This window comes from Desulfonatronum parangueonense (assembly GCF_054656975.1).
The window spans coordinates 1,824,036-1,881,706 of the sequence record NZ_BAAHXH010000003.1 but is presented as its reverse complement, the minus strand read 5'-3'; the positions used below and the strand labels follow the sequence as shown (position 1 = coordinate 1,881,706).

Genomic DNA, 57,671 nt, shown 5'->3' with positions numbered 1-57,671 from the left:
CGACAACCGTTTTGACTTCCGGAGTATTCATAAATTATTCCTGATGGTGTTCGAGGTGCAGCCTGATCGTATACACTTGGCGGGTATTCAATCTTTATACATAATCGCTGGGTAGTTGACGATTTAAGTCCGATTCTGGTTTTTTTCGATTTCGATTTCGATTTCGATTTCGATTTCGATTTCGATTTGATGATCAATATGCTTCGGTTTGTTCAGGGCTTGCAACTATATAATAATTCAGCCAAGGACAGTCATATGGCCGCACAAATTTCCATCGCAACTCCGACTCCGACACAGATTGCCGACGCAGCCGCGTCCTTGGGCCGGGTCCTGAATGGGGAGCAAGTACTGGGATTGAACCGATACCTGGAACTGCTGCTCATCTGGAATCAGCGGATGAACCTGGTGGGGCCTCACGATTGGCATACCATCCTTGCTGACCTGATAGCGGACAGCTGGCATCTGGCAGATTTTCTGGAGGCGTTGAATCTGCCGCACGCGCCCTGCACCGTTGATCTGGGCGCTGGTGCGGGTTTGCCCGGTCTGCCGCTTCGCCTCTTCTGGCCGCAAGGCATGTATCATCTCGTGGAAATTCGACGCAAGAGGACGGCTTTTCTGTTGCAGGCTCTGGGATCGATGAAGCTGAAACAGACCTTTGTGCGGCCGCAACGCGCCGAACAGGCCTTGCCGGCATTGGCTCCGGTGGATCTCTGTCTGAGCAGGGCGTTTCTGCCCTGGCCGGAGCTGCTCGTGCTGGTCAAACCCTGGTTGGCTAATCGCGCTTTCGTGGTAATCATGTCCAACGAACCCGTGCCGGACACATTGCCGCCGGCTTGGGTTGCCACCGGATCCCACTGCTATCGTGTGGGTGAAAAAAACCGCTATTTCTGGTCCTTGGCTCCGGCCAGCATTTCCAGGTAGGAGCTTTTGAAAATGATTTCCGTGGCCGTCTTGTCTGCTGCTTCACCCAGTTCCATCAGCTTCTCAAGAAAATCCAGGATCAGATAACGGTCATTTTCACAACCATCCTCAAAGTCCTTCGCAATCTGGCCGCTGGTGAGCATATTTTCAATTTCCCGCAAAGTGTCCATGGGAAGCATATCTGTTCACCTCGTACTGGTGGTGTGCAAAAACAGATATAATGGCAGGAAAAGTTTTTTTCGTAAAGCTGCTTTTCAAGTTGGTTCAGGGCAGATTTGTTCTTCCGGCTGGTTTACCCTGTTTTGGCCGGATCGAAACTCCCTTGCCGCCCTCGCAACATCAAGTCATTGCGCTGTAATGACAAGAGACTGTCAAATCATGAGTCCACCATGTTTCAAATTGTCACCGCCCTGACGCCGATATTTCTGCTCATCTTCATGGGGTGGGGGTTCAGAAGATTGGATTTTCCGGGCGAAGCCTTCTGGCCCATGGCCGGTCGGATCACCTATTATGTTTTCTTCCCGGCATTGCTCTTCTCCAGCCTGTACTCAGCCAGCTTCGATGAGATGCATTTCGGATATGCGGCCCTGACGATCACTTTGTCCATGATTCTGGTCAGCACCTTGATGCTGGCGCTTCGCAGATATCTGAAGCTGACAGCAGCCTCCTACTCGTCGTTTTTTCAGGGGGGGCTGCGTCCGAACACCTATGTCGGCATTTCCGCGGCCTATGTCCTCTACGGCAGCCAGGGGCTTGTCCTGGCTGCTCTGGTCATTGCCGTAATGATTCCGCTTTCCAACCTGATCAGTGTGGCCGTGGTCTCGCTGGTCAACGCCAACGAGCCGGACGATCGGCTGCAAACCATCAAGACATTGCTTCACAACCCCATGATAACGGCCTGCTTCCTGGGCATTGTCGCCAATCTGTCCGGTATTTCTCTTGGGTTCGGCGCAAAGGAGTTGATTACGGTACTTAGTCAGGCTTCGATGCCGCTTGGCTTGCTGTCCGTGGGAGCAGGATTGCGAATCGGCGGCCTTGTGGGCGACAGTCGGGTCATTGCTCTGGCATCGGCGATCAAACTGCTTCTGCTTCCGCTTTCCGCCGCGGGGTTGGCCATGGCTTTTGGTCTGGAGCATGAAAATGCGGTGGTCGTTGTGATATTCACCGCCCTGCCTTGCGGACCGGCGGCATATGTACTGGCCCGCCAACTCGGCGGCGACACCTTGCTGATGGCGGAAATCATCACGATTCAAACTCTGGCCGCATTTCTGACCATGCCTCTGATGCTCGGGATCTTGTGACAATCGGTTGATACGGGTTTTGGGTATTTGCGAATAAATGTTCAAGTCAGCCATATTGGTATGGCTCGTCAATGTGACGTGAGAGATCCATTCCATGAAGCTTCGGCGCATCTCCCCGCTGTTTCGATCGCGACATTCCCAAGCAAATTATGAAACGACGGTTCGCGGGCCGGATGGACATGCACATGGACCCGATGGCCGGCGTTTTCCAGGGCGTCGGCAAAGGCCTGTTGAAAGGCAAATGGCGTGATCCTGTCCTCGGGATTGCCGAGGATTATGATCAGGCGATGCGGATCATGGGCTACGTGTTGAACATGGTCCAATGGATCGTAGGGATCGGCCAGCCCCGTTGTATCCAGGCCGGGACGCGGAGATCGACCTTCGTTACGGCGGAGCAGGGCGGCACGGGCGAGCAGGGAGAATGCTCCGGAACTGAGGACCGCGCAGCGAACATCGGTCCGGCCCATGGTAAGCAGAGCCGCGGCCGCCGTGGCTCCGCCGCTGTGTCCCAAAAGGACGAAGCTCTCGATGCCGTAGCGATCCTTGATCCGGTCCAAGGCCGCGTTCAAGGAAATGTACTCCTCGGGCTGGCGCCTCTGACGATGATCGCCTGAGGAACCATAGGTTCCGGGACGTGCGACAACCACAACCGGAACACCGGCTCTGCGCGATTGTCTTGCCGCGTATCCTTCCTGGGATTGCCGGGTATTGTTGCGGATCTGGTCCAAAGGTTGGCGCATGACTCTGTCCCGGTCGCCGTAAAATTGGGCAATAACCAAGGGGGCATTTCGGATTTCATCGCCGGGAAAGTAGCGGATGCATTCCTGGCCCTGTTCGTGTTCCACCCAGGCATAAGTCGAAACGTCGGGACAGCGGCTTTGATCCGCCGGGGTGTTCCATGACAGCCAGGTCTGAGCATCTTCGGCAAGGATCGGTTTGTGGCCCAAGAACAAAATAGAAAGGGCCAGCAGAATCGCCGGAAAGCAAGTCGACCTTTTAAGGAAAATAAATCTGTTCATTGATATTCCCATTGTGCTGATTTCAAAGAACCGAGTAGTCAATCAATATTTCTTCGCCTGTGTGGATTTTTGTGTTGGAATAGTAGCCATCCTTGCGCTTTACGGCGTTGGGTGAATCGGAATGGTTGAGAAACCAGACCAAATGCATTTGCGAAAATTTTCGAGGACAACGTAACAAACCGTGTTTTTTTTCGATACAGTACATCCGAAGTCCTTCGGGTATTTTTTCTTTTCTGGTCGTCATTCCGACAGGTGTTGCTCGCGGTTTCAATGCCAGAAAGGTATTTGGTTCGATGTCATGAAGAGCGAAAACGCCGATTCCCGCATTTGGAATCGGCGAAGGCTGCAGCCGAAAAGAAAAATCGTTTGTTTCACGAGTCGGAAAATAAAATTCCACCAAGGCACCGGCCACGTCTCTGGGGTGTCCTGATGCCGGAAAGTGGTGCAGATCCAAATCCGGATTGGTGTTGACCTCGATGATGGTCCAGGATTGACCGTAGGGAGGGGCGGAGATGTTTTGGGCGATCAGGTCGATGCCGACATGGGGCGGGTCAAAAACGGCCATGCGGGTCTGTACGGCAATGGAGGCAAAGTGGGGGTGGACGTGATCCGTCATGTCCAGGCTTGTTCCGCCGACGCCGATATTGGCCACCGTGTCCAGCCGCAGCTCGCGCCCGGCTTCCAGCACGGATCCTTCCTCCAGCCCCTGTTCGTGGAGTTGCCGGAGCACCGAAGGGCCAAGGACAATGGGACAGTGAGCCAGGCAGGGATCCTGCTCGCGCTGGAGGTTTTGGGCAATGACCAGTTCTTGGATGGTGTACACGCCGTCCCCGGTGACTCGGGCTGGAAGGATCTCCGCCGCGGCCGCCAGACTGTTGCCGATGACAAAGAGTCGGTACAAGCTGCCCGATGCGTATTCCTCCACCATAACTGATTGGGTTCCGGTCTGAATCGCCAGATCCCAGGCCTGGTTGAAGTGTTTCCTCTGCCTCACGTCAGCAGTCACGCCCCGGCCCCAGGAGCCTGAGAGGGGCTTGATCACGGCCGGAACTCCCAAAGCCTGCAAATAGTTCCAGGCCTCGCCCTGCTGATCCGCACTGAATGCTTGCCAAGTCGGAGTGGGCAGGCCTGCAGCGTGGAGCAATTGCTTTGTCCATTCCTTGCTGCTGTTGGTGGCTCTCCGAGCCACGACCCGGGTGCCTGGAGACATAGTCTTGTAAAACAGGATTTGGTCGTCGTTACGAGTGATGCGCGTAAGCCTGGTGGACAGTTGCTCGGCCTCCATGTGACGCGAGCGGGCGGCCTGGCGCAAAAGCTGTCCTGCCAGACGGGTGTCCAGAGCGAAAACAGCATCCGGAGGTGGTACAAACAAGGGGGCGGGGCGGATGTCCGGCGGCTGATTCAGCCTCGGTTGCTGCCGGGCAAGGCTCGAGGCGTAGTCCAGCAGTGCATCGGACAGGTCCACGGCCGGACCGGACGTTGGGCAGGCCAGGTCGGCAATGGCCGGTTTGGCGTCGATGTCCAGGACCATCACGGTCTGGTCGGCAACGTTTCGGACGGGATCATCGCAAATCAGGGAAACGCAGCCCAGGTGCAGCCCGGGAAAGCTCCGCACGATCTGTTCCGCCAGCTCCAGAAGCGAGACATGAATGGTGTCGGCAAGGGCAATGGTGTCGCTGCCGTTGGTAATGCCGGCCACGTTGGAAAGCAGAATCGACGCTCCCGGTTCGGGAACGACATTCAAGGCCGGTCCGGCCAACTCAAGGGCATCCAGTCGCTTTGCCGGCCACTGACCCAGCCAGGGGTTGGCGGCCCGGTTGATCCCGCGCTTCTTGATCAGGGCTGCCACGGTATCACGGCCATTGCCGGTGATGGACGCCGGCAAGCACTCCAAGGCCCCCACAGCCTGACCGCCCAGAACCATGATGCGGATATTGCGTCCTGTAACCGAAGCTTCCAGAATGACCCGCCGGCTGTATCGACGGGCCAGCTTCCAGGCGCTGGTCAAGGCTTCCAGGGATGAAACAGCCGGGGTTACGCCCCGACCTTTGGAACTGACAGCGGGTTTGACGCATACGGGTCGGGCCTGACCGGTTTTGCCCGCAGGGTCGTTTTGGAAGCTTAGAAAAAAGCGCCGGGCTGCTTTCTGACTGACAAAGACCGCGCCTTCCGGAACGGGAAATCCGTCGACGGCAAGCAGTTCCTTGGTGTCGTGCTTGTCCGCGGCGATGGCCGAGGCCAGGATGGAGTGATCCGGTGAATTGCGTCGAAAAACCACTCCCCGGTCGTTATGAAATATTTCGAAGTACCCGGCGGGGTGTTGGATAATCTTCAGGTTGCGACGAGCCGCGGCCTGGAGCAGCAGGTTTTCTGTAAAGGAGAGAGCGGGGTGCGGTGCGTCTTGCCCTTCCTGCTTCCTGCTCTTCGTTTCCGCTGGAGAGGGGAGTGGCAGTGAGGAGATTTCTGCCTTACTGTTTCTGCTCCGCCCCGCTCCGCCTTTCTCCAGCATGCCGGCGATATTGCCGAAATCCGACTCCCGGCGCGATCCTTTGATCAAGATGACGTCTCCGGCCCGGGCCAGGTCGTGGAGGTGACGAACCGCTTCTTCCGCAACGTCACAGTGCGGCCCCAGCAGCTCGGGCGGCAGCTTCGACCTAAGGAAGCGCATTTCCGGGCCATGGGTGATCACCAGTTCGACCCCGGTTTCCAGCAGGGGGTGAGCCAGGTCTTCATGCAGGGTCTGGGCCTGCTCGCCAAGGTGGACGATGCGGCCCAGCACGGCGACTTTGCGGCCCTGCTCAGGTTTCGGATGCTCCGCCAAAACCTGGAAGGCGTTGCGCATGGAAGTGACCGTGGCGTTGTAGCTGTCGTCGATGATGTTTACCGGCCCATTGCCCAATATGATCGTGTGGTACCGAAGACAGCCCTCGCTGGGCGTGAAGCCCTCCAGAGCCTCGGCCGCGGCCGAGATGTCCTTGCCCATGGCCAAAATCACGGCCAGGGCTGCCGCGGCATTGCGAACCATGCCCGGACTGGGCAGGGACAGGGTGAAGCTGATTTGGCCTTGGGGGGTGTCCAGGGTGATTCGACTTTGCGCAGGAGGGCCCGTGGTGCTGATTCCAATTTCACGGATCCGGATCTGGGCATCGCTGCTTTTGCCGTAAATAAGGATCTGCTTGGCGTGTTGAGCGGCTTTGTACCGGATCTCATCGAAGTAGGGAAAATGATCGCCGATCACGGCCACAGCCGGGCCGGTCAGACCGTCAAAAATTCGGGATTTCCAGTGGGCCGTGTCCGCAACCGAGGACACCAGCAGGTCGGCCTGGGAAATGCCGATTTCCGTAATCACCGAGATGGTCGGACGAATCAGGCGGGTGACCGGGCCGCGCTTCATCCACAGGGCGCTTTGAGCCACCTCGACGACGGCGGCGTCGTGCTCCGGATGAAGGTTGGCCAGAATGGCCAAGGCGTCAATGCGGGTGTTGTAGTTGCCCTGGGTGGCCAGAACGGGCCCTTCAGGGCCCGGGCGATCTGAAATCGTGGTCAGCATATGCCGAAGCATGGCCACGGTGGTGGATTTGCCCGCTGTTCCCGTAATCGCCACAAGAGGCCCCGAGTAGCGTTGCCGGGCTGCCAAGCCCAGTTCCATCAAGGCCTGGATGGGATCAGGGACCAGCAACAGCGGAAAATCCTTCGGCAGTCCGGGAACAGGGCGCGAAACCATGGCGCCGGCCAGTCGCCGGGCCAGTTTCGGCAGCTCAAGGTGGCGATCGTATTCCTGTTTGGGCCGGGTGGACTGGGCATGACGCAGGCGTTGCGCCAGATCTTGAGCCACAAAGAAAAAAGGCTTGGGCAAACGACGGATCAGTGAGCGCTGATAGGCCACGGAGCGGACGTGCCAGCCGTTCGGAGGCGGCACCAGCCATTTGCCGCCGGTCACCTCCTGGAGCTGGGTCGCGGTCCATGTTTGACCGGGAAGGCACTGTTGGATCGAAGCCGGATATTCGGAGCGATAGGACGGGCTTGTGGTGGAAGAGGACGAAGGTTTCAGATCGGGAATCGCCATCCGGAGGATCGGGCCAAGATGCGGCGGAACATCCGGATGGTTTTGGGAAAGAATGCCCACCTCGATGCGCAGATCCACGTTGCGCAGTTTGGGCATCCGGGGGGCGCGCAGGCCGAAAAAATCCCGGTAAATGACTCCCGGGCGCCATCTGCTGGTGGGGGCCAGCCAGTCGCAGGGATCATGGTCCATGCTCTTGCCCCAGACCGGCATCGAGGTGGGGCTGATCGGCACGCCGCGGATGTTCAGGCGGATGTCTTCATGGATCGAACTTTCGCTGGTCCAGAAGCTTTCCACCCAGATCATCCGGCGGCTGGTAATCTCGCGCGGTCGAACATGGAGTCCGAGCAGGGTCAACGGCCCCAGTCGAACCGGGCTGATGCGGGCATATTCCGGAACCAGGGCCACTTCTCCATGCGCCAAGCTCATTGGGATGGAGCGCTCCAATGGACTCAGGTCGAAACGGGTGTACGGGGCTGGAGGAGGATCGGGCAGAAAGGTGCGGCGTGGCGGGGCGAGGCTGATTGAACCGGTCTGATCCTTCTCCTGCGTGACCGGAGTACCCAGGTCCGAACACAGCTTTTGAAAATGGCTCACGGCTTGGCGTGCATCACGGCCGGCAAGCTGGACCGTGTATCCAAAGCCGATGCCGATGGGGACGAACCTGACGCGTTCCACGCCATGGGGGCTGATTTCCATGGCAAAGACCCCCCCGCTGACCAGAGTGGTCCGGACGGAATCGAAGAGCAGGTTGCCGGCGTCGTAGAGAATGGGACGCTGTCGATAGATTTCAGCGCCTTGGATAATGTGGGCGCTGGAGCCCAACACTGCGTCCGCTCCGGCGTCGATCACGGCCCGGGCCAGGGCCTTGGTTCCCGCTGCAGGTGTTTCGGCGTGGTTGCGGCCCCAGTGTGCGGCCACCAGAACCACATGGGCCTTCTCGCGAATCGCTGCGATGCGCGGGGCCAGGGTTTCCCGCCAAAGGGCTGGATCGTCGGGCGCAAGGTGGGCGATCCCCGGATTGTCCTGGGTGGCTGCGAACCGGTGTTCCGTGGCGTCCAGACTGAATACGGCCACGTTCAGATCCCCGGCTCGGCGCAGAGCAGGTTGCAGACAGGCCTCCAGGTTTGCGCCGGAACCGGTATGCCCGATACCCACGCTGTCCAGCCAGCGACCCTGTTCCAGCAGGGCTTCCGGACCGTAATCCCCGCTATGGTTGTTGGCCGTGGCCACAATGTCGATATGCGCGCTGGTCAGAATCCGAAGCATCTCCGGCCGGGCCCGGAAGTAGTAGGGTGCATTCTTGTTTCCTTTGGCGCCCTGTTCTCCCATGGCGGCCACCACGCACTCCAAATTGGCGATGCGCAGATCTGCTGTTCGCAAGGCGGTAATCCCCCCCAGGACGTTCTCAGCTCCTATCTCTGAGGTGCGATAGTGTTGTCTGCGTCCCAGATTGAGATCTCCGGCCCAGATGACAACGGGCCGAGGGAGTCGGCCGGATTCGTCGGTTCTACGCGGAGAATCATTGTCAGTGATGGCCACGATGCATCTCTCTTTCACCCTCGGAATCACATTTTTTTTTGACGGGGTATGACCTGTAAAGCCTTGACCGTTTGCCCTCGATCCTGGGCTCGGCGTCGGCGCAGCCAGGCTTCCTTGAGGTGCTTTGGCGAGTGGGCCAGCCAAGTGGCCAGATAAGCGTTGCTTGGGCCGTGGCCGTTGTCCGCGGCCTGGCGCAGAAATGACAGTCCGCGCGCTACGTCCGCGGGGGTGTCCCTGGACGAGAGCAGGGAGGACCCCAAATGATATTGGGCCGGACCGTGGCCTGCTGCCGCGGCCTGTTCCAGCAGGCCGGCGGCCCGGCCAGGATCTGTTTGGGCGAGGAGCCTGGAAAGCCGATACCGTGCGCGGGCGTAACTCTGATCCGCGGCCTGTTCCAGCCAATAGCGCGCCTCCCGGAGACGCTGCGCCTGAAGCAGGCGCAGGGCCAGGTGGTATTGGGCGTAGGGTACGCCGTGCCTTGCCCCCTGGTGCAAAAAGCTGGATTCGTGTCTAATCTGGCGATATTCCAAATATTGTAAAAAATCCGACGGGCTGGTGCGGGCCTGGGCCAGCAAGGTGGGCAGGTGGTAGCCGACCAGGCGCTGGGAGGGGTCCTTGCGCAGCCAGTTGGCCACAAGGTTTCGCAGTGGTTTTTCCAGGCACTCCGGCAGTTCAGGCCGCTCCAGGCAATGAGCGGCCATACGGTAGTCTCGGTCTTTATCTTGGGCAAACCGGTATGGCAGTTCCCCGCTGAGCGCCTGAATCACCAGCCAGCCCAAAGAATAGAAATCCGTGCTGAACTCCTGGCGGCCCCAGTAGCATTCCGGGGCCACGTAGTCCTGTTTGGCCCGGATGGTCTCCTGCCGGCCAATGTTTCGGAACTGGGCGACTCCCCAGTCCAGGACGGTAAAAACGTCTCCGTCCATGAGGATGTTCGATGCCTTGATGTCCTTGTGCAGAATATCCCGCTGGTGCGCATAGGCCAGTACCGCCAGCACCTGTTCCAGCAGTATTGTTGCCTTGGCGGTGGACAGCACGCCGTGATGCCGAATGTATCGATCAAGACGGATACCCGAAGCCATTTCCGTGATGATGCATAATCGGCCTGTCTCGTCCCGGCCGAAGGCAAGCAGGGCCGGTATGTGCGGACAGCCGTGCAAGGCCTGCAGAACGCGGACCTCCTGCTCAAAAGTGTTGGCATGCAATGGATTGTCAAAAATCTTGACAGCCACGGCTTGCTCAGGATTGTCCGGATGAGAACCACGATAAACCTGGGCATACCCGCCGCCTCCAAGCCGAGCATCCGGATCATGGCTCCAGCCGTTCAGTTCAGGAATTGCCATCTCTCTCCCTGGCGCATCTCCTCGTGACCGTTGTCCTCTATTCACGATCACCAGGCCAATACGGCAACATCTTGGCATAAAACGAGGCCACATGCTGAATGGTGTCGATGCGAAACCACTGGCGGGTGTACTTGAACCGGATGCCACCCAGAGCCAGATCGGGATTGGGGGTGAAATACACGGCGTTTTCGGTGTTCACCAGATGCATCAGAGACCAGGCCGCCAAATGCATGGCCTGCCAGATTTCTCGGGCCTTGGCTTGATCGCCCGTTTTCAGCGCGAGTTGATAGGCGCCCAGCAACCCTTCGCAGCGCGCTCCGTCGGCGTAAGGGTAATCTCCGTATTCGTAGTAAAATGCGCCTGCATAGTCCGGGTAGGGCGCATTCGTGACCGTGTACATCTGCCGGATCATTGCCGCGGCGTCCGAAAACACGAAACGGGCATAGCGCGGGTCACGCATTTCCGGGAAGTCCCAAAGCTCCATGATCCCCATCATCAGCCAGGAATCAGAGGGGACCTTGGTGTATTCACCCGCCCTGGTTCGCGGCCGAACATCCAGCAGAAAGGTCAGAGCCTTGCGCAGCTTTTCGAAAAACAGCCCCCGGTGCTCCGGCGCGATCAGGTGCAGGTACTTGGCCATGCCGCACACGGCCTCGCCCGGATAGTAGAAGGAAAAGTACTCCTGGTTTTGCTTCTCGGTGACTTCCCGGTCCAGGTAGATGTTGTAGTAGATGAACTCGCCGCTGCTGGTGATCTGGTGCAGCAGATGCCAGGCCAGTTGGTCTGCCCAGGACTGGTATTGGGAGTCTTGGGTCAAAAGCTGGTACTCCGAGGCCAGGTAAAGGGCGATGCCCGTGCCGCCGAGTTTGGCTTTTTTTTCGCTGTAGATGTAGGCTCCGGTTTGGCCGTTGTATTCCTTGGTCCGCGTCTGCTGGACCAGGTAGTCGATGGCCCGGCGGATATTGTCCAGGGTGGCGCCCTGGCTGATGTATTTCTCGTAAAATATGCAGGTCAGGCCGCCGCCGCCGTGGCGCAGGATATTGTAAAACGGATTCTTGAGCGGATCGCGTCCCGGGTGCTCGTGGTCCAGCCGGGAGTTGCGGGCTGCGTCATAGTAGTACAAGAATTTGCCGTTTTCTTCCTGGTTATTTTGGATGTGTTTGATGGCGAGTTCCACCGCGTGCTCGACCTTGGTCTTGGTCAGCTGTCCTACCAGGGGATAGCCGCGATACAGGCGCAGCCAGGAATCCGGGGCGGAAAGATAGCTGCTGGACCGGAAACGATAGCAGGCGGATTGCTTGACGTACTCCTTGCCGTAAGCCTGATACAGATAATCGCGCAACTGGCGCATGCCCATGATGGAGCGGACATAAGCATCCCCGGGGGCAAAAATCTTGAGCTTGCCGTCCGGCCCGTGCAGGATCAAGCCGTCCAGGCCGATCTCGAAATGCTGCTCCCCTCGCTGGTTCATGCTTGCAACTGTCAGGTCCACGGGCATGGGCGGCTCAACAACGAAGTCCATCTGCAGGCGGAAAGGAAGGGCAGCCAGTGTCGAACATCGTGGATGGCGCAATAAACGCTGGAATACAGCGCCAAAGCGCAGCGGCGTCTCCGTAGCCGAACGGCTGACCAGGATCCGCTTTTGGCCCGGGGCGTACAGGATCAGGATCAACCGATCGAAGGCTTGCGGAAAACCGGTTTGGACGAACTGCCGATCAATGGCGGATGTGTCTGTTGCATGAGCATCGTGGCCACGAATGGCCTGTGTTGCCAGCCTCGCTAGAGCCGCATCTGCTTGTGAACAACTATACTGGGGCATCCGCCTTTCCGGATTGAGGAACCGGAGGTCTTCATGGTGCAGGATGTCCTTCATGGTTTCCTCGTCTTGGGATGGATTAGTTGAATAAGAATGTCCGTCATATCCGAATAACCTTTCTGCATTGCGCCGTATTGCAAGAACAGAGGAATTCAAGACTGAATGTTTTCATGTTCTTTTTTTTCATGCACTTTTCCAAATCCGCGGTCAATTCTTCTCCCACGGGAATATTACGTAGGGATATGTAGTTTCCTTTTGCATCGAAATCGAGATTCGGATCACAGCTATGGTTGACGAAGTAACTGATTCCAATGGCGTTGATGTCTTTCGGCGCATAAAATCCTTTTTTGGTTTTATAGCAGTATTGAAAGATCTTGAAACGCGTTGCTTCGTCCAGATTCTCCATCTCTTCCCATGTTATCAAACGGCTTTCGTCGAAATATGTATGCGGCACAACGATTTCATCGGTCGTGAAAGGTCTCAAGGTAAAAAGCCCGACCTGACCAGATACAAATGTCGATGGTCGGAGCTCGTAACGCGCCGGCGGATAGGGTTTCGCACTTGTCCTGGATGGATAATTGCCGGCTTTTAAAGGTGCTTGCGTTGGGTCCGCATTTGCGGTTTCAGTTTCAGGCGAGGGGAGAGTTTTATCGTGTTGCATTTCCATTGACCCCGGCACGGGAGTTGAGTTTGACTTTTGGCGATGCGAAGAAGTGAATCCTGGCAACCTGGAAACCTGTTGCGCCATGAAGACCGTATGAAAGCCGCAAGGGCGAAAACGCTGCTTCATCACTTTTTGACCCGGTGTTCCGCCGTCTGTGCCGTCATTAACCACTTGGCATCCTTGCATCCCGGCAAAAAAATGCCGGCGGCTCAGATAACTGAGGTGAGCGGCCTCGGGATCGGCGATGGACAGCAGCAGGCATCCAATGCCCGGACGGATTTCGCCTCCAAAGGTAAAAGCTCGGACGGTGTCGTTGATAATAAATACATGTCCGTGCAGGTCTTGGTCGTTCATTTGCGGGGCGAAATGAAACGTGTTCAGGGCATAGCGGCGTTGATGTTCCAGAAAGCGTCTCTTGTTCTCTTTTATCGTTTCCCAGGAAGCCAGGAGCTGACGACACTGCGCGGCATGCTCCGGCCCGAAAGGCTGGATTTGAATGTCCGAGTATCGTTTTGCGTTATTGATGTACCGTCGAAGGTTGCTGAATCTTGAGCCGCTTAAATCGGAAAGTTCTTGAGGCGAAAAGAGATATTGGGGATTGCGTTTGGTCAGTTGGAAAGTTTTCAGCGCCTGAACCTGAGACATGTCCTTGTCGTCGATGAAATGTATCCAGCACGAGTGGGAATTGTTGAAGTCATTGACCCGCTCCAGGGCGTGGCGCATGGCATTTTCCTGGTAGGGAGTCGGAGGAAACATCATGTCCAAGCGTTTTTTGCCTCCATACTGGTGCTTGAAAAGACAGATAGAGCCATCAACTTCTTCCCAAACAAGGCGTGTGGTTTGGGAGCCAAGACGGATAAAGAGAAGAAAGGGAAAATACAAATGCCATCCCTGCTGCTCACCCTCCGTCATGGCCTTCTTGAATCGCCCTTGATCGGTCAGTTGCAGCGGGCGGAGGTCGTTCAGTAACGGATTGGTCAAGTCAGCTGGGTGCATTGGCATCAGGGGACTTGCCTTGGCGGGTCAAATCCAGAAACCGGCGCTGGCGCAAGGAGAGGTTGGCTTCACAGGAGGATGATAAAGGCAAGATGGAACCTCGATTGCTGCAGCCTGATCCAGCAAGGCGGCGCTGGGAAAAGAATGTTGAGTGGAGTGATCAGGAGAGTTCCTTCATGTATGGCGATCGCAAACCAAGACGAGCCGGTCTCTCTGCTGAATGGATACGTTGGGATACAAGTTGCTCGTAATGTCGCGTTCGTCGATGGCGAACGTTTCAGGTCCTCAGCGTCATAATCGTTACAAAGTATAAACGGAATGAATGCAGGGCTTGATCAACTTTTATACTGCAATGATTAACCAAACCACTATTTGATGTCCAGTGTCAGGACATGACTTGCGCAGCAGTTATTGACGGGTCTCATCTCTCGCTTGGCGGCGGACCTGCTGTGCCAGGGCGTATTGGCGTTCCAATTCAATCAACAGGTTAGAGATGTGCGCGACGTCCTGCTTTTCGGCCGCCTGTTCCAGACGTGCTCCGAGTTCGGCAATGGCCGCGAATCCGGCATTCAAGGCTGATCCTTTGATGGCGTGGGCCGCGGTCCAGATGGCCGGCATGTCGTTCTTCTCAAATATGATGTTGAGTTCGGTAATTCTTTCAGCCGCGGTCTTCAAGAACATGTCCATGATGGAGAAAACCATTTCCTCGTCTCCCATCAATCGACGCAGCAGGCCCTCTCGGTCGAAAATGGTGGATACGGCTTGTTCGTGTTGCATATTCTCCAGCAGTTTCGGAGCCGTGAGCTTGCCGTCCGGCTTGCAGCCGGAGGATCCGGCTGCAACTGCATCATCGCAATGGCCATGATGCAGCCACCTGGACACTTTGTCCTCCAGCTGTCCAGGATCGACGGGTTTGGCCAGATAATCATCCATTCCCGCGGCCAAAAATTCTTCCTTGTCTCCGTGCATGGTTCTGGCGGTCAACGCGATGATGGGAATCCTTGCCTTAACTCCAGCCTTGGCCGTTTGATGTGTGCGCTCCGAAATCGGATGTCCGGGTTCAGCCTCCATCCTCCTGATCTCTTGCGTGGTCTCCAATCCATCCATGACAGGCATCTGGATGTCCATGAGCACCAGGTCGTATGGAGCGAGTTTGAGGGCTTTCAGGGCTTCCCGGCCGTCGGAGGCGGTATCGACACGATAGTTCATTTTCTCCAATAGCTTCACGGCAACAAGCTGATTCACCTGATTGTCCTCAACCAGCAGGATACGTGACTTGCGCTGGCGTTCTTCGTTAAGCGTATGGCGGGTAATCAAGGGAGAAACATGGAAGCTATTCTCGGGCGCTTCAGGGGCCTTGCCGTAATTCGTCGGCTCCAATGAATTGAAGATCATGGCCAGGCAGTCCAGAAGTTGAGATTGTCTGAGAGGTTTTTGCAGGTATGCCGCGAAACCAATGTCTTGGAGTCGTTTGGCATCTCCACGCTGCCCCAGGGATGTGAGCATGACCATGTTCAGGTCCTGCAGTTCCGGATCCGCCTTGATCATGCGGCCCAAAGTTTCCCCATCCATCTGGGGCATCTGCATGTCGGTGAGCATGATCTGGAAAGGATCTCCCTCTGCCTTGGCGCTCCGCAGCATTTCCAGTGCCTCCATCGCGGAAGAGGCTTGTTCATGGCGAACATGCCAGCGCTCCAGTTGTTCGGACAGGATCAATCTGTTTGTGGGATTGTCGTCCACGCAAAGAATGCGGGCATTGCGGATGTTTTCGTGGAAGTCGTCGTCCACCGGGAGCGTGGCCGGCTTGTTTGGACCTTTGCCCAGGGACAGCGTGAACCAGAAGACGGAGCCCGCTCCTGGAGTGCTGGTCGCCCCGATTTCTCCGCCCATCATGGTGACCAGACGTTTGGAAATGGCCAGTCCCAGACCTGTGCCGCCGAATTGACGCGTGATGGATGAATCCAACTGGTGAAACGGAAGGAATAGTTGATCCAGTTTGTCCTCGGAAATTCCGATCCCCGTATCCCGAACTTCGAAGCGCACAATATGGCGACCATTTTTCATCCCGGCCTGGCTCACATCCAGGACAACTTCCCCCTGGGCGGTGAACTTGATTGCATTTCCGGCCAAATTGAGCAGAATCTGACGGAGTCTGCCCGGATCGCCCCGAACCATAGTCTGAATTCGCGGGTCGATGCGGCAAATCAGCTCCAGACCTTTTGAATGAGCCTGGTGGGCCAGCATCTGCGCTGTGTCCTCGACCGTGGCGCGCAGGTCGAAATCCAGGTCCTCCAGGTCGAGCTTGTCGGCTTCGATCTTGGAAAAATCAAGGATGTCGTTGATCAACGTGAGCAGGGCATCGCCACTGGAACGGATCACCTCGACAAAGTCGCGTTGTTCCGGAGTCAGTTCCGTATCCAGCAAGAGGCCGGTCATACCGATCACGCCATTCATCGGGGTACGGATCTCATGGCTCATATTGGCGAGAAAATGACTCTTGGCCAGTGTTGCCTGCTCGGCCAGCTTGCGGGCATGGTTCAACTCTCCTTCCCGCTGTTGCCGGTGCATGGCATTGAGCAGTAATTCTGCCAGAAGCAGGAAAAGGTCGGCTTCGGCGACAGTCCACTCCCTGGGAACTTCGACGGCTGCAAAACTGATGAAGCCATAGCAATTTTGGTGATCCTTGAGCGGCACGGCAATGAAGGACTGAATCCCTTGCCCGGCCAGATGGTTGCGGAACGGATCACCCGTCGGCAGGTCGACGACCCGCGTGACATGGTACGGGCGGCCTTCCTTGTGTACCGTGATCATTTGCGGGTTCACCGCAAAGGGGACGTATTGCAGCATGCTGATCTGGGGCGTGATTCCTGGAGCGCACCATTCATGGGTGTTGCGCATCACCTGATGATTGAAATCGTAAATGAACAGACTGGCCCTGTCAGCCCGGGTGAATTCCCCGGTTTGCATCAATGTTTCGCGAACGGCATGGTCAAGGTAGTCCACGGGAGCGGTCAAAAAAACCAGGGACATGTCCATGAGCAGGCGCTGCAGTTGCAGACGGTACTGCAACTCTTCCTGAGCGATCTTCCGCTCGGTGACGTCCACGAAAATTCCCTGGTTGATCTCCTGGCCGTCCAGATTGATGACCGTGGACATCAGTTCAATGTCTCTGATTTTGCCCGATTTGGTCACAATCTGGACAGGGACGTTCAATTGCTTTTGACTGGAGATGCTGCTGCGGAACAGTTGCCGGTAATATTCCCTTTTTTGCGCCGGATGCAGCTCGATCTGGTTCAGTTGCAGCAGTTCTTCGCGGGTACGCTCGAAAAGAGCCTCAGCCGCGGAATTGCACTGAATGAGATCACCATTGGTATCGGCCCATAAGATGGCATCCTTGTTTTGTTCAAAGAGCAGACGGAACTTTTTTTCGCTGCGCTCGACATATTGTGCGGCCTTTTTTTTCTCCGTGACGTCCCGCACCACGTGGACGCTGCCGATCATGTTTCCATCAGCGGAGTGCAACGGAGTGGTTGTGACCTCAAAATGTCCATTCAGCAGTGTTTCCTCGATCTCAGCATGTTTTGCCGTGCGGCTGCGCAGCATCCTGGAATGAGGGCAAAAGTCCGGCGGGGCGGAAAGACCGTGAAACACTTCATAGCAAAACTTCCCTGTCATATCGTTCTGGGAAAAGTTCAGCCGTTCGGCCATGGCTTTGTTGGCTCGCAGAATGCGATGTTCCTTGTCGATCAAAGCGATCATGTCCGGTACGGTGTCGAAGGTGCGCTGCCATTGCTCTCCGCGTTCTTCGGCCAGGCGCTTTTGCTCCAGCATGGCATCCTCGATCTGCTTCCGTTCAGAAATGTCCGTGATCGTGGCCCGGCAGAGTTGATCTTTGGACTTTTCGTCTTCGGACGGGGCGGTGTCCAGATGAGCCCAGAAAATTGACCCGTCGAGTCGTTGCAGCCGCAGCTCGAATGTTTGCGGGGTGCGAGCGGTGAACAGGCGCTTGTGGTGGGTATGGAAAAGGTGCTGGTCCGGCTCTATGACAAACCGAAAAAATGACTGCCGGAGCAGGGTCTGCCGGTCCATTCCGAGAAGGTTGGCCGCGGTAAGATTGGCGTTTTGAATCTTGCCGTTTTCAGAGATGACGACATACCCAACAGGCGCAAATTCGAAGAGCCGGAAGTACTCCGTGCGGGAGCGTTCCAGTTCCAGCTGTGTCCGGCGCAATTCCTCGTTTTGCGACTCCAGCTCGGCTTGATAGATCCGTAACTCCTGCACCAGACGTTGGTAGTCGTCAGGGGGGGGGCTCATGTTCCGATCCCTTTGGTCGTTCCCCTCATTTCCACCGTTGCTCATAATTTTCCCTATCATGACAGATCCCGACCTCATGATTATCTGGATCAGGATGCGGTATGCTTACGAAGAGGGTCCTGGTTGTTGATTTCGATTCGGTGCGTGCCCCAAGAGCAATAAATGCCGTTGGAATTCAGCATGATTTTTGTTACGTTTAATTTGGTGTGCTTTCAGTGCATAGTATTGAATTCTCTTTATCACAAGAGATTGTCGTTCTTTGGTGGATTTCGCATAATATGCCAGCTTATTTGGTGATGGAAATTTGCTGATAGATACCGAAGGAGGAAATATTGCACCCGGATTGGAAGGAAAACATGAAGGAAGTGGGCCAGGCGGTTCTGCCTATTACCGTGGTGGTTGTTCTGCTCCAGATCTTTCTGGTCGGCATGCCGTGGCTGGATTTTGCCCGGTTCCTGATCGGTGCGTTCATGGTACTGGTCGGACTGCTGCTGTTTCTGCAAGGCGTCAAGATCGGCCTGCTGCCCATGGGGGAAGCCGTGGGATCGGAGCTGCCGAAACACGGCTCGATGATCTTCCTGCTCTTTTTTGCATTTCTGCTCGGTTTCGCCGTGACCGTGGCCGAACCGGACGTACGGATCCTGGCGCATCAGGTGGATTTCGTTTCCGACGGCATGGTGGGCAGCAATATTTTGATCTTCTCCGTAGCTTTGGGGGTGGCGGTCTTTGTGGCCATGGCCATGATGCGCATCGTGCTCAAGATACCCATTCAGTGGCTGCTGGGCGGGGGATACCTGCTGATTATCGCACTCTCCTTCGTCACGCCCCCCTCCTTCGTGCCCATTGCCTTTGACGCCGGCGGCGTGACCACCGGTCCGGTGACCGTGCCCTTTATTCTGGCTTTGGGACTTGGCACCGTGGCGGTCATGGGCGGTCGCTCCTCCTTTTCAGATGGCTTCGGGCTGGTTGGTTTGGCGTCCATCGGGCCGGTGATCGGCGTGATGCTTCTGGGGATGATTTACGGATGAGAGAACTACTGGATTTTCTGCATTTCGGCCATGTCAGTTGGGAAGTCCTGCAGGCCATGACGCCTTTGGTTGGGTTTTTCATTTTTTTCCAGGTATTCTATCTCAAACTGCCCAGGAAATATGTGTTCAACATGGTCAAGGGGCTGGTCCTGACCATGTTGGGGCTGGCCTTGTTTCTGCAGGGCGTTCAGGTGGGCTTCATGCCCGTGGGCACGCAAATGGGGGAAATATTGGGCAGCATGGACCACAAATGGCTGCTCATGCCCATCGGATTCCTTCTCGGACTGGTGGCGACCGTGGCTGAGCCGGCTGTGCGCATTTTGAGTCATGAGGTGGAGAAGGCGTCTGCCGGCAGCATTCGCAAAGAAGTGATCATGATCACCCTTTCCCTGGGCGTGGCGCTGTTCGTGGCCCTGGGCATGGCCAGGATCATCTATGGCGTGCCGATTTACTACATCATTTTGCCAGGGTATCTGCTGGCCCTGCTGCTGATGCGTTTTTGCGACGGAACCTTCGTGGCCATTGCCTTTGACGCCGGAGGCGTGGCTACCGGACCGATGACCGTCACTTTTGTCTTGGCCGTGGCCCTGGGCATTGCCTCGGCCATAGACGGCCGGGATGCGATTCTGGACGGCTTCGGCTTGATCGCGCTGGTAGCCATGGCGCCGATTCTTTCGGTCATGATTCTGGGCATGGTTGTGACGTTCATCAAAAACAGGAGTTGACCATGGAAGTGGGTATCCCTTTTGACCTCATTGTCACTATCGTCAACAAGGCTCACAGCGATGTGATTATTGCGGCATCCAAGGAAGCAGGAGCCGAAGGCGGCACGATCATCCCGGGGCGGGGAACCGGGATTCGGGAAAACAAAAAGTTCTGGGGGATCCCCATTGAACCGGAGAAGGACATCATCTTCACCATCGTGCCGCAGGAGATAACCGACACGGTGCTGAAGGCCGTGATGAAGGCGGGAAAACTGGACAAACCCGGCGCCGGCATTTCCTTTGTGGTTGAGCTGAAAAAGGTCGCCGGGATTTGTCACATGTGCTTGCTGGAGCCGGATCACCAGCCCAATACGTAAGCGAAAATCAGCGGGGCGACGATGGTGGCGTCGGATTCGATGACGAATTTCGGCGTATCCACGCCCAATTTGCCCCAGGTGATTTTTTCATTGGGAATAGCCCCCGAATAGGAACCGTAACTGGTCGTGCTGTCGCTGATCTGACAAAAATATCCCCACAACGGCACTTCGGTCATCTCCATGTCCTGGTGGAGCATGGGGACCACACAGATGGGAAAGTCGCCGGCAATGCCGCCGCCGATCTGAAACATTCCCAGATGGTTTGATTTCGTGGTCTGGATGTAATGATCAGCCATCCAGGTCATGTATTCGATCCCTGTGCGCACGGTATGGACGTTCTTGACGTCTCCGCGCAAAACCGCGGCCGAGTACATGTTGCCCAGGGTGGAGTCCTCCCACCCGGGAACCACCATGGGCACGTTCTTTTCCAGAGCCGCCACCATCCAGGAATCCTTGGGATCGATCTGATAGGAAGAAGCCAGAGCGCCGCTGGCCAGGATCTGGCGGAAGAACTCATGGGGAAAATAGCGCTCGCCCTTGGCGTCCGCGGCAGTCCAGACCTCCAGCATGGCCTTTTCGATGCGCCGCATGGCCTCCATTTCCGGGATGCAGGTGTCGGTCACGCGGTTCATATGCCTTGCCAACAATTCCGCCTCGTCCTGGGGCGTCAGGTCGCGGTAATGCGGCACCCGCTCATAATAATCATGGGCCACCAGGTTGAAGATGTCCTCCTCCATATTGGCCCCGGTGCAGACGATGAGATGAACCTTGTCCCGGCGGATCATCTCGGCCAGGGACAACCCCAGTTCAGCCGTGCTCATGGCCCCGGCCAGGGTGATCATCATCTTCCCGCCTCCGGCCAGAAAGTTATTGTACGCCTTGGCTGCGTCAACCAGGGCGGCTGCGTTGAAATGACGATAATGATGGTTGATGAACGATCCTACTGGACCGAGTTGCATCGGACACATGATATAATTTCTCCTTGAATTGATCAGTCAGATTTTTATTGCCCAACCTTTTTGGATACCCTGAGCCGCTGATTCCGTCAAATTTACGAGCCCAGCTTTCCGGCAAGATCGCATCCTGCAAGCTGGACTGCGGGGGGATATTTGAGGGATGTAACTATTCGGCATGCTACTGCCCTGAGGACCATGGTATCGCAGTCGGCGTCGGTATCGGGATCACGGGTAGAGCCATGCGTAGGTCTGCTCAACTTTTCGAATCGATTCCAACCCCGACACCGACCCCGATTGTCGGAGGCAGGTCGCATTACATTTACTGAGTAGTTACATAGGGATAAAACAGATGTTTGGGCGAAGATCGTTTGATCTATTCCAAATGTAATTGCCGGTGAATCCGGTCGCGATGGCTTCCCGCAGCCTGGGCAGCTCCAGGAAATGCACCTCCAGTACGTCGGTCAGGCGGTGCTTGGTGGTGTCTTCGACGAGGAGAAAGAGGAGTGCAGGCGCTGGTTATTCAACCTGAATCTCACCTTGCAAGGCAGCAATCTGTTCCCTGCTCATTCCAGCGATTTCCGCCACCTCGTCGATGGACATGCCTCGAGTGAGCATGGACCTGACCACCTCTTGTCTGCCTTCCTGTCTGCCTTCCTTCCGGCCTTCCTTCCGGCCTTCCTCTCTGCCTTCCACTTTGCCTTCTTCCCTGCCTTTCATCTCCGCCGAAATCATCCTGGAACGCTGGTCCATGATTTCGGCTTGCCGGGCTTCGTAGGCCATGCGTTTGAGCTTGTCCTGGGAGATGACTTGCAGGAGGGTATAGGCTTGGCGAATGTCCTTGTTGTCATGAGCGAGCATTTCAATGACCTCCTGTGATTCGCAGTCAATGAACAGCATCCACTGCACCAGGGGATGCTCCGTTTCTCCGGTCGCGATGGCTTCCCGCAGCCTGGGCAGCTCCAGGAAATGCACCTCGAGTACGTCGGTCAGGCGGTGCTTGGTGGTGTCTTCGACGAGGAGAAAGAGGAGAAAGGGGAGTGCAGGCGCTGGTTATTCAACCTGAATCTCACCTTGCAAGGCAGCAATCTGTTCCCTGCTCATTCCAGCGATTTCCGCCACCTCGTCGATGGACATGCCTCGAGTGAGCATGGACCTGACCACCTCTTGTCTGCCTTCCTGTCTGCCTTCCTTCCGGCCTTCCATCCTGCCTTCCTCCTTGCCTTCCTTCCGGCCTTCCTCTCTGCCTTCCACTTTGCCTTCTTCCCTGCCTTTCATCTCCGCTGAAATCATCCTGGACCGCTGGTCCATGATTTCGGCTTGACGAGATTCGTAGGCCATGCGTTTGAGCTTGTCCTGGGAGATGACTTGCAGGAGGGTATAGGCTTGGCGGATGTCCTTGTTGTCATGAGCGAGCATTTCAATGACCTCCTGTGATTCGCAGTCAATGAACAGCATCCATTGCACCAGGGGATGCTCCGTTTCTCCGGTCGCGATGGCTTCCCGCAGCCTGGGCAGCTCCAGGAAATGCACCTCCAGTACGTCGGTCAGGCGGTGCCCGGTGGTGTCTTCGGTAAGGTGAAAGGAGGAGTGCAGGCGCTGATCCGGAGTGCAATGAAAATCCACGATATTGATAGTAATGCATTTTCGCAGCTTGTGGTAGGAGTCTCCGGCCTTGATCTGCCCGGCGTACATCTTGGCCCAATAGAAAAGGGTTCGCTCCGGCATGGGGCCGGTGGGCAGAATCTGGACCTCCACGTCGATCTGGCGGCCGTCCCGGAGCTGAATCCGGACATCCAGCACGCCCTTCTTGTCCTCCTTGAACTCCCGAAACAATTCCGAGTTGATGATTTCCAGGTCGGCTAGTTCCTCCTTGGGCAGGCCCAGGATGGCGCTGAGCAGAGCGATGGTGTTTTCCTTGTGCCGGGGATCGCCGAAGATCAGCTTGAATACAAAATCGACCTTCGGCTGCATCAGGGGCAAGTTGGGATTCAAGTCGCCAAGGTCGGAGCCTGGCATTTCATCGTGTTCGGAATTCATGCATCCTCCCTTCTCATTCAGTTCAGGCCAAGAGGGGTTTTCGCTGCATACCTGGACAGGGTTCCGGTTCTGAAGTCGTTCCAGCGGACGGCGGATACGAGGCCCTTCACAAGGCTCTTTGATAAGGCAACCGCAAAAAAATCCGAGGACTGAATCCACAACCATGTGAGCTTCCGACAACCTGTTGATTTTTCAGGCCGCTAACCACTGATCACTGACCACTGCTTGGTGAAAATCACTTTTTGCACCAAGCTCTTTGTTAAGGTTGCTGTACTGGGCGGAAAATACCACGGAGAAACTGCAATGAGTCTCACTCAAATCGATAACGCGATACGCATGATGAATCAAGGTGCTTTTTTCAATTGGCTTAGAGGGGTTGGACACTTCTGGACGATGGGCATTTCGTCGGGTACAAGAGCGCCATGGGATACAGAAATCTACAGGAATGCATTCGTGATCTTGAGGCTGCCGGGCGGTTGATCCGGCTGGATGTGGAGGTGGATCCGTATCTGGAGGCCGGGGTGATCCAGCGGCGGGTTTACCAGGCCGGGGGGCCTGCCTTGCTGTTCACCAGGGTCAAGGGGAGCCGGTTCCCCGTGCTGGGCAATCTATTCGGCACCCTGGACCGGGCCAGGTATCTGTTCCGGGATACCTTGCCGGCTCTGGAAAAGCTGGTCCGGATGAAGGTTGATCCCGGTGCGGCCATGCGTGCGCCCTGGAAGAATTTGGGCCTGATTCGGACCCTTTGGAACGCCCGCCCGAAGTTCGTGAAAAACGGGCCGATCCTGGCCGCAACCTGTGACCTGACCGATCTGCCCCGGCAGGTTTCCTGGCCCAGGGACGGCGGGGCCTTCGTGACCCTGCCCCAGGTCTATTCCGAAAGTCCGGCCAGTCCGGGCTGGATGCATTCCAATCTGGGCATGTACCGGGTCCAGTTCAGCGGGGGGCAATATGCGCCGAACCGGGAGGTCGGGCTGCATTATCAGATTCATCGGGGTATCGCCGTGCACCATGCCCAGGCTTTGGAGCGACGGCAGCCGTTGCGGGTGAATGTCTTTGTTGGAGGACCTCCAGCCATGACTCTGGCCGCGGTGATGCCGTTGCCCGAGGGCATGCCGGAAGTCAGTTTTGCCGGAATGCTCGGCGGGCACAGGGTGGAGATGGTAGCCGCGGCCAATGGTCTCGCGATGCCGGCTCATGCGGATTTCTGCATCTCCGGCGTGATCGATGATGCCAAAACCCTGCCCGAGGGGCCTTTTGGCGATCATCTTGGCTACTACAGCCTGGAGCATGACTTTCCCGTGCTCAGGGTGGACCGGGTATACCACCGTCCGGATGCTGTCTGGCCCTTCACCACGGTGGGCCGTCCGCCCCAGGAGGATACCTCTTTCGGCGCGCTGATCCACGAGCTGACCGGGGAGGCCATTCCCACAGTCCTGCCCGGGGTTCGGGCCATCCATGCCGTGGACGCCGCCGGCGTGCACCCCCTGCTTTTGGCTTTAGGCAGCGAGCGCTACGTGCCCTATGATCCCGAAAAAGCGCCCCGGGAACTGTTGACCCAGGCCAACGCCATCCTGGGGCAGGGCCAGCTTTCCCTGGCCAAGTTCCTGCTCATCGCGAACAGCGGCGACGACCCGTCCCTGGACATTCACGATATCGCCGCGTTTTTCCACCATGTTCTGCAACGGGTCGACTGGACCAGGGACCTGCACTTCCAGACCCGAACCACGGTGGATACTCTTGACTACACTGGCCTGGGGCTGAACGAGGGCTCCAAGGTCGTCATTGCCGCGGCTGGGCCGCCGCGACGAACCCTGCCCACGACACTGCCCAGGGACATGCGCCTGCCCGAGGGATTCAAGTCTCCTCAAGTCTGCCTCCCCGGCGTACTGGCCGTTCAGGGACCGCAATGCGAACGCTCCCGCCATGCCCAGGACCCTCGCATGGAGGATTTTTGTCGGGAACTGCGGGACTCCGGCCAATTCCAGGAATGGCCGCTGATCCTGGTGGTGGACGACAGCGCGTTCACCGCTGCCAGTCTGAACAACTTCCTGTGGGTCTGCTTCACCCGGTCGGATCCTGGATGCGACATCTACGGCGTGGGCGCGACCACGATCTGCAAGCACTGGGGCTGTTACGGCCCTCTGGTCATCGACGCGAGGAGCAAGCCGCATCACGCTCCGGCGCTGGAGCCGGACCCGGAAGTCGAGAAACGGGTGGATCAACTCGCAGCCAGGGGCGGTCCGCTGTACAGAGTGATTTAGGCTGCTCGCGATATCTGGGGACCACTGCCCATGGAAGCCTGGTACGCTTATTCCCTTCTGGCTCTTCTGCTTCTCGGAGGGCAGCGCTTTCTGTACAAGGTTGCGGCGGCCTGGAATTGCGGAACGTTTCTGACCACGTTCTGCTTCATGGTCACAGTGGCCGTGCTCAGTTGTGGACTGCTTGTCCTGAATCCTCCCGCCATCCCGAGTCTGGGCTTTCTGGTCTTCATCTCGCTGGCCAACAGCCTTACATTTGTCGGCGCCACACTGGCCCATATCCAGGCCTTGAAATACATGCCCGCCACCGTGGCCTATCCGCTGATCCGGATGAACATCATTCTGGTGGTTCTTTTCGCCGTCGTGCTGCTTCAGGAACGCCTCCAACCGCTTCAGGCGGTGGGAGTGGTGCTGTCCTTTGCCGTGATCTGGATACTCAGCCGTGACAGCGCCTCGGAGGGTGGAGCCAACACCCGGGCCAGGGGAATGCTGCTGGTTGTTCTGGCCATGGTGGCCGGAGCCCTCTCCGCCATCAGTTCCAAGTATGCGGCCGACGGTACGGATTTGCTGGCCTTCATCGCCTTGTCCTACATTTTCTCGACCCTGTTCACCCTGGTTCTTGCTCCGCGCATGTTCGCGCCGGCTCCGGATCTCGGGTCAAAGAAAGGGGCCGTGGGTATCGGGCTGGCCATGGGGCTGCTCAATCTGGCTGGTTTCTACTTCTTTCTCAAGGCCTTGGCTCTGGGGCCTCTGGCCATCGTGGCGGCCGTGAACGGGATGCATTTTCTGGTGGCCGTGGTGTTGTCCGTGTTGATATTTCGAGAGAAAATGACGCGGAATCGGGTCGCGGCCCTGGTTCTTGCAGTAGGGGCGATCATCCTGGTGCGCGGATGAGCGAACTGGATGGGGGCAGGGTGGGAGCTTACGGAATTCGCCGTCCAAGTACCCATTGGAGGGTTTTGGAAAGAAAAAAGACCGCCGCGGCAACCATGACGATGGAAGCGCCGGCCGTCAGATTCAAATAGTAGGCCAGGAGCAGGCCGAAGATGCAGAACACGGCGCTGAAGAGTACGGACCACGCCATCATCGTGCCCAGGGACCGGGAGAAGCCTTCAGCGATCACCGCCGGAATGGTCAGCAGGGCGATGACCAGGATCAACCCCACGGCCTGGATGACCACGACTACGGTCAAGGCGGTCAAGGCCAGCAGGGTAAAATACAGCACCCGTACAGGCGAGCCCATGACCTGGGCGTATTCCTCATCGTAGGACATGGCCAGCATGTCCGAATAGAAAAACCAGATCCACCCCAGCACAGCCAGATTCAGACCGGCCATCAGCCAGAGACTCTCCCGGGGGACCAGGAGGATGCTGCCGAACAAATAGCTCATCAAATCAACGTTGTAGCCCGGCGTGATGTCCACCAGGATAATTCCCGTGGCCATCCCCACGGCCCAGATCACGCCGATCACCGTATCGCTGCGATGCTTGGATTTAAGGCTGACCGCGCCCATGATCCCGGAGGCCAGTAGAGCGAAGATGGCCGCGCCGAAGTAAGGCGAACCTCCCAGATACATGGCCGCGCCGACTCCGCCATAGGAGGCGTGGGCAATGCCTCCGGAGAGAAAAACCAACCGGTTGACCACCACCAGCGTCCCCATGATCCCGCAACTGATGCTGATCAAGAGGCAGGCCAGCAGGGCGTTGCGCATGAATTCGAATTGCAGGAAATCGAAGATCATGAACAGTTGTGTTCCTTGAGAACGCGGTGGGGAAACGCGCCGTGGACGACAAGTTCAACCGGGCAATGGTAGGTGGCCTCGAGCATGTTCTGGGTGAATTCGGCCTGATCGTGATAGAAAAGAGCCTTGTTCACGCAGGCCACGGATTTGGCGTAGCTGGAAAGAATGGACAGGTCGTGGCTGACCACGATGATGGTCATGGCGGCATTGAGTTCATTGAGCAGGTCGTAGAAAACCGTCTGAAACTCCCGGTCCACACTGGCCGTGGGTTCATCCAGAAACAGCACTTCCGGGGCGTTTGCCAGCGCCCTGGCAATGAAAACCCGCTGCCGCTGCCCGCCGGAAAGCTGACCGATGCGTTTGTTGCGTAACGGCCAGATGCCGACCTGCTCCAGGGCCTGCCGGGCCGCCTGTTCATCCGCCTGACAAAAACTGCGTCTCGAATTTCGGCGCGGCAATCGACCGAGCAGAACCACGTCTTTCACGGTGATCGGAAACTGGTTGTGAATATTGGTGTTTTGCGGAACGTATCCCACCTGGGAAGGCGAGCTGCCGGGAGGTCTCCCCAACACGGAGATGGTTCCTTTTTGCGGCGACAAGATGCCCAGGAGAAGCTTGAGCAGCGTGGTTTTGCCTCCGCCGTTGGGACCGAGAACCGCCAGAAAGTCTCCCTGTTGAACATCCAGGTTCACGTTTTCCAAAACGCAGTGTTGCCCATTATAGGCGAAATGTACATCCTGCACATGGACAACAGACGCTGGCATGCTATGACCCCGATCTTGACAGCAAAAAGATTTCGTAAACGACTCCCGGATGAATGATTGTCATGCATCCGGGGAGGCCGACCACGAAGAATTACTCCAATCAGTGCATGGCTTTCCTGAATTTTTCCGCGACCAGGCGCATGTTCGTCATCCAGTCTTCCGCCAACGGATCAATGGCTATGACCTCGCCGTCAATGGCGGCAGCAATGGTTTCCGCGCTGCGGGTGGAAAACTGTGGTGAAACAAAAACGACTCGAATTTGTTCCGCCTTGGCTCGCTGGATCAGATGTTGCAAATCCTGGGCCCTGGGTTCCTTGCCTTCGACTTCCACGGGAATCTGTTCCAGCCCGTAATGCCGGGCAAAATAACCCCAGGCAGGGTGAAAGACCATGAAGGCGGCGCCTTCCTTTCCGGAAAGGGTGCTCCTGATGTCGGCATCCAGAGCATCAAGATCTTCCATGAAGCTGTAGAAGTTGGCTTCATAGACGCTTGCATGGGCGCTGTCGAGGGCGCTCAGGGTTTCCAGGATGACTCCTGCCTGGATGCGGACAAGGTCCGGCGAAAGCCAGATGTGGGTGTCCAACCCGTGGTGAGCATGATCGTGATTCTGTTCGCCGTGCGCATGTGTATGGCCTTGATCATGCTCGTGTCCGTGATCATGCTCGTGTCCATGGTCATGGTTATGTCCGTGATCATGCTTATGGTCATGGTCATGTTTGTGCCCGTGATCATGCTTTTTGTCGTGGGCATGAGCATGCCCATGAGCCTTTTCGTGCTCATGCCCATGTTCATGGTGGTGGTGCGGGATCATGGGGATTTTTTCGATATTTCGGTCCGTATGCACGATCCGCAGATTTGGATGCATGGATGAGATCTTCGGCAATATGGCATTCTCGAATTCCACGCCAATGGCAAAATAAATTTCAGCATCCGCCAGGGCCCGCATCTGGGCCGGTCGCGGTTCAAACGTGTGGGGAGAGGCCCCGGGAGAAACCATGACGGACACGTTCACCAGGCCACCTCCAATGCGTTCCACAAAATATTTCTGTGGTGCAATGCTCACGAAGACATTCCAAGGCTGTGCCAGGGCAGGTGATGCGGCCATAAAGAAGAGGAGGGAGATAAAGGAAATAAAAAGAAGAAATGCGATTCGTGCTCTGATACTTGCCGGGTTCAAGCCATTCATCATGTTGATCCTCCATTTGAATTTTCAGCTAGCTTAATGAGATCATGAATAGAGTCAAGAATGAAATTCAAAGTCATGGTTCCGCATCGACTCGAATTTTACCAGAAACATCTTTTGAACTTGACTATTTCCTCGTGAATTCTGATGGAGTAATCAGGTACAGATCATCACATTGCATCCCGGTTCCTGGGGTGATATGATCTAAACTTTCAGTAAACTTAATGAATTGGCGACTTCCAAACAACATGGATTGCCGCGGCATCGAAAACGGACTTGCTGCCAAAATCCGCTGGGCTTGTTTCTGAATAAACTTTGAACATCCGCAAGAACGTATTCCATTCCGCTAAATATTGAACATTTAAGGCAGACTATCTCAGAGTGGGATCGGGTGCCATGTTTTCAATTTCCATTACCCCATGCAATTGCCGTGCATGGATCAAAAAACAGGAACTACATGATCAGAAAAATTGTCAGTATTGATTTATTGCCCGCTGAAATGCGGGCCAAGGAATATGGTTTCGAATGGTTTCCCATAGATGATTTCGTACATGCCCTTGATGAGCGGAACAACGTTGATGTCCTGGAAATACTTGTTCCCCTCGTACGCAGGGTCCCGGACGATGACTCTGCCGAATCCTTCATGCAGGTGGCGCAGAATTTTGAGCGCAAAAAATATGCCCTCCAGATGAGCGGCGCGACGGTCATTGAATCTCCGGCCAAGCGAACCAGTGGTGACGTGGGAGAATGGTACTACAAGCAAAGCGATGACCAGCGCTTGATTATTGCCACCTTGTCGCTTTGTCTTCGGCTCAACCCCGACTTCCTGATCCTGGTTGCCGCGGATGGGGATTACGCCCCCATGGTCGAGGAACTCCGCCGCCAGGGTATCCGAACAGAAGTCGCGGCCCCTCCGCACATGCTGGCTTCGGATCTGCGACGTGTGGCGTGGCGGAATCATAATCTTGACGACGTTTTCAAGAAGATCAAAAAGCTCAATGCTGTGATGAAGTGAATGCATTTGGATGCCTATGTGATTAAAGCCAATGTGTAGCAAAAATTATCAACCACGAAGAACACGAAGGACACGAAGAAGGTTCATGTCCAGATAACTTGGATTTCATAAAATGCGCAGTGCGGGATCAATGTTTTTCTCTTCCATGCTCCCCTTCGTGCTCTTCGTGCCCTTCGTGGTGAAAAAAGCAATGCCACTGTAGCGTTCAGTTCCCAATGTCCGTACTGATCACCTTTCATGGCCACCTAAGGGATTTCGCGTCCACCTCACGGCAGGGCGCAAAGTTTGAATATCCCCTGCACCGCCGTGCTTCCGTCAAGGACGTCATCGAGGCCATTGGCCCGCCGCATACTGAAGTCGGTGAAATTCATCGCAATGGTCAGCCAATAAGCTTTGATGTACTTTTGGAAGAGGGAGGGGAATTGGATGTTTATCCGATTGCTGCTCCATGGGATGTGACCAAGGCCTCTCGTTTACGCCCTGTTCCTCTGGCCAAGCTTGCCTTTCTGGTCGATGAAAACGTGCACCGCCTTGCTGAACTGTTGCGCATGATCGGGTTGGATGCCGCGGATTGCCGCGGGATGACGGATGCGGCGATAGCCGCTGAATCCGCGAGCAGTGGACGCGTTCTGCTGAGCAGGGATCATCGTCTGCTCCGGCGAAGCAGCATTGTTTTCGGGCGGCTGGTTCGTGCGCATCGCCCCTGGGAGCAGCTCAAGGAAATTGTTGACCTGTTTGGTCTTACCCCTCGCATACAGGCCTTTTCGAGGTGCATCCACTGCAACATCAGGCTTGAGCCACGAGCCAAAGCCGACATAGCGGACCGCCTTGAACCGTTGACCCGGCGCTATTACGAACAGTTCCACGAATGCCCTGCCTGTCGGCGCATTTACTGGGCAGGCTCCCATCATCAGAGAATGCTCGCCGATCTGAAGGCCCATGGCATTTCGGATTGAAGCATTGCTCTGGTTTTCCGCACGACACTTCATCTCTCCTTTTTTTGGTCCAATGGCCAAGCTCCTTTCTCTTCAATGGGATTCCAGTATCTTAATAAAGTGTATCACATTCACGAGAAAGGACACTGCTGAATTGCCGCTTTCATGATATCGAGTGGGATTTCAAGTGGGTATGATGCTCGGTAATGGCATCATTCTTGATACCAAGTAAGAAAGGTTGCGGCGATGGCACGAATTAGAAACATCCAGCCGCGACCAGATATCTTCCTCGTCTGAAATTGGAGGTTCCATGGCAATTGTATTTGAACAGATTCATACGCCCGGCGTGGCGCAGCTTTCCTATCTGATTGGAAATCCATCCAAAGGGATCGCCGTAGTCATCGATCCCCGGCCTGACGTGGACATCTATCTGCATCTGGCGCGCAAGCATCAGGTGGGCATCACTCACATCATCGAAACGCACATTCACGTTGATTTCGTGAGCGGTTCCCACGAACTGCAAGCCCGCGTGCCCAATGCAAAGATCCATGCCAGTCACGAAGCGGGTGCCGGAGACTACGGGTATGACCATGTGCCGGTGCATGCCGGGGATATTTTGGACTTTGGTAGCTTCATTCTGACGGCCAGACACACTCCAGGCCACACGGCGGAGCATCTGGCCTATCTGATGAGCGAATCCAAAAACAAGGATTCCATCTGGGCTGTGTTCAGCGGAGACAGTCTCTTTGTCAATTCCGTGGGGCGTCCGGATCTGGTGGGCGAAGAGGAAACGAAGAGGCTGGCAAATGCTCTGTATGAAACCATTATTGGATTTTACGGCAGCCTGGATGATGGAGTGATCGTTTTTCCCTGTCACGGCTCGGGTTCGTCCTGCGGTCCTGATATCGGCGACCTCAAATGCTCGACCATTGGCTACGAAAAGAAACACAACCGCTATTTGCGGACCACGGATCGGGACGCCTTTATTCAGTCGGTTCTGGAATCCTCAGGTCCGGAACCCTTCTATTACAAGCCAATGCATCACCTGAACAAGAAAGGAGCGGATGTGCAGGGCGGTTTTCCCCCCGTACCCGCCCTGCCCGTGCAGGATTTCAAGAAAGCCACCGAGAACCGGAACAACATCGTGCTCGATACCCGTGACCTGATGGCCTTTTGCGGCGGGCACATTCCCGGCGCCCTGAACATCGGGGCCAGAGTCGAACTGTCCTCCTGGGCCGGCTGGATGCTTACCTTCGAAGATCCTTTACTGCTTGTGCTGGAGAACGACGACCAGCTGGAACGGGTGGTGAAGCTGCTCTGGCGTACCGGGCATATGAAGTTCGCGGGGTACCTGGTGGGGGGGATGAAGTCGTGGAACAATGCGGGCTTGTTGTTGAATCATATCCCCCAGATGAGCGTTCATCAATTGAAGGACGTCTTGGAAAACATCCAGCTGGTAGACGTCCGAACCCCATCGGAATGGAAATCCGGCCACATCCCCGGAGCTCGGCATTTTTTCGTACCCTATCTGCGAGACAATATTGATAAGCTGGATCGCGAAAAGACAACCGTAACCTACTGCGGCAGCGGCTACCGCTCCAGCATCGCGGCCAGCGTTTTGAAGCAAAACGGCTTCACTGACGTGCGCAATATTCCCGGAAGTTGGCAGGCCTGGAGGAGTGCCGGATATCCGGTGGAAGGCGGCAACTCATGAAGGCGGTGACATTGGGCAGGGTTACGGTCTTGGCTGGAACGTTCCTTTTGGCATGTTCCGCCCTGGCCCTGGCTCAGGAAACGGATCCCCTCAGTCCGTTGTCCTATCCCGGGCCGGCCTGGTCGCCGTATCTTGCCGGAGGACTGATTGGCGTGCTTTCCTGGCTGACATTCTACTTTTCCGGCAAGAAAATCGGCGCATCCAGCGCCTATGCGATCATCGCCGGCATGCTGGGCAAGATTCTGGTCCCCAAAAGAGTGCAAGCGCTTCCATATTACCAACAGAACAAACCGCAAGTATCATGGAGCCTGATGCTTTTTGTGGGGATCTTCATCGGGGCGTTTCTGGCGGCCTGGACCGGTGGTGAAATAACGGGTCGCTGGCTGCCGCCCTTGTGGGAGGCGAGATTCGGCGAGGGTGCGCTGTCGCTGCGACTGATTGCCGCCTTTTTCGGCGGCGTACTTATGGCTTTTGGCGCGCGGGTGGCAGGCGGATGTACGAGTGGTCACGGTATCAGCGGAACATTACAATTTTCCGTCGGCAGCTGGGTGGCGGTGATCTGCTTTTTCCTCGGCGGTATCTTCGTCGCCATGCTGCTCTACAGGGTCTAGATCATGTCAGCGAAACCAGAATCCACCTCGTTCCCGGGAAGCAACTCCGGCCAGCTCGCTCTGGGCTTGGTTTTCGGAGTCGCCTTCGGTTTTCTCCTCCAGAAAGGCGGAGTGGCCAAGTATCATGTACTGATCGGCGTCCTGCTGCTGGAGGATTTCACCGTCATCAAGGTCATGGTTTCGGCGATTCTGGTCGGGATGATCGGGATTTACGTCATGCACCGCATGGGAATGGTCCAGTACCAGCTGCCATCAACGCGATATGCGGCCAACATCATCGGCGGCCTGATCTTCGGAGCCGGGTTCGGCTTGAGTGGATACTGCCCCGGCACCAATGCCGCGGCCATCGGACAAGGGAACTTCGACGCTCTGGCAGTGGGCGCGGGTCTGATAGCCGGATCATGGCTGTTCGCGGAAGCTCCGGAAAAGATCAAGAAAAAAGTGCAGGAATGGGGCGATTACGGCAAGCTGACACTGCCTGAACTACTGGACCTCCAGCGAGGAACCGTTGCCGTCCTGACCGCCGTTGCCCTGATTATTCTGCTGATCGTTGTGGAATGGCTGGCGCCTCGATGACGAGTCTGGTGATCAATACTTCGCTGGTGAGCCATGATTGATTCTGTTGAGATTTCGGCCATCAGCAGTCTGGTGATGGCCTTCGTCTGGATAATATACCTGCATCTCGCTCTGGTGCAGTACAAACGCTCGAACCGTCCCTACATGATCATCCACTATGCGCATGATGATGACCCCGGTGCGCTGTGTCTTTTCGTCAACATGAGCAAGGAACCTGTCCATGTTCAAAGCGTCTTGGCTTACATTCACGGCAAAAATGGATATATGCGCCGGTATATAACGGATTATGAACGGATAACTCCACATGATAACAACGTGCAGATGCGCTTGCGTCAGGGTCCGATACAAGCCGGAGGCTATCTTGTATTGGGATCTTTCGAGGAAATCCTTCGCGGCTCAAAGCCGAACACCGATGTTCATGCACGAATTGAAGAGCTGATTCGAGAGCTGGGTGAAATTCACAGCATCGAAATTTGTGTTGCCGTGATTCATGGCCCTACCAAGTACCATATCGGTGCCAGACGACGCTTCATTGTCCAAGATGGTGAAGGAAACTTCGCTATCCGCGCCCAGGATCTGCAAACTGAACAACTGGTGTCCTGGCACAAGAGAAAAGCCGTGCGACAATGGATCTTGCACCATATCGAAGCCAATCAGGCCGGCAAAATAGAAGAGTTGAAGATAGACGAGAAGCAACGGGTCAACGGACAAGCTTCATGAACTCCGCAGCATTTCGTGGAGCGTTGGCGCCGATGTCGTTGTTGAAGTAGGCGAAGATCTGGTCCGGATGCAGGGCCTTGAGCTTGTCGGCCCAGTGTTCGAGTTCGTTTTGCCGGTAATCGTGGTCGTACCATTTTCGGGTCCCATGAAATCGCATGTAGACCCGGTTCGTCGTCTTCACGGCTTCATCGCTGAGACCGTCAGGTGCGGAAATCACGCAGAAAGTCACGCCATAATGGCGCATCAGGTCGTAGGTGTCGTCGTCAAACCATGAATTGTGACGGAATTCAATGACATTGCGAAAGTCGTTGCTGAGGACCTTGCAGAACGATTCCAGCCTGTCCGGATTCTTGTGCAGATTGCCCGGCAACTGCCAGAGGATGCAGGCCAGCTTGCCCTTGAGCAGGCTGGCCGCATCATAAAATTTTCGTACCGCGTCCCCGGCATCGTTGAGTTTTTTCTGGTGAGTGACGTACCGGCTTCCCTTGAGCGTGAAGCGGAAATTGCCCGGTACGCCCTGATACCAGTTTTTCAAGGTGCTTTCCTTGGGCAGGTGATAAAAACTGCTGTTGATTTCCACCGTGTCGAAGTGCTCGGCATAATATTCCAGCCACCGCTTTTTCGGGACATCCGGAGGATAGAATTCCTCGACCCACCCGTCGTAGCTGTACCCAGAGCATCCGACATGGTTCTTCATGATCCATTCACCCCATGTCGACCTCGTTCCGGGAGGGCGGGGCCATGAATTCCGGACCAACGGGTTCCTTGACGTGTTCCGCCAGAATGTCTTCCACCCGTTTCATGATGTCCGGATCAACTTTCCAACCGTCGATTTCATCCAGCGGTTCCATCTGCGCCGGATTGCGTCCGCCCCAGAGGGCGATCTCCACGCCCTGATCCAGAACCCAGCGTACGGCAAAAGGGAGTAGTCCTCTGTTCTTTTTTGAGGCCAGTTGCTTAAGCTCCTCCACGGCCGCCAAGTACTGGTCATACCGAGGTTGCTGAAATTTTGGATCCGTTTTGCGCAGATCGTCTCCCTTGAACTCCCGGTCACGGCGCATCTTGCCGCTGAGCAGGCCGCGACAGAGCACGCCGTAGGTCATCAGGGCGATGTTGTGGGTCTTGCAGTAGGGCATGATGTCCTGTTCGATTTCCCGCTCGAAAATGTTGTACGGCGGCTGGCACAAGTGCAACGGAGCCTCGCCGCGGAAGGCGTCCATCTGGGCCGGCGAGTAGTTGGACACGCCGATGGAACCGATCTTGCCCTGCTTGAAAAGATTGTTCATCACCTGCGCGGTTTCCTCGATAGGTATCAATGGATCCGGCCAATGCACGAAGTAGATGTCGAGTCGGTCAACCCCGAGTCGCTGCAGGGACTCCTCGACTTCTTTGGTAATCCGTTCCGGCCTGCAGTCTCGAACGACCTTTTCGTCGGCGGTCCAATTGAGGCCCGCCTTTGTGGCGATGCGTACGTTTTCTCGCCCCCCGTATTCCTTCAGGGCCTTGCCCACAATCTCCTCGGAGCGGCCAAAACCGTAGACCGGAGCGGTGTCGATCACGTTCACGCCCTTGTCCAGAGCCGCATGAATCGTCCTGATGGACTCCTGCTCGTCCGTTCCGCCCCACATCCAGCCTCCGATGGCCCAGGTGCCCAGGGCCACCCGGCTGACGTCAATTTGAGTCTGCGGGATTGTAATATGTTCCATTCTTTCCTCCTCGTTGAGCTGTTCACATGAATCTTACGCCCCGAATTTTTCCAAACGCAACGCATTGGCCATAAGCAACGGCATGATCGAAGTGGCCGGGAAGCGCGGACCAAGGCCGCCGAGAACGCAATCCTTTTCGCAGAAGCGGCGGACATTGTCGGGACGACACCAGGGCGAACTGATCATCAGGGGCACGGGATGCCAGCTATGGGCGGCCAACGCAGCCGGAGTGGAGTGGTCGCCGGTAATGCAGATGACGTCCGGCTTCAGATCCAGAATCTTGGGCAACTTGCTGTCCAGTTCCTCGATCAGGGCGACCTTGCGGTTGAAATCGCCGTCTTCGCCGGCGCTGTCCGTGGACTTGAAGTGGACAAAGAAAAAATCGTACGCCTTCCAGTTCTCCTGGAGAAGGTGCAGCGTCTCGTCAAAGTTGGCGGGTTCGATGACATCCATGCCCACCAGACCGGATACGCCGCGATACATGGGGTAGTTTGCCAGGGCTGCCGCCTTCACTCCATAAATGCTCTCCAGGGAAGGCCACTGCGGACGCTGGGAAAAGCCGCGCAACAGAACCATGTTCGCGGGATCTTCTCCCTTGAGCCGGTCCGCGGCCTGGTGCACGAAGTCGTTGATCAGCCGTGCTGTTCTATTTGACGCATCGTCTTCCGTTTTGGATTCCGCCCGCAACGCAGGCTTGCCGGTGGTCTTGGGATCGGTGTCCCGGACGCCCGCACCCAGTCCTTCGCCGCGCAGCACCAGGAGAAAGCGGTAATCCATCACCGGCGTGAGATGCACCTCCGCGCCGTCGAGTTTGATGTCGCGCAACAAGTTCAGCTTTTCAGCGGTGACTTCCGTGGCAATGCGGCCGGCGCGGCGATCAGTGACCCGGCCTTGATCGTCAACGGTGCAGAAGTTCCCGCGAGCTGCCACGTCTCCCGGCTGCAGGTCGAAGTGAACGCCCAAAGCGGCCAGAGTTCCCCGACCAACCTGGTATGTAATCGGATCATAGCCGAACAGCGCGAGATGGGCCGGGCCGCTGCCCGGGGTCAGGCCGTCGGCAATGGGGATGTGCAGGCCGCACACGCCGCTTCGGAGCAGTTCGTCCATGTGCGGCGTATGCGCGGCTTCCAGTTCAGTGGGGTCGTCAACGGAACTGGAAAGCCCGCCCAGCCCATCCAGGACCAGCAGGATGATCTTGGTTTCGGCCGCTTTGGCCAGAGATCGCAGAATGTCAAAATCGGTCCGCATGGGTACCGTCCTTTCGCGTTTAACGGCTCATGTCCGGAGCAGGGACGAGCCGTTGGGTCAACGGGATAATGAACGTCAATGAACCCAATTCTAGAATCCGAATGCCTGCGAGCAATGGGGGAAAACCCGCATATCTTGCTGGTGAGCAGAGTATTGAGCAACTGCATAAAAAAGCGGGCACAGCTTGATAATTGGCCGTGCCCTCTTTTATTGAGCAGTTACTGTATTGAAGCGAGATGTTGATGACTGGTCAATTTGAAAACGGCAACTGTAACTGCCCAGTAAAATGCTGATGCCGACTCCGACCCCGATTACCGGAGGAAGAGCGCGGAACAGAACGTGTGCTGAGTAGTTGCCGGCAAGTTTACAATCTCAGGCCGGAAGGCTGTCGGCGTCGCCGACGTCCCATGAGAAAGCCGAAAAGCCAGGAACCAAAAACGACTCCCGCTCCGTAGAGAAACCAGCGCAACTGTTCCGATGAACGCAGCTCCTCGTTCTCTTCGCTCAATTGAGAAATTCGAGCCTCTGCTCGCTGCAAGTCCTGTACGGTCCGGTCATATTGTTCCTTCAATTCAAGAACATTCGCCGCCTCCGCGGCCAGAGTGGTATATTTTTCATCCAAAGCGGCAAGACTGGTCGTTGCTTCGGAAAGCGAATTCATGAGGTTCGTATTGGCGGCTTCCAGTTCGGCCACCCTGTCCAGGGCTCCGCTGGAAGCAGTCCGAAGCTGGTCGTACTCCTGCTGGAGGCGTTCCAGTTGCAGGTTGCTTGGCAGTTCTCCGGAGGTGAAGCGCTGCAACACCCAACCGACGGTTCCATCCGGGCCTTGAACGCGCAACCAGCCGTCATTGGATTCCAAAACCGTCAACCGGGCCCCTGTGGGCAGCATTTTCAAGACTCGATGATCGGTCGAAGGTCCGGTGCGTTGGGTAATTTCCTGACGCTCCCCGACATAAACCGTTCTCGCGAAAAGGTTTTCCGCTCCAAGCAAGACAATGGCAATGATCACAATCAGTTTCCAATAGATGAATTTCATGGTGTATCCTCTGTTCACACAGTTCGTGGCAGCAACAGCCGTCGGGGTTAAGCATTCGTTTCGAATGAGAGAACGTTAATTTCAATTAAATGTCATGGCTTGACAGGAAAATTTCCAGTATTCGGTAGGGAATCGCTACCGCGGGGAAGTTGCTGTTCCTCAGGAGCATATCAAAGCATTTATCACCTAATCCATATTTCGTGTAAGGCAAGGCGGGCCTTGGGTGAGTAGTTGGCGGATTGTCAACTGTTGATTCCTCCAGCCGACAAGTATGAAATGCCAATCCCCGTCGGCATTGTCTGAAAAACGATTAAAGGATAAGTGGATTCAGTAAGCCTCTCCCACTTCCTCTTCAAATGCTGTTTGCCCGGGTGGGTCATTGAGTGTTGAAGAGCGCTGCTGACGTTGATATCCTGATCATCTCCACATGGATATACTGGTTTCACTGTACCAGGTTGAACGGAGAAAGGAGTCTCATGAAAAAAGTCCTCATTGCACTGGGCATTCTTGTCCTCCTGGCTGTCGGCGCCGTGGTTGCGCTGGCGATGCTGGTGGATCCCAATGCCTTTCGTCCCCTGATTGCCAGGCATGTCCAGGAGGCAACAGATCGTGAAGTGGTCATCACTGGCGACCTTTCCTGGACCTTCTGGCCGCGACTGGGGATTTCCATGGGCGCGGCCGAGCTGGGCAATCCGCAGGGCATGGAGGAGCACCGGCCCCTGCTCGTTGTGGGCAGTGCCGAATTGTTCGTGGATGTAACGCCGTTGTTCCACAAGCGTCTCCAGGTCGGCGAGGTCGTCCTGCACGACGTGGCCGTGCATATACTGACCCTGGAAGACGGTCGTTCTAACCTGGATAATCTCCGTGAACCAAAAGCGGCAGATGCGCCGGAAGATCCATCCACCGTGCCGGATCGTCAGGAAGAGCCGACCCCGGGAATGGAAAACGGGAGGGATTGGGAAATCGTGGTCGAGGGACTGCGGATGGCCAATGCTGAAATCGTGATCGACGACCGCCAGACCGGCAGGACAGCAGAGGTGAGTGATCTGCATCTGACCTTGTCCCGGTTCGTTCCGGGAGAATGGGTTACGATTGACCTGGAGGGCATGGCTGATGTCGAGGAGGTCAGTACGAAGAGTTCTTTGCGGGCCGAAGCCCGTCTGGCCAAGGATTTTCAGCTCCTGGAACTGCGCAGCGTCCGGGCCGATGTGGTTGCGCGGGGGGAAGCCGTTCCCGGCGAAGCAAAGGTCGTTGCCGTTGAAGGAGAGGCCAGGATTGATCTGGATTCCCGGGAGGCGGTGGTCGAACCGCTGCTGTTTTCCGTGGACGATCTCAGACTGGTCGGTGATCTGCGGGTCGACTACAGCGGCAAACCGGTCATTGTCGCCGCATTCACCGCGGATACTCTGGACCTGAATCCACTCCTTCAGGAACTCAAGGAACTGCAATCCGCCAATGGCCGGAATGATCCCGGGGAAACCGGACTGGGAGCGGCTGGAGGAATGAATAATTCCGGAGAAGATGCTCCCGGCGATGCACAGGGATCAAGATCTACCGCGACACCGCCTACGGATTCGGTACAAGGTTCCGGTAACACGGCAGATGGACAACTTTCGCGAGACGAACCGGATTTATCGGGATTGCAAAGCGTAGATGGTCAGCTTTCGCTCTATGCGGCGACAGTTCTCGCGGATGAATTCCGCTTCACGGATTCCAGTCTGGCCTTGAGCCTGCGCGATGGGCGATTGACGCTCCAGGACCTGATCACCCATGCCTTTGCAGGCCGGATCAACCTGAGCGCATTGCTGGACGGCAGTGCTGCCCTGCCTACCTACGTTGTCGATCTGCAAGTCCAGGACATGGAAATACAGGATGCGCTGATCGCTCTGGCCGAGACGAATATTCTCTCCGGTACAGCGGACATTTCGGCCGAACTGCAGGGCACCGGGCTGAGCGAGTATGCCTTGATGCACGGCCTGCGCGGCAACCTGGTTCTGAATTTCGTCGACGGGGCCCTCTGGGGCGTGAATCTGCCCCAGGAAGTACGCAAGGTACATGCGGCTTTTCGGGGGCGGACGGTTGAGGATGCTGATCTGGTCCAGAAAACCGATTTTACCAGTCTCAGCGGTTCCTTTCAGATTGGCGACGCCAGGGCCGTGACCCGGGATTTGGCAATGGCCTCTCCTTTGTTGCGCATGACCGGCGAGGGTCTGCTGGAGTTGCCGACGAAAAACGTGGACATGGTGGTGGACGTCGGCGTAGTGGGTACCCTGGAAGGGCAAGAGGGCAGGGAATGGGAGGAGCTCAAGGGGCTGACCGTCCCCCTGCGGATTTCCGGTCCGTTGAATGACCCAAACTTTTCCCTGAATGTCGATGACGCGCTCCGGCAACGGGCAGCAGAGGAAGCGGAAAAGCTTAAAGGCAAGGCCCGAGAGGAACTCGAGCGTACCTTGCGCCGGGAATTGGGCGATGACGCCGAAGAAGGTCTGGGCGGACTGTTGAAGAAACTGTTTTGATATAGCTACTCAGCTCACCCGAGAAAAATTGGGCTGGATACCGGGCTTCGCCGGTATGACTTAACTTGGAAGTAACTACTCAGCAAACTAATGCTGTTGTCGGGTTTCGTTCGGAATCGGGGTCGGTATCGGGATCGGTATCGAAGCGAAGCCATGTGGAGGGCACCCCATTGTTTTCGAGACCGATTCCGATTCCGACCCCGACCCCGATTCCGATTACCGGAGAAAGAACGTGTGCTGAATAGTTACACTTGGAAAGGACATGGTACGATACGTCATTCCGGCGGAAGCCGGAATCCAGCTCTGACGAGTGACCACAGAGTATGTGCTGAAAGTTACCGTTTTGATTTTGTGATGAGGAGATGCAAGTGCAGTCACTGCGTGAACTGTATCGTTATGGAATGGGACCTTCCAGCAGCCACACCATGGGACCGCGCAGGGCCGCGGAGCAGTTCCGGGCCCACCATCCCCAGGCAGCGGCAGTCCGGGTCACGCTGTACGGTAGTCTGAGCCTGACAGGGCGGGGGCACCTGACCGATCATGCCGTAACGACGGGGGTGCAGCCCCTGCGATGCGAAGTGGTCTGGAATCAAGAGTTTCTGCCGTTTCATCCCAATGGCATGCACTTCCAGGCGCTGGACGATGACGGAGCGGTCCTGGGGGAGTGGACCGTGTTCAGTATCGGCGGCGGAGAACTGCGCGATGCGGACCGGCAGGATTCGGAAACCCCGCGCCTGTACTCCCAGACCTCGATGCAGGAGATCCTGGATTGGGCCTGCTCCCGGGGCAAACCGTTCTGGGCTCTGGCCGAAACCACCGAAGGCGCGGACCTGTGGGATCATCTTGGCTTCGTGTGGGTGAAAATGCAGGAAGCCATCGCGGCCGGTCTGGACGAGGAGGGGGCCTTGCCGGGTGGACTGAATCTGCAACGCAAGGCCAGGGGATTTTTGACTCGGACCAAGCAACTGCGGCGTAGCGCCAGCCGGACAGGGCTGCTGTCCTCGTATGCCTTGGCCGTCTCGGAGCACAATGCCGCGGGCGGGTTCGTGGTCACCGCGCCCACCTGCGGCTCCTGCGGCATCGTGCCGGCAGTGCTGTTTTATCTCCAGAAGGAACTCGGTCTCGAGGAGGACTACGTTCTTCGGGCCTTGGCCACGGCCGGGCTTGTGGGCAACGTGGTCAAGCACAATGCTTCCATTTCCGGAGCGGATGTGGGCTGTCAGGGAGAAGTGGGCGTGGCCTGCGCCATGGCCGCGGCTGCCGCTGCCCAACTGCTGGGCGGCTCACCGCACCAGATCGAGTATGCCGCGGAAATGGGCCTGGAGCATCATCTCGGCCTGACCTGCGATCCGATTCTCGGGCTGGTCCAGGTACCTTGCATCGAGCGCAACTGCTTTGCCGCCATTCGTGCCCTGGCCGCAGCGGAGTTCGCCCTGCTTTCCGATGGCCGGCACCTGATCAGTTTCGACCAGGTCGTGGAAGCCATGCAGCAAACCGGACACGACTTGCCCAGCCTTTACCGGGAAACGGCCCAGGGCGGGCTGGCCAAAGTGTACCAGAGCACAAGGCCGGCGGCATGACCCTCCTTGCAATTGAACAGCATGAGTAACTATATTCAGCTCAACCTCGTATGTTCGTACTGGATTCCGGCGTTCGCCGGAATGACCAACGTGGAAACGGCTTGCCGCATCACGTCATTCCGGCGAACGCCGGAATCCAGTGCAGGTGAATGATCAAACTCGGGATGTGCTGAATAGCTACCAACATGATAATGTTGAGAAGAACTGGAACTATGCTCTTTCAACCGGAACTTGTTCCATGTCCGGGGCAACCGCCTGGACCAGGTGATGGATTTCGCTCCAAAGCTGGGCTTTGCCCTGGCGGCTTTTGGAGGAAAAGAAAAGAGGATCGGCATCCGGACCGAGAACATCCACCCAGGCGCGGTGGGACGCGGTTCGTTCCCGTTGGTTGCATTTATCTGCCTTGGTCAGCACCGGGAGTAAAGGAACCGAAATGGCTCGGGCCATGGCCACCAGTTCCATATCCATCGTCTGGGGGGGCAGCCGGCAGTCCAGAATCAGGATCAGGCCCACCAGGCTCTTGTTTCTGCTGAAAAAATGTTCCATGACATTTCCCCAGACGTTACGCTCGCTTTTGGGGCGTTTGGCGTATCCATAGCCGGGAAGATCCACCAGATAAAAATTTCCGGGCTGGACAAGGTAGTAGTTCAGGCTGCGGGTCTTTCCCGGCACGGAACTGGTTTTGGCTAAATTTTTCCTGTTGGTCAGGCAGTTCAAAAGCGATGATTTGCCCACATTGGAACGACCGGCCAGGGCGATCTGCGGTTCGGGGATCTTTTCCATCTGGCCCAGCGTGTAGATGGTTTTTTCCAGACTGACGGTGGTGTGGCGCGGTGTTTCGAGAGTGTCCGGATTGGTCATTGAGGTTGTTCCTGCTGTTAAACGATAGGGAGTGATGGTTGCGTGCCGAGTAGCTGCCCATCAATCAAACCTACCCGCCAACCATCATCTCTGCAAGGAGGATCATTGTGAAATTGTTTTATTTGCTGGCGATAGGCGTACTGATAAGTTCGTGCGTCCCTCAAAAGGCAAACCAGGAGCACATTTTTTCGGATCATCCTCCCAGTGCCGTTTTCCAGGAAATCGACGTCACCGTGTCCCTGCACCCTGAGCATGTCGATGACTATGACCGCATTTGCGCCCAACTGGGACAACTGGCATGGGATGATGGAATTCGACAGTTGCTGCAAGTTTATGTCGGCCAGGCCCCTGTGTTGCGCCCCGTGCTGCATCCGGAAGAAAACGCAAGCTTTCTCTCCGAAACAGCGCAGAACCATGTTCCGGAATGCGATCCGTGGTTGGACAGCGTCACAGGCGCGGTTTCTCAGCAGGTACGCTTCAGTTCCGTACTGATGCCGATTCAGCCCTTCGGCGGTACGGTGGATTCGTTGCAGGACAACAAAACCATGGGCGGCATGCTTTCACGAGGGTATGTATCTCTTTACGGGCAGCCGCTGCGTGAAGAGCCTGTCCCCGTGCTGATTGTCCAGCAATCCCCCGGCCTGCAACGAGGATTGAAACAGGTCGTCGGTTCCGGGTTGATCACTCAACTGACCGATACTGTAGGCCAGTTGCTCATCCAGGAATCGACACGGGAAATATTGCCGGGCGATCTGTTTTTTCAACTCCAGGTCAGGGCCGAAACCCTGCCCATGACCGGCGAACTTGTGCCCCTGGGGCCTGGAGATCATAACTGAGGCAATTACGCTGTTGTCGGATTCGCTCGGAATCGGGGTCGGTATCGGGATCGGTATCGAAGCGAAGCCATGTGGAAGGGCATCCCATTGTTTTCGAGACCGATTCCGACCCCGACTCCGATTGCCGGAGAATGATCATGTACCGTCTGCTGAGTAGTTACGTTTTTTCAATGCCGTCTTTGAGTCAGTCGGGGTCAGTCATACCCGCAAAGACGGTTATCCAGTCCGTTTACTGAAGTGACCTGAATAGTTACAAACTACTTCGATGTTTTACGCTCACGGGATTTCTCGGCGAGTCGCATTTCTCTGCGAATTTTCGCTTCCTCGTGGCGATGAATCTGGTCCGGCGTGGTCGGATGATACGGCCTGACCTGAGTGGGGCGTCCTTTCTTGTCCAGGGCGACGAAGGTCAGATACGCGGATGCGGTGTGTCGGACTTCTCCTGTCAGGAGGTTCTCCGCTTCGACCCGGACACCGACTTCCATGGACGTTCTGCCTACCAGATTGATGCTGGCCTTGAGCATCAGCAGGTCGCCGACATAGGCCGGGTAGTGGAAATCCAACCGGTCGATGGATGCTGTCACGGCATTGCCCCGGACATGGCGAATAGCCACGATGCCCGCTGCCGTGTCGATGTGCTTCATGATAATTCCGCCGTGAATGCTGCCGTAGGGGTTGGCATCCTGGGGCAGCATTTGAATCGCAATGGTTATGGACGTCTCGGAAGAGCTGGTTTGCTGCATAACGGCTCCGGATGAAGTATTGTTTGACGCTTTCTCGCGAGAAGAATTTCCTAGCCATAAAGTCAGGGACTGTCATCTTCATGAAGATGAATGTGGACCTGGTCAACTACTTATCACTTCAACCAAAAGGTAATCATACGTGATTCATCCAAGAATTGATCCCGTGGCGTTTACCATCGGGCCGCTGGAGGTCCGGTGGTACGGCTTGATGTATCTGATCGGCTTTCTCGCGGCCTGGATCCTGGGCCATATCCGGGCAAAGAAACCGGGATCGGGATGGAAAACGCAGGAATTGCCGGATCTGATCACGCTCTGCGCACTGGGGGTGCTCCTGGGCGCCAGATTGGGTTATGTGCTCTTTTACGATTTCGCGACCTTCATCAACCATCCATTGGAGATCGTCAAAATCTGGAAGGGAGGGATGTCCTTTCATGGCGGCTTGATCGGAGTGATGATCGCCATCTGGTATTACGGCCTGCGCACCAGGCGAAGTTTTTTCCAGGTGGCGGACTTCGTCGCTCCCCTGGCCCCCATCGGGATTTTTGCCGGTCGGATCGGGAATTTTATCAACGGTGAACTCTGGGGCAGGGTAACCGACGTACCATGGGGCATGATTTTCGCCGACCCGAATGCAGGCTTCGTGCCCCGCCACCCGTCCCAGTTGTATCAGGCATTCCTGGAAGGTCTGGTCCTGTTTTTCGTGCTGTGGTCTTTTTCAGCCAAACCCCGTCCGACCATGGCCGTTTCCGGCCTGTTTGCCCTGCTGTACGGCGTATTCCGATTCAGCGTCGAGTTCTTCCGGGAGCCGGATGCCCATCTCGGTTTTGTGGCCCTGGACTGGATGAGCATGGGACAGGTTCTTTCCTTGCCCATGATCGCGATAGGCGCGCTACTGCTGTGGTTGGCGTATCGCAAGAGATAGCCCCTGCCCCTTGCGTAACCTTCGTGTTCCTCAGCATGATCATTACAGAATTTCTACCACAAAGGTAACTACTCAGCTGCGGCCCGGCTTGTCTCGATTTTTCGGCCTCGCAACTCCTTCGTCGGCTTCGTAACATCGAACCATTGCCTGAATTAACAGCATTTAGCGCTTCAAGCGTCCGGCAATGGTTCGATGAACGAATCCTGACTCAGTCAGACAGGCGATGCCGAAAAATCGAAACAAGTCGGACCACTTCACTCCATGGAATCAAAAGTACTGAATAGTTACCCACGAAGAGCACGAAGGACACGAAGGGTGGATCGATGCAGGAGGGATTGGAAGACACATGTGTACGTTGAGGTATTAACCGCAATTGCTCTGCCTCCTTCGTGCTCTTCGTGTCCTTCGTCGTAATAAAAAAAGACAAGTGAGTTTTCTACGTTCGATACTTGGCGTTGATCCGGATGTATTCCTCGGTGAAGTCGGAGGCCAGAAGCGTATATCTCCCCTGTCCGCTGCCCAGTGAGATATCCATATGCACTTCTTGACGACATAATGCGGCGGCGAGGAGGTTGTCCCAGTCCATGGGCACCGGCGCGCCGAGATGAAAGATGGTTTGTCCGGCCAGAGCTACGCTCACCTGGTTTGGATCGAACTGTGCGCCGCTGCGGCCCAGGGCGGCCACGATGCGTCCCCAGTTGGGGTCCTGGCCGTATATGGCTGTTTTCACCAAAGGTGAATGTCCCACGGCCCGGGCGGCCAGTTCCGCGTGACGTGAGCTTTTGGCGCCGCTGACCCGGACATGGATGGTTTTTGTCCCGCCTTCGGCGTCCTGGACGATGAGTCCCGCCAGTTCCGCGCAGACTTCGGCCAGGGCCTTGGCCAGCAGCATCAATTCCTTCTTTTCTTCGATCTTCCCGGCCCGGCCATTGGCCAGAGCGAAAACGCAATCATTCGTGCTGGTATCGCCGTCCACGGTGATCCGGTTGAAGCTGTGCTCCACGGCCACGGCCACGGCCTCCCGCCACCAGCGCTGATCCACTCCGGCGTCGCAGATGATGAATCCGAGCATGGTGGCCATGTTCGGGCAGATCATGCCCGCACCCTTGGCCATGCCCAATATGCGGATCTCTTTTCCGGCGAGTTCCAGGCTTCGCCAGGCCATTTTGGGATACTTGTCCGTGGTCATGATCGCCCGGGCCGCATCCAGGGCCGACGCTTCACCCAGGCCGGCGTCCAGTTTCGCCAGGGCCTGCTCCCAACGATCCATTTTGATGCGGTCCCCAATCACGCCGGTTGAGGCAGGCAGGAGTTCGCCCGGATCCAGATGCAGAGTCCTTGCGGTCATGCTCAGGGTGTTTCGGCAGTCTTCCAAACCTTGTTCCCCGGTGCAGGCATTGGCTTGCCCGGCGTTGACCACCACGGCCCGCACCGGTCGATCGGCGGCCAGCATTTCCTTGACCACCAGAATGGGAGCGGCCTGAAACAGGTTCCTGGTCAGCATGGCGGCCCAGACGCATGGCGTGTCGCTGCGCAGGATGGTCAGATCGTTGCGCTGGGCGTACTTGAAACCGGCAGCGGCAACCGTGAAATCGAATCCTTTGGGAACGGGGATCATGCTCGATCTCCTGAATTGTTGAGGTGGGTGGATGAGAGTCGGTTCTCGTCAAACTGAGCAGACTGGGTGATGGGCAGGGTCACGGTAAATTGCGTTCCCTGTCCTTCACTGCTCTGGACGGTGATGTCGCCGCCGTGATCTTGAACCAGCTTGTAGCTGACGGCCAGACCCAGGCCGGTTCCTTTGGGCTTGGTGCTGAAAAAAGGATGGAAAAGTTTCTTCATGCTCTCCGGAGGGATCCCCTTTCCCGTATCGTCAACCTTAATCTGTATAAAACGCTCTTCAGCCTGGGCGGTGATGCTCAGTTTCCCGCCGTTGGGCATGGCTTCCATGGCGTTTTTAATCAAATTTATCAATACCTGCTTGATCTGATCTACATCCAGCATGCAATGGGGCAAATCCTGAGCCAGGTCGAGTCGGCATTCGACACCGTGGACATCAGCCTGGTCCTGAAATAGACGAACCACTTGCATGATGAGTCCGGCAACATCCGTTTCGACCATCCGTGCCCGGGGAGGACGGGTGAAGTCGCGAACTTCCAACAGAAGACTCTCCAGCCTTTTTGCCTCGCCGGCAATGATTTCCAGCTTTTCGCAACTGGGATCTCCTTCCGGAAGCGTACGTTGAATTTGCCGGGCAAAACCTCCCATGAGCATCAAGGGGTTTTTTATTTCATGGGAAAGGTGGGACGCTGCTTCGCCAATGGCGGCGAAGCGTTCGGCAAGCATGAGTTTTGCTTGAGCCTGAAGGAGTTGCTCCATGCTTTGTCGCACTTTGTCCCGTTCCAGACGGAGTTCCGCTTCCGAGCGCTGGAGGTGATCGGTTTTTTTGTCGACTTCCCGGCGCAAGGTCTCGGACCAGCGCAGGGAAACAAAAAGGAACGCAAAAAATGCTATTGTCACGCCGATGAAGAACAGACCGGCAAGCAGCCATTGCCGGACGACCATCGGCTGCATCAAGCCGTAGACTTCAGTGTCCGGAGCCCCCAGGCCGACAGACCAGGTGTGCGAAGTCCCGGTTCCATCGGATGGAAGCTGAATCGGACTGTAGGCCAGCAGTTTGCGCATTTCACCGGTAATGTGCCAATGCCATCCCGAGGTGTACCAATCCGTTCCTTCCTGTCCCCGCAGCAAGCGGTTTTCCACAAGTTCGTTGATTCGGCGGTAAGAAATGGCCGGATTTCGGGCCGATCTGATCGTGAAGGAATTCTCGCCGCGAAACGATTCTTCCACGTGGAACATGAACCGTCCCTGATGATCGATGATCCAGGCGTAACCCGTTTTTCCCGACCGCACCCCCGCGGCGTGCAACGATGCAATGGTCTGGGCATCCAGGATAAACAAGACAATTCCGGAATTTGACCCGCTGTTTTCAACCTGGGAAGAAAGCGGGAGAGCCAACGTCATGGGCATTATCCACTGCTCGGCAAAAGGCCCGTGCGACGGCTTCTGCGTCCTGCCCAGGGCGACCTGGTGGTGGGGCGGATGGTGGAGCGAGGATGGCGTATGGGGAAGATCCATCCCTAATTCGAAGTTGGAACTCCATCCCTGTTTTGTGAACAGTGCAAACGGTGGCGCATCCGTCACGTGACCGGAGGCCGGCAGAACTCCAATGCCGATAACCCCCCAGTCCTGTAGGAATTGATAATACAACTCGAACGTTTCATGGAGCCGGTCAGTTTCGGTGTGGGAGTCGGTAATCTGCGCGGCAAGCAAATTCAGGGATTGCTCCAGAAGCCAGAAGTTCTTCCGGATGTCCTGGGAAATCTGTCTGGCCAAACCGAGTTGCTGTTCATTGAACTGCTCCGAAACGATTCGTTCCAGTTCCAGGTTTGCCCTGAACGCCAAGCCAAAGACGGCAAGGCTGATGACTGCGAATGTTACGGCAATGGCAATGACAAATTGTTTGCGCATGTGATTCCGGCATGGCCGTCAGTTCGGGTGTGGAGTTGCAAGTTTGGGTGCCTACTCGCTTGGAGACGGAAATACAAGGACAGGCCGCTCAGGCCTCCAGTTCATATTTCTTGAGCAAGGCATAGAAGTGGGAGCGGGAAAGTCCGGATATGGTCAGGATTTGAGGTACATCACCCCCGGTTTTGCGGATCAGCGCTTTGAGATAGCGTCGTTCATTCATCATCTTGAAAGACTTCAGCGAGGGGAAGTCGGCTCCGAAATCCGCGACGTCGAGACAGATGGAAGGAGCATCGTCGGCCATGGCTGCCCCTTGTTCGATGCGGGACTTGGCCACCATGATCCGCAAGTCCTTGGGCAGGTGCATGGCGTAAAGAAATTTCTCCTCTCCCGCGGCCACCAGGGCTCGTTCAATGACGTTGCCCAGTTCCCGGACATTGCCCGGCCAGTCATAGTCATGCAGTGAACTGAAGAAGTCGGAACCGAACACCTTGGTCTTGATTCCTGATTCCGCGCATAGCCGATCGATATAGGCGGTGGCCAAAGACTTGATGTCTTCTCGCCGGTCACGCAGAGGAGGGATTCGCAGCCGAATGGTTTTGACCCGGAAATACAAATCGCGACGAAACGTACCGTTTTCAACAAGTTCTTCCAGGTCCTGGTTGGTGGCGGCGATCAGGCGAAAGTCGCTTTCCTGCTCACGATTTTCGCCAATGGGCCGAAATTTGCGCTCCTGAAGCACTCGAAGCAGGGATTTTTGCATGGCCAGGGGCAATTCCCCCAGCTCGTCCAGAAACAGAACTCCGGTATGGGCCTGGCGGACCAGTCCCGCCCGGTCGGCAAAGGCCCCGGTAAACGCGCCCTTGCGGTGCCCGAAGAGGGTGCTTTCCATGAGCGAATCGGTCAACGACGCACAGTCCACCACCACAAAGGGGGATTTGGCCCGCCGGCTGTTGGCGTGGATGGTCCGGGCCGCGAGTTCCTTGCCCACGCCGGTTTCCCCGGTGATCAGGACATTGGCGTCCGAAACCGCGGCCTGGGCGATGACTTCGAAACATTCCCGCATGGCTCGGCTCGAGCCGATCATCCGGCTGAGATCCAATGCCCGCGGAATGGAACGGTCGCGCTGATCCTTGTATTTCAACGCGCGGTTGATGCTTAAACTGATGTCCTTGATGGAGGCGGGTTTGACCAGGTAGTCCCAGACACCGCCTTCTATCGCCAGTTCCGCGCCTTCCGGATCGCCCTTGCCCGTGAGGATGATCACCTCCGGAGGGTTGGTCATGGATCTGAGTTCCGGAAGCAGGGAGAGACCGCTCCCATCCGGCAGGTTCACATCCAGAAGCAGCAGGTCGTAAGTGTTCGCCTCAAGAGCCGATCGAGTGGCCTTCAGGTTCTCCGCCTGATCGAAATCGATCTGTTGACGGCGAAGCAGACTGGCCATGGTGCCGCGGATTTCAAGATCATCGTCGATTATCAGAATTCTCGGCACGTAAAACGTCCTCCTCGCGATCAATCGAGACAAGTATCTTGGACAGGGTGGCGGACAGTTCCGCCTTGTTGAAGGGCTTGGGCAGAATGATGCTGATGTTGTCGGCCTCGTTGCCCATTTCCAAAACATAGCTGCGGCCGGAAACCAGGACGACGGGCACGCCGGGCCGCAGGCGACCGACCTGTTTCGCCAGTTCGATACCCGTGAGCCCGGGCATGTCGTAATCGGTCATGACAAGATCGATATCTGTATGCTTTTTCAAAATTTGCAAGGCCTCGTCAGCGCCGGTCGCCGCCAGAACGGTGTATCCGAGCTGCTCTATGGCCCGCGGTGTCGTTGCCAACTGATCCTCGTCGTCTTCCACGAAAAGGATGACTCCCCTGCCTTTGTGAATGGAAGGGGCGGTGGACATGGTTTCCGAGGTGGCTGCTATCATCGGGAGAAAGATGGTGAAGGTGGTGCCCTTGCCGGGCGTGCTGCTGACCTGGACCGCCCCCTTATGGTTCTTGACGATGCCCAGGACCATGGCCAATCCCAATCCGGTCCCTTCGGTCTTGCCCTTTGTGGTGAAGAAGGGATCGAATATCTTGTCCAGGTCGTCCGGAGCTATGCCGGGCCCGGTATCAGACACAACGAGCCGGAAAAAACTTCCGGGCGCGACATTGAGTTCCGAAGCCTCGATTGCCGGAAGCTGGATTTCATCCAGGCTGATCGCCAGAACACCGCCAGTGGTCTGCATGGCCTGAAATGCGTTGGTACACAGGTTCATCAATACCTGGGTGACCTGGGTCGGATCCACCAGAACCGGTGAAGGAGCGCCCGCGATGTTGGATTGAACGGCAATGTTGCGTGGCAGGGATCGCTGCAGAAGGGCCACGGATTCCTGCACCAAGGCGGGAAGATCCGTTGGGCGGAACCCTTCCTGGGAAGGGCGGCTGAAGGTCAGAATCCGTTCCACGAGATTCTTGCCCCGAATTGAAACCCGCAGCACGCGTTCCAAATCTTCGGCAGTGGGCGACCGCGGATCAATGTCGGTCAGGGCCAGTTCGGTGGAGTTGATGATGGAGGTCAAGATGTTGTTGAAATCATGGGCAATGCCGCCGGCCAAGGTCCCGATGGCTTCCATTTTCTGGGATTGCAGCAGCTGGCGTTCCAGATTCATTTCATGGGTGATGTTTTCCGCCGTGCTGAGGGTGCCCACCACCTCGCCCTTTTCGTTGTGCAAGGGAACCTTGTTGATTTCAAGCCAGGCATCCTTGCCGTCGGCATCTCCCGCGGCGACCTTGATCTTGCGCAGCGGCCGGTTGCTGCGCACAACCTGGCGATCCATCTCCGCAACCCAGGCCAGGAACTCGGACCGGGGCAGCATGTCCGAATCGGTCTGGTGCAGCAGCTTTTGCGGTGAGTCAATGCCGAAAAAGTCGGCAAACGCACGATTGACGCCGAGATAGCGCTGTTTGAGATCCTTCCAGCAGACCAGTTGAGGAATGGCGTCCATCAGGATTTCCAGGAAGGACAGCTGTTGGCGGATTTTGCGCTCCACGGCCCGCCGCCGGATGATGTTCCGGACCAGGAATCCAAGAATGATCAACAAGGAGACAAGACTGATCATGATCACCTGAAAAATCTGCTTGTCCAGTTCGTAAAAGGCTTCCGGTTCGTTGATAAAGACGCTTCCCGGAGGAAGCTGACGCTTGCTGATGTCGAGCTGCAGCTGGACCCGGTAATCGAACATGTACTGATCAACGATCTCAGAGATGATGGGGATGTCCGAAGGAGATGCTCCTTCCAAAATCCGCAGGGCCATGTCCGCGACGATATTGCCGTGCCGATGTCCGCTCAAAAGCCGCCCGCCGACCATGCCGTGGCCGAGCAGGAACTCCCAGTTGCTGTAGATGGGCAGATCCGTGACCTCGGAAACGGCTTGCAGAACTTCCGACGCGGACATGAACTGGCCGCCGACGTTGTGAAAGAACGGAATGAAAAAAAGAAACGCATTACGCGGCAGGCTTTGAACCCGATCCTGGATTTCCTGAAGCGAATAGCGCCCCCAGAATTCAAACTCCAGGCGGTCGCCAAAGTAGGGCATGACTTCTTCGATCTGCCCGCGTATCGCCACGCCCGTGGTGGACTCGTCGCCAATGACCACGACCAGGTTCTTGTTGGGGTGGATGCTCAGGGCCAGTTCCAGGGTGTCCCGAACGCCGATGTTCTCCAGAATGCCGGTGGCGTAGGAATGGTCGATGTCTGCGGGGTCAACGTCGTTCAAGCCGCAGAAGACCACCGGGATGCCGGGAAATAATTGATCCCGGTGCTCGAGAATGAAATTGTAGGCGTCGTTGTCCGAGACGATGACGATGTCGTAGCGCTCCTGGGCGAATTTGTTTTGATAGAGAGACAGGAGCGTATCGGTGATTTTCTCGTAATGGTACTTCTTGGCGTCCATGTATTCGATCTGCAGTTCGATATGGTACCGGCTCCGTTCCAGCCCCTGACGAATGCCCTCCTGAAGATGATCGGACCAGGCATAGCCGTGATGATAGGAGTTCAGATAGAAGACGCGGCGCTTTTCCTTTTCCGCCAGGGCAAGGCCCGGGAGCAGCAGGAATAGGATCGCAAGACTGATGACGTGGAATCGAAACGGAATCGAGAAAGTCATATGGCGAGGGTTATGATTCAGGAGCAATTGGTTCGGTGGCGGGATTGATGAAGATGATTTGCTCACAAAACCATAAGGTGATGTATCCTCAGGCATTCAGATTTCATGGTTGCATATCGTTTGGGATCCAGGCGCAAAACGGACGAAGCGCAATGGAAAGGATGCAGGTAACTATTCAGCATAAGCTGCCGTTGCCCAGTTCGACTCGCTGTCGGTATCGGTATCGGGATCGGAAGCGAAGCCGTGCGGAGGGAGCCTCAACGTTTTCGAAACCGATTCCGATACCGACTCCGACCCCGATTGCCGGAGGTAGATTACATAACGGTGCTGAGTAATTACGGATGCAGACGGAATTTCTCTTGGGCAAACAATAACATGAACCAATAAAAGGGTCATCCGGCGAGATCCATGATCAGGGGCGATTCAGGTGCCGGCCACGTGCCGCGGAGCCTGTTTTCGCCGATCAGAAAGCCGAGGTAGCTGTCCTTTCCATAATGTCTGATTCGTCGTGCGGTGTCCGCGATGATGTCAGTGTCCAGATCCTTGTCAGGGCTGAACAGGGCGACGACTCCGTCAGCATGACCGGCATGAGGCAGGACGATAAAAATCGTGTCCAAGATGCCTGCTTCGGGGTGGTCCTGGAAGATGGGGCCGTGTGTGTTTTGCCCCGGGTCGTATTTTTGCGGAGCATGCAGCATTGCTTGCAACGATTCGGATCGGGGAAAGCCGAAAAACATCACATTTGGAGTTTTTGAAGCCTGTTTTTCAGCCTCACGCTCCGTGATCACACGTGCATCGGGCTGGTTCAGGCTGGTTGCGAATCCTGTGATGAGCTCATCGGAAACATGGACCAGATCGTCGCTTTGTACAATCGTCAACCCGGCTGCTCCCCTGATGCTGTTCACGGTGGGGGGGATTTCTTCAGAAGCCAGCAGCCGGAAGATGTGGTGGTCCGGATCAACATGAAGGCGGGTAGGTTGTTGGGAACTTTGAAAGACGAAGGGGACGGCAGCGCCTTGCAGTGCGATTTCCATCATCTGATTGTTGTTCGTCGTTTCCAGGCGGAGCGGGACGTGCACGTCGTAAAAGGGTTTCTGTTGCGCGAGGACGCCGCTGACCTGCCAGCCTTGGGAGTTTGGAACAACCTGCACGTTTTCAAGGCGCAGTTCGGGTGCGCCTGGCTCTTGAAGCCATTGGCGGGTGAAGGTTTTCCGTTCCTGCGCATCCCAACCGTGATCCTGGAATGCATCGAACATGTCCTGCCATGTGGCCGCGGCAAACAGCCACTCGGAATAGAACGTGCGCAGGGCGTCCCAGAACGCTTCGTCGCCCAGGCGCTGACGGATCATATGCAGCAGGAACATGGATTTGCCGTAACCGATGACTTGGCTTGCCGGTTCGGAACGAGACAGGAATCCGGCGACGGGAAAGTCGGAAGCGCCGGCGGCCAATAGAGCATAGTCCCTCAGGATGCGCATTCGATATTCCCGGGCCGCTGCTTCGGACTGTTCTTCCTGGGCAAGATAATCCGCCACGTACGTCGTCAACCCCTCGCTCCAGTTTCCCTGGCTGTAATCGACAAAGACCCCGTTGCCCCACCAGCAGTGGGCGATTTCATGGCGCAGGCTGATCTCGGGTATGAAGGGGAGACGCAAGATGGCGGAGCCCAGCAGTGTGTAAGAGGGCATGCCGAAGCCGGAGGGAAAGAAGTTTTCAACCACCGCGAAATGGTCAAAGGGGTAGGGGCCGTGCAGTTCTTCGTACAGGGCAAGATGTCGTGCCGAAGCCTGAAGGTAGATTTCAGCAAGGTGATCATTGTCTTGAAAAAAGTAGGTAAAGATGGGGACGGTATCGGTTTCCAGGCGGCGATGAATATATCTGCCCGCGGAAAGGGGCATGCCGCGACCTAACTGGTCGACCTGCCACCGGGAGATGCTTTTGCCTTCGCTTTCCACATGTTCCACGAGCCGTCCGGAGGTTACGGCCAAAACACCGGTCGGCGCGCTGACCTCAAGGGCGATGGGCAATTCCTGATTTGCCAGGCGAGGAAACCATCCACTTTGGCCCTGAAAAAAGACTCCCTGTTCCGTGATGGTGGCGCTGACCCCGAACCCGGGATTGTCCATTGTAAAAAGGGACATGGGAACCGGATCATGAAATCGCCCGGAGTATTTGATGGAAATGATCACGTCCGACCCGATGCCTGCCATGCCCAGATTGAGGCGAAGTCGGCCGTTTTCGAAGCGGTGTTTGACCGGGTTGTTGTTGAGATGCACCGCGTGGATTTCCATGGCCGGATGCAGGAAAAGGTCCAGGTTGGTTCCTTCGATGACTTCAGGGCGAATGATGCCGTGACCCTGCAGAACGCCCGTCTGCAGATCCAACTGGACGCGCAGATCCATTCCTGCTCCGGATGAGGCCGAGACCTGGTCGGGGTGCAACGGGAACATCAAGGCGCCCAGCACCAGCAATAAGAGGCAGGATCGAGCGGCAGGCATGATGCGGGTTATCAAACGGTGAACTCCGAATCGCGGCATTGGCGAACAAATGATGGGCATCTGAACTGGTCTATGAATGAAAGGTTGAATGCAGCCGTCTTGCAATATGGTTCCTGCCGATTATTTCTTTCCAGAGAATCTTGCCTTTTATGGGCAGACAAGATCAGATGGTAACTGCTCAAAAGGTCGGGCAATCAACCGTCGCGAATCAGTGCTGCCTGGATACCGGCCTGCGCCGGTATGACGGAATGGAGTGCCTTGTTGGCGAGCACTCTGGGTCGTCACCCCGGCGCAGGCCGGGGTCCAGGCGAGGCTGCCCGGAGTTTTTGAGCAGTTACATCAGATGTAACAGTAATGTTTGCGATGCTGTTTTTCAATCCTTGGAGTAAAAATCAACCTCGGTTCAATTTGTGAAGCAGATATGCTGAAGAACTCAGCGGGAGGACAAGATGGTCACAAATGAAATCCCCAAAAACATGTTCGGCTCATCCGGCAGATCCATAACCCGGGTCGGATTGGGAGGAGAGGGCGTCCTCAGAACCCATGGGCGAACCGATGAGGCGCGGGCGGTGATCAGGGCGGCTTTGGATATGGGCATTGAATATTTCGACACGGCGCCGGCGTATTCCGGCAGTGAGGAATATCTTGGTTCAGTCTGGAAAGAGATGCCCGAAAGGCGCAACAGGATTTTCCATACCTCCAAGTCCGCCCAAAGAACCCATGCCGGGGCCATGCGCGACCTGCAAAGCACCCTGTTCCGGCTGGGAACGGATTATCTGGACCTGTGGCAGATCCACGATATCCGGGACCAGAACGATATCGCCCAAATCGAATCGGAAAACGGAGCCTTGCGCGCTTTTCTGGAGGCCCGGGAAGCCGGGACAGTGCGCCACATCGGCGTGACCGGCCACCATGATCCGGAGGTGTTGACCCGGTGCGTAAACGCATGGCCCCTGGACAGCGTCCTTCTGCCGGTAAACCCGGTGGAAGGCGTGCTGGGCGGATTTTTGACGGAAACGCTACCCGCGGCCAGGAAGAAGAGCATGGCTGTCGTGGGCATGAAGGTGCTGGGCGGCGGACATTACCTTTTCGCGAAAGACGGCCTGACCCCGGAGCGATATCTGCGCTATGCCTTGGCCCAGTCTGTGGACGTGGTCATCCTGGGCTGCTCCAGCCCAGCCGAGGTGGAGCTGTTGGTGCGCGTGGCCAGGGATTTTCAGCCCATGAGTTCGGATGAACAGAAGGAACTGCTGGGCCTCTTTGGTCCTCACGCAGAGAGACTGGCATATTATCGCGGCCGGAAGTGAACGTGTTGCGGCACCTTGAACTTTTCGGCGTCTTGCATGTGTGATTTTGGGCCGAACCGCCGGATAGGGTCTTCAAGACTCAGTTACAATCCGCCCTGCCCGATAAACCAACCGAAAACAATGGCAATAAACATCAGG

Annotated in this window: 44 protein-coding genes and 1 pseudogene (2 of these 45 cut by a window edge); 19 read left to right on the top strand and 26 right to left on the bottom strand. The window is 56.3% G+C overall.

The genetic code is table 11. From position 1 onward, the window contains the following. Positions 1-31, bottom strand: partial view of an ACP S-malonyltransferase gene (locus tag ACYQ15_RS08640; protein ID WP_459937117.1) — the beginning only. 935 nt of this gene lie to the left of the window's left edge; only the first 31 of its 966 coding nucleotides appear in the window; its start codon is at positions 29-31; its stop codon lies beyond the left edge, outside the window. Between the two features lie 224 nt (positions 32-255). Between ACYQ15_RS08640 and ACYQ15_RS08635 the strand changes: the two genes are divergently transcribed. After that, positions 256-921 carry a 16S rRNA (guanine(527)-N(7))-methyltransferase RsmG gene (locus ACYQ15_RS08635; protein ID WP_459937116.1) on the top strand — a complete coding sequence of 222 codons (666 nt, stop codon included), beginning with the start codon at positions 256-258 and terminating at the stop codon, positions 919-921. Here the strand turns inward: ACYQ15_RS08635 and ACYQ15_RS08630 are convergent. Beyond that, positions 882-1,100: a hypothetical protein gene (locus ACYQ15_RS08630; protein WP_459937115.1), complete on the bottom strand. Its 219-nt coding sequence runs from the start codon at positions 1,098-1,100 to the stop codon at positions 882-884. The two genes, ACYQ15_RS08635 and ACYQ15_RS08630, sit on opposite strands and share 40 nt — an antisense overlap. Positions 1,101-1,310: 210 nt before the next feature. Here ACYQ15_RS08630 and ACYQ15_RS08625 point away from each other — a divergent pair, with 210 nt between their 5' ends. Then, a complete protein-coding gene (locus ACYQ15_RS08625) occupies positions 1,311-2,222 on the top strand; it encodes an AEC family transporter (protein WP_459937114.1) in 912 nt (303 codons plus the stop codon). Between the two features lie 68 nt (positions 2,223-2,290). Here the strand turns inward: ACYQ15_RS08625 and ACYQ15_RS08620 are convergent, their stop codons facing one another. The 6 genes from ACYQ15_RS08620 to ACYQ15_RS08595 form a co-directional block, all read right to left on the bottom strand. Further along, positions 2,291-3,241, bottom strand: a complete 951-nt coding sequence (locus ACYQ15_RS08620; protein WP_459937113.1) for an alpha/beta fold hydrolase — start codon at positions 3,239-3,241, stop codon at positions 2,291-2,293. Positions 3,242-3,263: 22 nt separating this feature from the next. Then, positions 3,264-8,846, bottom strand: a complete 5,583-nt coding sequence (locus ACYQ15_RS08615) for a CapA family protein (protein ID WP_459937112.1) — start codon at positions 8,844-8,846, stop codon at positions 3,264-3,266. Between the two features lie 26 nt (positions 8,847-8,872). After that, complete coding sequence (locus tag ACYQ15_RS08610) at positions 8,873-10,189, bottom strand: serine/threonine protein kinase (protein ID WP_459937111.1); 1,317 nt, start codon at positions 10,187-10,189, stop codon at positions 8,873-8,875. Between the two features lie 37 nt (positions 10,190-10,226). Continuing rightward, complete coding sequence (locus ACYQ15_RS08605; protein ID WP_459937110.1) at positions 10,227-12,062, bottom strand: hypothetical protein; 1,836 nt, start codon at positions 12,060-12,062, stop codon at positions 10,227-10,229. Positions 12,063-12,105: 43 nt separating this feature from the next. After that, positions 12,106-13,671 carry a phosphatidylglycerol lysyltransferase domain-containing protein gene (locus ACYQ15_RS08600; RefSeq protein ID WP_459937109.1) on the bottom strand — a complete coding sequence of 522 codons (1,566 nt, stop codon included), beginning with the start codon at positions 13,669-13,671 and terminating at the stop codon, positions 12,106-12,108. Positions 13,672-14,073: 402 nt separating this feature from the next. Then, the gene (locus ACYQ15_RS08595; protein ID WP_459937108.1) at positions 14,074-17,979 is read right to left on the bottom strand and encodes a PAS domain S-box protein; all 3,906 of its coding nucleotides are present in this window, start codon (positions 17,977-17,979) and stop codon (positions 14,074-14,076) included. A 356-nt stretch (positions 17,980-18,335) separates the two neighbouring features. Here ACYQ15_RS08595 and ACYQ15_RS08590 point away from each other — a divergent pair, with 356 nt between their 5' ends. From ACYQ15_RS08590 to ACYQ15_RS08580, 3 genes are read left to right on the top strand one after another with little or no spacing between them, the layout of a single operon-like run. Further along, positions 18,336-19,007: a DUF1538 domain-containing protein gene (locus ACYQ15_RS08590; RefSeq protein ID WP_459937107.1), complete on the top strand. Its 672-nt coding sequence runs from the start codon at positions 18,336-18,338 to the stop codon at positions 19,005-19,007. Next, positions 19,004-19,732 (top strand): DUF1538 domain-containing protein, encoded by a 729-nt coding sequence (locus tag ACYQ15_RS08585; protein ID WP_459937106.1) that lies wholly within the window; start codon positions 19,004-19,006, stop codon positions 19,730-19,732. The genes ACYQ15_RS08590 and ACYQ15_RS08585 overlap by 4 nt, the downstream gene beginning before the upstream one ends. A 2-nt stretch (positions 19,733-19,734) precedes the next feature. Continuing rightward, entirely contained in the window at positions 19,735-20,088 is a 354-nt protein-coding gene (locus ACYQ15_RS08580; RefSeq protein WP_459937105.1) for a P-II family nitrogen regulator, read from the top strand. On the opposite strand, the gene ACYQ15_RS08575 is transcribed toward ACYQ15_RS08580, so the two are convergent. From ACYQ15_RS08575 to ACYQ15_RS08565, 3 genes and pseudogenes are all read right to left on the bottom strand, one after another. Continuing rightward, entirely contained in the window at positions 20,070-21,056 is a 987-nt protein-coding gene (locus ACYQ15_RS08575; protein WP_459937104.1) for a deoxyhypusine synthase family protein, read from the bottom strand. The two genes, ACYQ15_RS08580 and ACYQ15_RS08575, sit on opposite strands and share 19 nt — an antisense overlap. 504 nt (positions 21,057-21,560) lie before the next feature. After that, positions 21,561-22,055 (bottom strand): annotated as a pseudogene (locus ACYQ15_RS08570) (Rpn family recombination-promoting nuclease/putative transposase); the annotation flags it as partial. 39 nt (positions 22,056-22,094) lie between these two features. Next, on the bottom strand, positions 22,095-23,081 hold the full coding sequence (locus ACYQ15_RS08565; RefSeq protein ID WP_459937103.1) for an Rpn family recombination-promoting nuclease/putative transposase: 987 nt from the start codon (positions 23,079-23,081) through the stop codon (positions 22,095-22,097). 422 nt (positions 23,082-23,503) lie between these two features. Here ACYQ15_RS08565 and ACYQ15_RS08560 point away from each other — a divergent pair, with 422 nt between their 5' ends. Continuing rightward, positions 23,504-25,345: a UbiD family decarboxylase gene (locus ACYQ15_RS08560; RefSeq protein WP_459937102.1), complete on the top strand. Its 1,842-nt coding sequence runs from the start codon at positions 23,504-23,506 to the stop codon at positions 25,343-25,345. Between the two features lie 30 nt (positions 25,346-25,375). Further along, positions 25,376-26,236 (top strand): EamA family transporter, encoded by an 861-nt coding sequence (locus ACYQ15_RS08555; RefSeq protein ID WP_459937101.1) that lies wholly within the window; start codon positions 25,376-25,378, stop codon positions 26,234-26,236. 28 nt (positions 26,237-26,264) lie between these two features. Here ACYQ15_RS08555 and ACYQ15_RS08550 read toward each other — a convergent pair whose 3' ends face one another. The 3 genes from ACYQ15_RS08550 to ACYQ15_RS08540 all read right to left on the bottom strand — a co-directional run bounded on the left by ACYQ15_RS08550 (position 26,265) and on the right by ACYQ15_RS08540 (position 28,952). Then, complete coding sequence (locus ACYQ15_RS08550; protein ID WP_459937100.1) at positions 26,265-27,083, bottom strand: metal ABC transporter permease; 819 nt, start codon at positions 27,081-27,083, stop codon at positions 26,265-26,267. Next, positions 27,080-27,847: a metal ABC transporter ATP-binding protein gene (locus ACYQ15_RS08545; RefSeq protein ID WP_459937099.1), complete on the bottom strand. Its 768-nt coding sequence runs from the start codon at positions 27,845-27,847 to the stop codon at positions 27,080-27,082. Before ACYQ15_RS08545 ends, ACYQ15_RS08550 begins: the two co-directional genes overlap by 4 nt. Before the next feature lie 100 nt (positions 27,848-27,947). Next, the gene (locus tag ACYQ15_RS08540) at positions 27,948-28,952 is read right to left on the bottom strand and encodes a metal ABC transporter solute-binding protein, Zn/Mn family (protein WP_459939558.1); all 1,005 of its coding nucleotides are present in this window, start codon (positions 28,950-28,952) and stop codon (positions 27,948-27,950) included. Between ACYQ15_RS08540 and ACYQ15_RS08535 the strand changes: the two genes are divergently transcribed. The 7 genes from ACYQ15_RS08535 to ACYQ15_RS08505 all read left to right on the top strand — a co-directional run bounded on the left by ACYQ15_RS08535 (position 28,843) and on the right by ACYQ15_RS08505 (position 34,601). After that, complete coding sequence (locus tag ACYQ15_RS08535; RefSeq protein ID WP_459939638.1) at positions 28,843-29,070, top strand: hypothetical protein; 228 nt, start codon at positions 28,843-28,845, stop codon at positions 29,068-29,070. The genes ACYQ15_RS08540 and ACYQ15_RS08535 overlap by 110 nt on opposite strands. Before the next feature lie 417 nt (positions 29,071-29,487). Then, positions 29,488-30,045: an NYN domain-containing protein gene (locus ACYQ15_RS08530; RefSeq protein ID WP_459937098.1), complete on the top strand. Its 558-nt coding sequence runs from the start codon at positions 29,488-29,490 to the stop codon at positions 30,043-30,045. Positions 30,046-30,260: 215 nt separating this feature from the next. Further along, positions 30,261-31,001: a Mut7-C RNAse domain-containing protein gene (locus ACYQ15_RS08525; RefSeq protein WP_459937097.1), complete on the top strand. Its 741-nt coding sequence runs from the start codon at positions 30,261-30,263 to the stop codon at positions 30,999-31,001. A 289-nt stretch (positions 31,002-31,290) separates the two neighbouring features. Next, positions 31,291-32,694 (top strand): MBL fold metallo-hydrolase, encoded by a 1,404-nt coding sequence (locus tag ACYQ15_RS08520; protein WP_459937096.1) that lies wholly within the window; start codon positions 31,291-31,293, stop codon positions 32,692-32,694. Continuing rightward, on the top strand, positions 32,691-33,305 hold the full coding sequence (locus ACYQ15_RS08515) for a YeeE/YedE thiosulfate transporter family protein (protein WP_459937095.1): 615 nt from the start codon (positions 32,691-32,693) through the stop codon (positions 33,303-33,305). Before ACYQ15_RS08520 ends, ACYQ15_RS08515 begins: the two co-directional genes overlap by 4 nt. A gap of 3 nt (positions 33,306-33,308) precedes the next feature. After that, entirely contained in the window at positions 33,309-33,881 is a 573-nt protein-coding gene (locus tag ACYQ15_RS08510) for a DUF6691 family protein (protein WP_459937094.1), read from the top strand. 33 nt (positions 33,882-33,914) lie between these two features. Beyond that, positions 33,915-34,601 (top strand): hypothetical protein, encoded by a 687-nt coding sequence (locus ACYQ15_RS08505; protein ID WP_459937093.1) that lies wholly within the window; start codon positions 33,915-33,917, stop codon positions 34,599-34,601. Here the strand turns inward: ACYQ15_RS08505 and ACYQ15_RS08500 are convergent. The 4 genes from ACYQ15_RS08500 to ACYQ15_RS08485 form a co-directional block, all read right to left on the bottom strand. Beyond that, positions 34,582-35,298, bottom strand: coding sequence for a DUF72 domain-containing protein (locus tag ACYQ15_RS08500; protein WP_459937092.1), 717 nt, complete (start codon positions 35,296-35,298; stop codon positions 34,582-34,584). The genes ACYQ15_RS08505 and ACYQ15_RS08500 overlap by 20 nt on opposite strands. A 7-nt stretch (positions 35,299-35,305) precedes the next feature. Beyond that, entirely contained in the window at positions 35,306-36,307 is a 1,002-nt protein-coding gene (locus tag ACYQ15_RS08495) for an aldo/keto reductase (protein ID WP_459937091.1), read from the bottom strand. A gap of 33 nt (positions 36,308-36,340) precedes the next feature. Beyond that, entirely contained in the window at positions 36,341-37,555 is a 1,215-nt protein-coding gene (locus ACYQ15_RS08490; RefSeq protein ID WP_459937090.1) for a 2,3-bisphosphoglycerate-independent phosphoglycerate mutase, read from the bottom strand. A gap of 364 nt (positions 37,556-37,919) precedes the next feature. Next, positions 37,920-38,591, bottom strand: a complete 672-nt coding sequence (locus ACYQ15_RS08485) for a TIGR04211 family SH3 domain-containing protein (RefSeq protein ID WP_459937089.1) — start codon at positions 38,589-38,591, stop codon at positions 37,920-37,922. Positions 38,592-39,067: 476 nt separating this feature from the next. Here ACYQ15_RS08485 and ACYQ15_RS08480 point away from each other — a divergent pair, with 476 nt between their 5' ends. Then, positions 39,068-41,107, top strand: a complete 2,040-nt coding sequence (locus ACYQ15_RS08480; RefSeq protein WP_459937088.1) for an AsmA family protein — start codon at positions 39,068-39,070, stop codon at positions 41,105-41,107. 368 nt (positions 41,108-41,475) lie between these two features. Next, complete coding sequence (locus tag ACYQ15_RS08475) at positions 41,476-42,687, top strand: L-serine ammonia-lyase (RefSeq protein WP_459937087.1); 1,212 nt, start codon at positions 41,476-41,478, stop codon at positions 42,685-42,687. Between the two features lie 210 nt (positions 42,688-42,897). On the opposite strand, the gene yihA is transcribed toward ACYQ15_RS08475, so the two are convergent. Next, positions 42,898-43,548 carry a ribosome biogenesis GTP-binding protein YihA/YsxC gene (gene yihA, locus ACYQ15_RS08470; protein WP_459937086.1) on the bottom strand — a complete coding sequence of 217 codons (651 nt, stop codon included), beginning with the start codon at positions 43,546-43,548 and terminating at the stop codon, positions 42,898-42,900. Between the two features lie 107 nt (positions 43,549-43,655). Between yihA and ACYQ15_RS08465 the strand changes: the two genes are divergently transcribed. Continuing rightward, complete coding sequence (locus ACYQ15_RS08465) at positions 43,656-44,384, top strand: hypothetical protein (protein ID WP_459937085.1); 729 nt, start codon at positions 43,656-43,658, stop codon at positions 44,382-44,384. A gap of 257 nt (positions 44,385-44,641) precedes the next feature. Here ACYQ15_RS08465 and ACYQ15_RS08460 read toward each other — a convergent pair whose 3' ends face one another. Beyond that, positions 44,642-45,127 carry an acyl-CoA thioesterase gene (locus tag ACYQ15_RS08460; RefSeq protein ID WP_459937084.1) on the bottom strand — a complete coding sequence of 162 codons (486 nt, stop codon included), beginning with the start codon at positions 45,125-45,127 and terminating at the stop codon, positions 44,642-44,644. A gap of 139 nt (positions 45,128-45,266) precedes the next feature. Between ACYQ15_RS08460 and lgt the strand changes: the two genes are divergently transcribed. After that, a complete protein-coding gene (gene lgt / locus ACYQ15_RS08455) occupies positions 45,267-46,049 on the top strand; it encodes a prolipoprotein diacylglyceryl transferase (protein ID WP_459937083.1) in 783 nt (260 codons plus the stop codon). A 436-nt stretch (positions 46,050-46,485) separates the two neighbouring features. Here lgt and argJ read toward each other — a convergent pair whose 3' ends face one another. The 5 genes from argJ to ACYQ15_RS08430 form a co-directional block, all read right to left on the bottom strand. Then, entirely contained in the window at positions 46,486-47,667 is a 1,182-nt protein-coding gene (gene argJ, locus ACYQ15_RS08450) for a bifunctional glutamate N-acetyltransferase/amino-acid acetyltransferase ArgJ (RefSeq protein ID WP_459937082.1), read from the bottom strand. After that, positions 47,664-49,580 (bottom strand): ATP-binding protein, encoded by a 1,917-nt coding sequence (locus ACYQ15_RS08445; RefSeq protein ID WP_459937081.1) that lies wholly within the window; start codon positions 49,578-49,580, stop codon positions 47,664-47,666. The genes argJ and ACYQ15_RS08445 overlap by 4 nt, the downstream gene beginning before the upstream one ends. 88 nt (positions 49,581-49,668) lie before the next feature. After that, positions 49,669-51,069 carry a sigma-54-dependent transcriptional regulator gene (locus tag ACYQ15_RS08440; protein ID WP_459937080.1) on the bottom strand — a complete coding sequence of 467 codons (1,401 nt, stop codon included), beginning with the start codon at positions 51,067-51,069 and terminating at the stop codon, positions 49,669-49,671. Further along, positions 51,041-53,728 carry an ABC transporter substrate binding protein gene (locus ACYQ15_RS08435; RefSeq protein WP_459937079.1) on the bottom strand — a complete coding sequence of 896 codons (2,688 nt, stop codon included), beginning with the start codon at positions 53,726-53,728 and terminating at the stop codon, positions 51,041-51,043. The genes ACYQ15_RS08440 and ACYQ15_RS08435 overlap by 29 nt, the downstream gene beginning before the upstream one ends. A gap of 392 nt (positions 53,729-54,120) precedes the next feature. Further along, on the bottom strand, positions 54,121-56,226 hold the full coding sequence (locus tag ACYQ15_RS08430) for a M1 family metallopeptidase (RefSeq protein WP_459937078.1): 2,106 nt from the start codon (positions 56,224-56,226) through the stop codon (positions 54,121-54,123). 449 nt (positions 56,227-56,675) lie between these two features. On the opposite strand from ACYQ15_RS08430, the gene ACYQ15_RS08425 reads away from it, so the two are divergent. Then, positions 56,676-57,533 (top strand): aldo/keto reductase, encoded by an 858-nt coding sequence (locus tag ACYQ15_RS08425; RefSeq protein ID WP_459937077.1) that lies wholly within the window; start codon positions 56,676-56,678, stop codon positions 57,531-57,533. Positions 57,534-57,616: 83 nt separating this feature from the next. On the opposite strand, the gene ACYQ15_RS08420 is transcribed toward ACYQ15_RS08425, so the two are convergent. Continuing rightward, positions 57,617-57,671 carry the 3' end of an ExeA family protein gene (locus tag ACYQ15_RS08420; protein WP_459937076.1) on the bottom strand. Its footprint extends 965 nt past the window's final position, so 55 of the gene's 1,020 nt are visible here — the last part of the coding sequence; its start codon lies off the right edge, out of view; the stop codon is at positions 57,617-57,619.

What these genes read in the sequence shown, in the direction of transcription:
- argJ (WP_459937082.1), bottom strand. Translation starts at nt 47,667, where the DNA reads ATGATCCCCGTTCCCAAAGGATTCGATTTCACGGTTGCCGCTGCCGGT.
- ACYQ15_RS08560 (WP_459937102.1), top strand. Translation starts at nt 23,504, where the DNA reads ATGGGATACAGAAATCTACAGGAATGCATTCGTGATCTTGAGGCTGCC.
- ACYQ15_RS08530 (WP_459937098.1), top strand. Translation starts at nt 29,488, where the DNA reads ATGATCAGAAAAATTGTCAGTATTGATTTATTGCCCGCTGAAATGCGG.
- yihA (WP_459937086.1), bottom strand. Translation starts at nt 43,548, where the DNA reads ATGACCAATCCGGACACTCTCGAAACACCGCGCCACACCACCGTCAGT.
- ACYQ15_RS08460 (WP_459937084.1), bottom strand. Translation starts at nt 45,127, where the DNA reads ATGCAGCAAACCAGCTCTTCCGAGACGTCCATAACCATTGCGATTCAA.
- ACYQ15_RS08435 (WP_459937079.1), bottom strand. Translation starts at nt 53,728, where the DNA reads ATGACTTTCTCGATTCCGTTTCGATTCCACGTCATCAGTCTTGCGATC.
- ACYQ15_RS08600 (WP_459937109.1), bottom strand. Translation starts at nt 13,671, where the DNA reads ATGCCAATGCACCCAGCTGACTTGACCAATCCGTTACTGAACGACCTC.
- ACYQ15_RS08635 (WP_459937116.1), top strand. Translation starts at nt 256, where the DNA reads ATGGCCGCACAAATTTCCATCGCAACTCCGACTCCGACACAGATTGCC.
- ACYQ15_RS08520 (WP_459937096.1), top strand. Translation starts at nt 31,291, where the DNA reads ATGGCAATTGTATTTGAACAGATTCATACGCCCGGCGTGGCGCAGCTT.
- ACYQ15_RS08505 (WP_459937093.1), top strand. Translation starts at nt 33,915, where the DNA reads ATGATTGATTCTGTTGAGATTTCGGCCATCAGCAGTCTGGTGATGGCC.
- ACYQ15_RS08610 (WP_459937111.1), bottom strand. Translation starts at nt 10,189, where the DNA reads ATGGCAATTCCTGAACTGAACGGCTGGAGCCATGATCCGGATGCTCGG.
- ACYQ15_RS08620 (WP_459937113.1), bottom strand. Translation starts at nt 3,241, where the DNA reads ATGAACAGATTTATTTTCCTTAAAAGGTCGACTTGCTTTCCGGCGATT.
- ACYQ15_RS08490 (WP_459937090.1), bottom strand. Translation starts at nt 37,555, where the DNA reads ATGCGGACCGATTTTGACATTCTGCGATCTCTGGCCAAAGCGGCCGAA.
- ACYQ15_RS08540 (WP_459939558.1), bottom strand. Translation starts at nt 28,952, where the DNA reads ATGGCCGCATCACCTGCCCTGGCACAGCCTTGGAATGTCTTCGTGAGC.
- ACYQ15_RS08430 (WP_459937078.1), bottom strand. Translation starts at nt 56,226, where the DNA reads ATGCCTGCCGCTCGATCCTGCCTCTTATTGCTGGTGCTGGGCGCCTTG.
- ACYQ15_RS08605 (WP_459937110.1), bottom strand. Translation starts at nt 12,062, where the DNA reads ATGAAGGACATCCTGCACCATGAAGACCTCCGGTTCCTCAATCCGGAA.
- ACYQ15_RS08550 (WP_459937100.1), bottom strand. Translation starts at nt 27,083, where the DNA reads ATGATCTTCGATTTCCTGCAATTCGAATTCATGCGCAACGCCCTGCTG.
- ACYQ15_RS08515 (WP_459937095.1), top strand. Translation starts at nt 32,691, where the DNA reads ATGAAGGCGGTGACATTGGGCAGGGTTACGGTCTTGGCTGGAACGTTC.
- ACYQ15_RS08500 (WP_459937092.1), bottom strand. Translation starts at nt 35,298, where the DNA reads ATGAAGAACCATGTCGGATGCTCTGGGTACAGCTACGACGGGTGGGTC.
- ACYQ15_RS08575 (WP_459937104.1), bottom strand. Translation starts at nt 21,056, where the DNA reads ATGTGTCCGATGCAACTCGGTCCAGTAGGATCGTTCATCAACCATCAT.
- ACYQ15_RS08565 (WP_459937103.1), bottom strand. Translation starts at nt 23,081, where the DNA reads ATGAATTCCGAACACGATGAAATGCCAGGCTCCGACCTTGGCGACTTG.
- ACYQ15_RS08595 (WP_459937108.1), bottom strand. Translation starts at nt 17,979, where the DNA reads ATGAGCCCCCCCCCTGACGACTACCAACGTCTGGTGCAGGAGTTACGG.
- ACYQ15_RS08585 (WP_459937106.1), top strand. Translation starts at nt 19,004, where the DNA reads ATGAGAGAACTACTGGATTTTCTGCATTTCGGCCATGTCAGTTGGGAA.
- ACYQ15_RS08545 (WP_459937099.1), bottom strand. Translation starts at nt 27,847, where the DNA reads ATGCCAGCGTCTGTTGTCCATGTGCAGGATGTACATTTCGCCTATAAT.
- ACYQ15_RS08425 (WP_459937077.1), top strand. Translation starts at nt 56,676, where the DNA reads ATGGTCACAAATGAAATCCCCAAAAACATGTTCGGCTCATCCGGCAGA.
- ACYQ15_RS08580 (WP_459937105.1), top strand. Translation starts at nt 19,735, where the DNA reads ATGGAAGTGGGTATCCCTTTTGACCTCATTGTCACTATCGTCAACAAG.
- ACYQ15_RS08525 (WP_459937097.1), top strand. Translation starts at nt 30,261, where the DNA reads ATGTCCGTACTGATCACCTTTCATGGCCACCTAAGGGATTTCGCGTCC.
- ACYQ15_RS08485 (WP_459937089.1), bottom strand. Translation starts at nt 38,591, where the DNA reads ATGAAATTCATCTATTGGAAACTGATTGTGATCATTGCCATTGTCTTG.
- ACYQ15_RS08445 (WP_459937081.1), bottom strand. Translation starts at nt 49,580, where the DNA reads ATGCGCAAACAATTTGTCATTGCCATTGCCGTAACATTCGCAGTCATC.
- ACYQ15_RS08590 (WP_459937107.1), top strand. Translation starts at nt 18,336, where the DNA reads ATGAAGGAAGTGGGCCAGGCGGTTCTGCCTATTACCGTGGTGGTTGTT.
- ACYQ15_RS08555 (WP_459937101.1), top strand. Translation starts at nt 25,376, where the DNA reads ATGGAAGCCTGGTACGCTTATTCCCTTCTGGCTCTTCTGCTTCTCGGA.
- ACYQ15_RS08510 (WP_459937094.1), top strand. Translation starts at nt 33,309, where the DNA reads ATGTCAGCGAAACCAGAATCCACCTCGTTCCCGGGAAGCAACTCCGGC.
- ACYQ15_RS08625 (WP_459937114.1), top strand. Translation starts at nt 1,311, where the DNA reads ATGTTTCAAATTGTCACCGCCCTGACGCCGATATTTCTGCTCATCTTC.
- ACYQ15_RS08495 (WP_459937091.1), bottom strand. Translation starts at nt 36,307, where the DNA reads ATGGAACATATTACAATCCCGCAGACTCAAATTGACGTCAGCCGGGTG.
- ACYQ15_RS08480 (WP_459937088.1), top strand. Translation starts at nt 39,068, where the DNA reads ATGAAAAAAGTCCTCATTGCACTGGGCATTCTTGTCCTCCTGGCTGTC.
- ACYQ15_RS08535 (WP_459939638.1), top strand. Translation starts at nt 28,843, where the DNA reads ATGACGGACACGTTCACCAGGCCACCTCCAATGCGTTCCACAAAATAT.
- ACYQ15_RS08630 (WP_459937115.1), bottom strand. Translation starts at nt 1,100, where the DNA reads ATGCTTCCCATGGACACTTTGCGGGAAATTGAAAATATGCTCACCAGC.